The organism is Actinomadura sp. NPDC000929 (assembly GCF_040492065.1).
Taxonomy (GTDB): Bacteria; Actinomycetota; Actinomycetes; order Streptosporangiales; family Streptosporangiaceae; genus Spirillospora; species Spirillospora verrucosospora.
This window is the reverse complement of record NZ_JBEUPA010000040.1, coordinates 1-54,625: the sequence shown is the minus strand read 5'-3', so window position 1 is coordinate 54,625 and position 54,625 is coordinate 1. Positions and strand designations below refer to the sequence as shown.

Annotated in this window: 53 protein-coding genes, 1 tRNA gene and 1 pseudogene; 43 read left to right on the top strand and 12 right to left on the bottom strand. The window is 73.4% G+C overall.

Translation table 11 applies throughout. The annotated features are described in order from the left end of the window. The first annotated feature begins 101 nt into the window (after nucleotides 1–101). The 5 genes from ABWI04_RS17250 (at nucleotide 102) to ABWI04_RS17230 (ending at nucleotide 4,842) form a co-directional block, all read left to right on the top strand. Nucleotides 102–716 (top strand): MFS transporter, encoded by a 615-nt coding sequence (locus ABWI04_RS17250; RefSeq protein WP_353833024.1) that lies wholly within the window; start codon nucleotides 102–104, stop codon nucleotides 714–716. A 69-nt stretch (nucleotides 717–785) separates the two neighbouring features. Next, the gene (locus ABWI04_RS17245) at nucleotides 786–1,391 is read left to right on the top strand and encodes an RNA polymerase sigma factor (protein WP_353833023.1); all 606 of its coding nucleotides are present in this window, start codon (nucleotides 786–788) and stop codon (nucleotides 1,389–1,391) included. After that, nucleotides 1,384–2,304, top strand: coding sequence for a CU044_5270 family protein (locus ABWI04_RS17240; protein WP_353833022.1), 921 nt, complete (start codon nucleotides 1,384–1,386; stop codon nucleotides 2,302–2,304). Before ABWI04_RS17245 ends, ABWI04_RS17240 begins: the two co-directional genes overlap by 8 nt. A gap of 328 nt (nucleotides 2,305–2,632) precedes the next feature. After that, nucleotides 2,633–3,814 (top strand): elongation factor Tu, encoded by a 1,182-nt coding sequence (gene tuf, locus ABWI04_RS17235; RefSeq protein WP_353833021.1) that lies wholly within the window; start codon nucleotides 2,633–2,635, stop codon nucleotides 3,812–3,814. Nucleotides 3,815–3,969: 155 nt separating this feature from the next. Continuing rightward, nucleotides 3,970–4,842: an endonuclease/exonuclease/phosphatase family protein gene (locus ABWI04_RS17230; RefSeq protein ID WP_345171661.1), complete on the top strand. Its 873-nt coding sequence runs from the start codon at nucleotides 3,970–3,972 to the stop codon at nucleotides 4,840–4,842. A gap of 177 nt (nucleotides 4,843–5,019) precedes the next feature. On the opposite strand, the gene ABWI04_RS17225 is transcribed toward ABWI04_RS17230, so the two are convergent. The 3 genes from ABWI04_RS17225 to ABWI04_RS17215 all read right to left on the bottom strand — a co-directional run bounded on the left by ABWI04_RS17225 (nucleotide 5,020) and on the right by ABWI04_RS17215 (nucleotide 7,512). After that, nucleotides 5,020–6,576 carry a long-chain-fatty-acid--CoA ligase gene (locus tag ABWI04_RS17225; protein ID WP_353833020.1) on the bottom strand — a complete coding sequence of 519 codons (1,557 nt, stop codon included), beginning with the start codon at nucleotides 6,574–6,576 and terminating at the stop codon, nucleotides 5,020–5,022. Between the two features lie 87 nt (nucleotides 6,577–6,663). Then, nucleotides 6,664–6,834, bottom strand: coding sequence for a hypothetical protein (locus ABWI04_RS17220; RefSeq protein WP_345171658.1), 171 nt, complete (start codon nucleotides 6,832–6,834; stop codon nucleotides 6,664–6,666). 51 nt (nucleotides 6,835–6,885) lie between these two features. Beyond that, on the bottom strand, nucleotides 6,886–7,512 hold the full coding sequence (locus tag ABWI04_RS17215; protein ID WP_353833019.1) for a hypothetical protein: 627 nt from the start codon (nucleotides 7,510–7,512) through the stop codon (nucleotides 6,886–6,888). A 120-nt stretch (nucleotides 7,513–7,632) separates the two neighbouring features. Between ABWI04_RS17215 and ABWI04_RS17210 the strand changes: the two genes are divergently transcribed. Both ABWI04_RS17210 and ABWI04_RS17205 read left to right on the top strand, forming a co-directional pair. Then, nucleotides 7,633–8,349, top strand: coding sequence for a response regulator (locus ABWI04_RS17210; RefSeq protein ID WP_353833018.1), 717 nt, complete (start codon nucleotides 7,633–7,635; stop codon nucleotides 8,347–8,349). Next, on the top strand, nucleotides 8,346–9,455 hold the full coding sequence (locus ABWI04_RS17205; RefSeq protein ID WP_345171652.1) for a sensor histidine kinase: 1,110 nt from the start codon (nucleotides 8,346–8,348) through the stop codon (nucleotides 9,453–9,455). The genes ABWI04_RS17210 and ABWI04_RS17205 overlap by 4 nt, the downstream gene beginning before the upstream one ends. Nucleotides 9,456–9,820: 365 nt before the next feature. On the opposite strand, the gene ABWI04_RS17200 is transcribed toward ABWI04_RS17205, so the two are convergent. Next, nucleotides 9,821–10,174, bottom strand: coding sequence for a hypothetical protein (locus ABWI04_RS17200; protein ID WP_345171650.1), 354 nt, complete (start codon nucleotides 10,172–10,174; stop codon nucleotides 9,821–9,823). Between the two features lie 220 nt (nucleotides 10,175–10,394). On the opposite strand from ABWI04_RS17200, the gene ABWI04_RS17195 reads away from it, so the two are divergent. From ABWI04_RS17195 to mptB, 3 genes and pseudogenes are all read left to right on the top strand, one after another. Further along, nucleotides 10,395–10,730: an STAS domain-containing protein gene (locus ABWI04_RS17195; protein ID WP_179831569.1), complete on the top strand. Its 336-nt coding sequence runs from the start codon at nucleotides 10,395–10,397 to the stop codon at nucleotides 10,728–10,730. Nucleotides 10,731–10,869: 139 nt separating this feature from the next. Further along, complete coding sequence (locus ABWI04_RS17190) at nucleotides 10,870–11,601, top strand: glycosyltransferase family 2 protein (protein ID WP_345171647.1); 732 nt, start codon at nucleotides 10,870–10,872, stop codon at nucleotides 11,599–11,601. Further along, nucleotides 11,598–12,434, top strand: a pseudogene (gene mptB, locus ABWI04_RS17185) (polyprenol phosphomannose-dependent alpha 1,6 mannosyltransferase MptB); the annotation flags it as partial. The gene ABWI04_RS17190 and the pseudogene mptB, both read left to right, overlap by 4 nt. Before the next feature lie 529 nt (nucleotides 12,435–12,963). Here the strand turns inward: mptB and ABWI04_RS17180 are convergent. Then, nucleotides 12,964–15,204: a hypothetical protein gene (locus ABWI04_RS17180; RefSeq protein WP_345171645.1), complete on the bottom strand. Its 2,241-nt coding sequence runs from the start codon at nucleotides 15,202–15,204 to the stop codon at nucleotides 12,964–12,966. Between the two features lie 54 nt (nucleotides 15,205–15,258). Between ABWI04_RS17180 and ABWI04_RS17175 the strand changes: the two genes are divergently transcribed. The 9 genes from ABWI04_RS17175 (at nucleotide 15,259) to ABWI04_RS17135 (ending at nucleotide 24,304) form a co-directional block, all read left to right on the top strand. Next, nucleotides 15,259–16,590: a glycosyltransferase 87 family protein gene (locus ABWI04_RS17175; protein WP_353833017.1), complete on the top strand. Its 1,332-nt coding sequence runs from the start codon at nucleotides 15,259–15,261 to the stop codon at nucleotides 16,588–16,590. Further along, a complete protein-coding gene (locus tag ABWI04_RS17170) occupies nucleotides 16,590–17,048 on the top strand; it encodes a DUF4446 family protein (protein ID WP_345171835.1) in 459 nt (152 codons plus the stop codon). Before ABWI04_RS17175 ends, ABWI04_RS17170 begins: the two co-directional genes overlap by 1 nt. 110 nt (nucleotides 17,049–17,158) lie before the next feature. Further along, nucleotides 17,159–18,097 (top strand): prephenate dehydratase, encoded by a 939-nt coding sequence (pheA, locus tag ABWI04_RS17165; RefSeq protein WP_353833016.1) that lies wholly within the window; start codon nucleotides 17,159–17,161, stop codon nucleotides 18,095–18,097. A 71-nt stretch (nucleotides 18,098–18,168) separates the two neighbouring features. Beyond that, nucleotides 18,169–18,810, top strand: coding sequence for a DsbA family oxidoreductase (locus tag ABWI04_RS17160; RefSeq protein ID WP_353833015.1), 642 nt, complete (start codon nucleotides 18,169–18,171; stop codon nucleotides 18,808–18,810). Between the two features lie 116 nt (nucleotides 18,811–18,926). Next, nucleotides 18,927–20,033 carry a hypothetical protein gene (locus tag ABWI04_RS17155; RefSeq protein WP_353833014.1) on the top strand — a complete coding sequence of 369 codons (1,107 nt, stop codon included), beginning with the start codon at nucleotides 18,927–18,929 and terminating at the stop codon, nucleotides 20,031–20,033. Between the two features lie 87 nt (nucleotides 20,034–20,120). Then, complete coding sequence (locus ABWI04_RS17150; protein ID WP_353833013.1) at nucleotides 20,121–21,185, top strand: hypothetical protein; 1,065 nt, start codon at nucleotides 20,121–20,123, stop codon at nucleotides 21,183–21,185. A gap of 15 nt (nucleotides 21,186–21,200) precedes the next feature. Beyond that, nucleotides 21,201–22,007: a class I SAM-dependent methyltransferase gene (locus tag ABWI04_RS17145; protein WP_353833012.1), complete on the top strand. Its 807-nt coding sequence runs from the start codon at nucleotides 21,201–21,203 to the stop codon at nucleotides 22,005–22,007. A 100-nt stretch (nucleotides 22,008–22,107) separates the two neighbouring features. Next, the gene (gene serS / locus ABWI04_RS17140; protein WP_353833011.1) at nucleotides 22,108–23,367 is read left to right on the top strand and encodes a serine--tRNA ligase; all 1,260 of its coding nucleotides are present in this window, start codon (nucleotides 22,108–22,110) and stop codon (nucleotides 23,365–23,367) included. Between the two features lie 133 nt (nucleotides 23,368–23,500). Next, complete coding sequence (locus ABWI04_RS17135; protein WP_345171629.1) at nucleotides 23,501–24,304, top strand: Cof-type HAD-IIB family hydrolase; 804 nt, start codon at nucleotides 23,501–23,503, stop codon at nucleotides 24,302–24,304. Between the two features lie 42 nt (nucleotides 24,305–24,346). Here the strand turns inward: ABWI04_RS17135 and ABWI04_RS17130 are convergent, their stop codons facing one another. Next, nucleotides 24,347–24,886, bottom strand: coding sequence for a bacterial proteasome activator family protein (locus tag ABWI04_RS17130; RefSeq protein WP_345171627.1), 540 nt, complete (start codon nucleotides 24,884–24,886; stop codon nucleotides 24,347–24,349). A gap of 13 nt (nucleotides 24,887–24,899) precedes the next feature. Then, on the bottom strand, nucleotides 24,900–25,856 hold the full coding sequence (locus ABWI04_RS17125; RefSeq protein ID WP_353833010.1) for an NAD(P)H-quinone oxidoreductase: 957 nt from the start codon (nucleotides 25,854–25,856) through the stop codon (nucleotides 24,900–24,902). 172 nt (nucleotides 25,857–26,028) lie between these two features. Here ABWI04_RS17125 and ABWI04_RS17120 point away from each other — a divergent pair, with 172 nt between their 5' ends. From ABWI04_RS17120 to ABWI04_RS17105, 4 genes are all read left to right on the top strand, one after another. After that, a complete protein-coding gene (locus ABWI04_RS17120; RefSeq protein WP_353833009.1) occupies nucleotides 26,029–28,377 on the top strand; it encodes a MinD/ParA family ATP-binding protein in 2,349 nt (782 codons plus the stop codon). 21 nt (nucleotides 28,378–28,398) lie between these two features. Then, nucleotides 28,399–28,767 carry a cupin domain-containing protein gene (locus ABWI04_RS17115; RefSeq protein WP_345171621.1) on the top strand — a complete coding sequence of 123 codons (369 nt, stop codon included), beginning with the start codon at nucleotides 28,399–28,401 and terminating at the stop codon, nucleotides 28,765–28,767. Nucleotides 28,768–28,845: 78 nt separating this feature from the next. After that, a tRNA-Ser gene (locus ABWI04_RS17110) sits at nucleotides 28,846–28,934 on the top strand. 90 nt (nucleotides 28,935–29,024) lie between these two features. After that, entirely contained in the window at nucleotides 29,025–29,189 is a 165-nt protein-coding gene (locus ABWI04_RS17105; RefSeq protein ID WP_345171619.1) for a hypothetical protein, read from the top strand. Between the two features lie 3 nt (nucleotides 29,190–29,192). On the opposite strand, the gene ABWI04_RS17100 is transcribed toward ABWI04_RS17105, so the two are convergent. Next, complete coding sequence (locus ABWI04_RS17100; RefSeq protein ID WP_353833008.1) at nucleotides 29,193–29,933, bottom strand: M15 family metallopeptidase; 741 nt, start codon at nucleotides 29,931–29,933, stop codon at nucleotides 29,193–29,195. Nucleotides 29,934–30,095: 162 nt separating this feature from the next. Between ABWI04_RS17100 and ABWI04_RS17095 the strand changes: the two genes are divergently transcribed. Then, complete coding sequence (locus ABWI04_RS17095; protein ID WP_353833007.1) at nucleotides 30,096–30,518, top strand: hypothetical protein; 423 nt, start codon at nucleotides 30,096–30,098, stop codon at nucleotides 30,516–30,518. Here the strand turns inward: ABWI04_RS17095 and ABWI04_RS17090 are convergent. After that, nucleotides 30,515–30,976, bottom strand: a complete 462-nt coding sequence (locus ABWI04_RS17090; protein WP_345171614.1) for a MarR family winged helix-turn-helix transcriptional regulator — start codon at nucleotides 30,974–30,976, stop codon at nucleotides 30,515–30,517. The two genes, ABWI04_RS17095 and ABWI04_RS17090, sit on opposite strands and share 4 nt — an antisense overlap. 162 nt (nucleotides 30,977–31,138) lie before the next feature. Between ABWI04_RS17090 and ABWI04_RS17085 the strand changes: the two genes are divergently transcribed. From ABWI04_RS17085 to ABWI04_RS17075, 3 genes are all read left to right on the top strand, one after another. Beyond that, nucleotides 31,139–32,149 (top strand): pirin family protein, encoded by a 1,011-nt coding sequence (locus ABWI04_RS17085; RefSeq protein ID WP_353833006.1) that lies wholly within the window; start codon nucleotides 31,139–31,141, stop codon nucleotides 32,147–32,149. A gap of 336 nt (nucleotides 32,150–32,485) precedes the next feature. Beyond that, complete coding sequence (locus tag ABWI04_RS17080; protein ID WP_425550299.1) at nucleotides 32,486–33,670, top strand: ATP-binding protein; 1,185 nt, start codon at nucleotides 32,486–32,488, stop codon at nucleotides 33,668–33,670. Between the two features lie 327 nt (nucleotides 33,671–33,997). Further along, nucleotides 33,998–34,234, top strand: a complete 237-nt coding sequence (locus ABWI04_RS17075) for a hypothetical protein (RefSeq protein ID WP_345171607.1) — start codon at nucleotides 33,998–34,000, stop codon at nucleotides 34,232–34,234. Between the two features lie 34 nt (nucleotides 34,235–34,268). On the opposite strand, the gene ABWI04_RS17070 is transcribed toward ABWI04_RS17075, so the two are convergent. Both ABWI04_RS17070 and ABWI04_RS17065 read right to left on the bottom strand, forming a co-directional pair. After that, nucleotides 34,269–35,087, bottom strand: a complete 819-nt coding sequence (locus ABWI04_RS17070) for a MauE/DoxX family redox-associated membrane protein (RefSeq protein WP_353833005.1) — start codon at nucleotides 35,085–35,087, stop codon at nucleotides 34,269–34,271. Then, complete coding sequence (locus ABWI04_RS17065; RefSeq protein ID WP_353833004.1) at nucleotides 35,081–36,037, bottom strand: hypothetical protein; 957 nt, start codon at nucleotides 36,035–36,037, stop codon at nucleotides 35,081–35,083. The genes ABWI04_RS17070 and ABWI04_RS17065 overlap by 7 nt, the downstream gene beginning before the upstream one ends. Nucleotides 36,038–36,291: 254 nt before the next feature. On the opposite strand from ABWI04_RS17065, the gene ABWI04_RS17060 reads away from it, so the two are divergent. From ABWI04_RS17060 to ABWI04_RS17050, 3 genes are all read left to right on the top strand, one after another. After that, a complete protein-coding gene (locus tag ABWI04_RS17060) occupies nucleotides 36,292–36,780 on the top strand; it encodes a SigE family RNA polymerase sigma factor (protein ID WP_378188034.1) in 489 nt (162 codons plus the stop codon). Between the two features lie 83 nt (nucleotides 36,781–36,863). Then, nucleotides 36,864–38,474, top strand: a complete 1,611-nt coding sequence (locus tag ABWI04_RS17055) for a long-chain fatty acid--CoA ligase (RefSeq protein WP_353833003.1) — start codon at nucleotides 36,864–36,866, stop codon at nucleotides 38,472–38,474. A 203-nt stretch (nucleotides 38,475–38,677) separates the two neighbouring features. After that, nucleotides 38,678–40,282: a sigma-70 family RNA polymerase sigma factor gene (locus ABWI04_RS17050; RefSeq protein WP_353833002.1), complete on the top strand. Its 1,605-nt coding sequence runs from the start codon at nucleotides 38,678–38,680 to the stop codon at nucleotides 40,280–40,282. A 4-nt stretch (nucleotides 40,283–40,286) separates the two neighbouring features. Here the strand turns inward: ABWI04_RS17050 and ABWI04_RS17045 are convergent, their stop codons facing one another. Beyond that, a complete protein-coding gene (locus ABWI04_RS17045) occupies nucleotides 40,287–41,057 on the bottom strand; it encodes a MerR family transcriptional regulator (protein WP_345171595.1) in 771 nt (256 codons plus the stop codon). An 88-nt stretch (nucleotides 41,058–41,145) separates the two neighbouring features. On the opposite strand from ABWI04_RS17045, the gene ABWI04_RS17040 reads away from it, so the two are divergent. From ABWI04_RS17040 to ABWI04_RS16980, 13 genes are all read left to right on the top strand, one after another. Next, complete coding sequence (locus tag ABWI04_RS17040) at nucleotides 41,146–42,138, top strand: adenylate/guanylate cyclase domain-containing protein (protein WP_345171593.1); 993 nt, start codon at nucleotides 41,146–41,148, stop codon at nucleotides 42,136–42,138. 188 nt (nucleotides 42,139–42,326) lie between these two features. Then, nucleotides 42,327–43,889: an N-acyl-D-amino-acid deacylase family protein gene (locus tag ABWI04_RS17035; RefSeq protein WP_353833001.1), complete on the top strand. Its 1,563-nt coding sequence runs from the start codon at nucleotides 42,327–42,329 to the stop codon at nucleotides 43,887–43,889. 70 nt (nucleotides 43,890–43,959) lie between these two features. Then, a complete protein-coding gene (locus ABWI04_RS17030; RefSeq protein WP_345171588.1) occupies nucleotides 43,960–45,012 on the top strand; it encodes an ABC transporter substrate-binding protein in 1,053 nt (350 codons plus the stop codon). A 2-nt stretch (nucleotides 45,013–45,014) separates the two neighbouring features. After that, nucleotides 45,015–46,625, top strand: a complete 1,611-nt coding sequence (locus ABWI04_RS17025; protein WP_353833000.1) for a sugar ABC transporter ATP-binding protein — start codon at nucleotides 45,015–45,017, stop codon at nucleotides 46,623–46,625. Next, complete coding sequence (locus ABWI04_RS17020; protein ID WP_353832999.1) at nucleotides 46,618–47,562, top strand: ABC transporter permease; 945 nt, start codon at nucleotides 46,618–46,620, stop codon at nucleotides 47,560–47,562. The genes ABWI04_RS17025 and ABWI04_RS17020 overlap by 8 nt, the downstream gene beginning before the upstream one ends. Beyond that, nucleotides 47,562–48,527 carry an ABC transporter permease gene (locus ABWI04_RS17015; RefSeq protein WP_345171582.1) on the top strand — a complete coding sequence of 322 codons (966 nt, stop codon included), beginning with the start codon at nucleotides 47,562–47,564 and terminating at the stop codon, nucleotides 48,525–48,527. Before ABWI04_RS17020 ends, ABWI04_RS17015 begins: the two co-directional genes overlap by 1 nt. After that, entirely contained in the window at nucleotides 48,527–49,666 is a 1,140-nt protein-coding gene (locus ABWI04_RS17010; RefSeq protein WP_353832998.1) for a M20 family metallopeptidase, read from the top strand. Before ABWI04_RS17015 ends, ABWI04_RS17010 begins: the two co-directional genes overlap by 1 nt. Continuing rightward, complete coding sequence (locus ABWI04_RS17005; protein WP_345171578.1) at nucleotides 49,663–50,406, top strand: MBL fold metallo-hydrolase; 744 nt, start codon at nucleotides 49,663–49,665, stop codon at nucleotides 50,404–50,406. Before ABWI04_RS17010 ends, ABWI04_RS17005 begins: the two co-directional genes overlap by 4 nt. Then, a complete protein-coding gene (locus ABWI04_RS17000) occupies nucleotides 50,403–51,245 on the top strand; it encodes an IclR family transcriptional regulator (protein ID WP_345171576.1) in 843 nt (280 codons plus the stop codon). Before ABWI04_RS17005 ends, ABWI04_RS17000 begins: the two co-directional genes overlap by 4 nt. Beyond that, complete coding sequence (locus ABWI04_RS16995; protein WP_353832997.1) at nucleotides 51,242–52,456, top strand: alanine racemase; 1,215 nt, start codon at nucleotides 51,242–51,244, stop codon at nucleotides 52,454–52,456. Before ABWI04_RS17000 ends, ABWI04_RS16995 begins: the two co-directional genes overlap by 4 nt. A gap of 26 nt (nucleotides 52,457–52,482) precedes the next feature. Further along, on the top strand, nucleotides 52,483–53,148 hold the full coding sequence (locus ABWI04_RS16990) for a bifunctional 4-hydroxy-2-oxoglutarate aldolase/2-dehydro-3-deoxy-phosphogluconate aldolase (protein ID WP_353832996.1): 666 nt from the start codon (nucleotides 52,483–52,485) through the stop codon (nucleotides 53,146–53,148). Next, nucleotides 53,145–54,095, top strand: coding sequence for a sugar kinase (locus ABWI04_RS16985; protein ID WP_353832995.1), 951 nt, complete (start codon nucleotides 53,145–53,147; stop codon nucleotides 54,093–54,095). The genes ABWI04_RS16990 and ABWI04_RS16985 overlap by 4 nt, the downstream gene beginning before the upstream one ends. 10 nt (nucleotides 54,096–54,105) lie before the next feature. Then, a complete protein-coding gene (locus tag ABWI04_RS16980; RefSeq protein ID WP_353832994.1) occupies nucleotides 54,106–54,489 on the top strand; it encodes a RidA family protein in 384 nt (127 codons plus the stop codon). The last annotated feature ends 136 nt before the right edge of the window (nucleotides 54,490–54,625 follow it).

Below are 54,625 nucleotides of genomic sequence, written 5' to 3'. Positions count from 1 at the left end.
GTCACGACATCACGGTCATCGACGCCGAGGAGTTCTACGAGCTCCTCGCGGTCGCCGAGGGCTGACCAGCTCATGCGGAAGCGCGCCGCGGCCTCGGCTCAGTGATCACAGGCGGGCTGGTGGTGCTGGCCCAGGGCCGGGTGCTGCGGGGCCTGACCGTCGCGACGACCCTCGCGTGGATGGGCTTCGGCGGCGTCGCCGTCACGGCGGTCCTGCTCGCCGAGCACATCGGCGCGCCGCCCAGCGCGGGCGGGCGGCTCCTCGTGGCGATGGCGGTCGGCTCGCTGATCGGCTCCCTGGCGTCCAGCCGGTGGCTGACGCCCCGGCACGCCGAACCCGTCATGATCGCCGGACTCGTCGCGTTCGGCGCGTCGCTCGCCGCGCTCGCCGTCACGCCCTCCCTGCCGTGGGCGACGGCGGCGTTCGTCGCCGCGGGCGTCGCGGAGGGGCCGGTGTTCGCGGCCACGCTCATGCTGCGCCAGCGCGAGTCGCCCCCCGACCGGCTCGGGCAGGTCAACACCACGGCCGGCAGCCTCAAGATCGGCGCGTCCGCGGTCGGCGCCGCGCTGACCGCCGCGTCCGCCGACGCGATCGGCCCGGTCGGCCTGGTCCTCGCGATCGCCGGGTTCCAGATCGCCGGCGCCCTGCTCGGCTACCTCCTGCTCCGCACGCCGGAACGCGAGACCCGCGCCGGCGTCGTCGAGGACGGCTCCTGAACCGGAGGGACCCGTACGCGGCCGCACGGGCAAGAGGGGGTGAAACGTCCACGACCGAGAGGCCCGCGCATGCCGACAACGAGCCGCTCCTCGCCCCCGCGGCCCGAGCCCGCCGCCGATGACGACCCCACCGACGCGTCCCTGATCGCCGCGTCCCGGACCGAGCCCGAGAGGTTCGCGGGCCTGTTCCGCCGGCACGCCCCGGAGATCATGCGGTACGCGGCGCGGCGCCTGGGCCGGGACGCCGCCGAGGACGTCGTCGCCGAGACCTTCCTCGTCGCCTTCGACCGCCGCCGCCGCTGCGACGCGGCGCGTCCCGACGCGCGGCCGTGGCTCTACGGGATCGCGACCAACCTGATCCGCCGCCACCGCCGCGCCGAGGTGCGGGCCCTGCGCGCCCTCGCGCGCAACGGACTCGACCCGGTCACCGAGCCCTTCACGGACGCGGTCGAGGACCGCGTCCAGGCGGGCGCCCGGTCGCGGGCGGTCGCCGCGGCCATCGCCGGTCTGCCCGCGGCGCAGCGCGAAGTGCTGCTGCTGGTGACGTGGGCGGGGCTGACCTACGACGAGGTCGCCGAAGCCCTCGCCGTGCCCGCCGGGACGGTCCGGTCCCGCATGAACAGGATCCGCCGCAAGCTGCGCGAAGCCCTCGCCGAGGAGGACCACGATGGATGAGCTCAAGCTGGTGGAGCGGCTGCGCTCCGAGGTCCCCGCGGACATCGACGTGACCGGGGCCGAGAACCGCTGGCGGCGGCGGGCGTACGGCGGGCCCGTCCGGCGGCGGCGCCCGCTGCTGCTGTCCGGCGTCGCCGCCGCGGCCTGTGCGGGTGTGGTGGCCACGTTCCTCGCCGGTCACCGGGAACCCGGGCGGACGGCCGAGGTCGCCGCCGTCCTCGACCGGGCCGCCGACCGGGCGGCGGCCGGCCCGGCGCCCCGCGCCGACCAGATCGTCTACCAGGAGATCGTGACGCGGCGGCGGGTCGGCGGCACGGGCCGCTGGTACGAGGTCCGCACCCGGACCTGGCTGCCCGCCGGCGGCGCGGGGAGCGGCCTCGTCATCGAGAAGAACTCGGTCCGGCCGCGTCCGGGCGAGGAGCTCCCGCCGGACGGCGAGAGCGTGGTCGGCCCCTGCCCGGCGTCGCCGCCGATCGAGCGCCCCTACCTCGGAGCCCTGCCCACCGACACCGGCGCCCTGCTCGACCTCCTGGCGGACCAGGGCGAGGGCGACCGGGGCGACCGGCAGTGGGCGGCCGCGTCCGACCTGATCGACCGGCCCGCGCCGCCCCGGGTGCGCGCGGCGCTGTACCGCGCGATCGCCGAGATCCCCGGGGTCCGGCTGAGGGACGACGGCGTCGACGCCGCGGGACGCCACGGGGTCGCGGTCACCCGCACCCGGGACGGCGTCCGCGACGAGCTCGTCTTCGACCGGGAGAGCCACCGCTTCCTGGGCACCCGCGACGTCGTCGCGGGCAAGGGCGGCCCGTTCGGTGCGCCGGGCACCACGACCCAGTCCAGCGCCCTTCTGGACACCGCGATCGTCGACCGTGCCCCGCTCCCCGGCCCTGACGCGACCCCGTCCGGCTGCTGAACCCCGGCACCCGGTGACCGGCCCTGCCCCGACGGCGGGGCCGGCTGCCGTGAAGCATCGGAAAACCTGTCGACTTCCGCCGGAGGCGGCCGTAATGTCCGGGGCATGTTCCTCGCAGCCGGCACCCGGACGCTCGCAGGCATCGCCCTGCTGAGCGCGGTGCCGGCTGCCTTCTCGGCGGCAGCCGACGCGGTCGTCTTCGACGGCCTGCGAAGCTGACCCCTCTCCGTCCCACCCTCCGGAGAACCAGCGGAGGGGGGTCGTCACCGGACCGGCGCCCGAGTGCGCGCGGTCGGTTCTCACCGGATCCACCAGTGAGGACGAGACGATGGCCAAGCAGCTCTACGAGCGCGACAAGCCGCACCTGAACATCGGCACGATGGGGCACGTCGACCACGGCAAGACCACGCTGACCGCGGCGATCACCAAGGTGCTCGCCGACCGCGGGCTGGCGTCCCCGGTGCCGTTCGACCGCATCGACCGCGCGCCCGAGGAGCGCGACCGGGGCATCACCATCAACGTCGCGCACGTCGAGTACGCGACCGCGACCCGGCACTACGCCCACGTCGACATGCCCGGCCACGCCGACTACGTGAAGAACATGATCTCCGGTGCCGCCCAGGTGGACGGGGCCGTGCTGGTCGTGTCCGCCCAGGACGGCGCCATGCCGCAGACGCGCGAGCACGTCGTGCTGGCGCGGCAGGTCGGCGTCGGGCACATCGTGGTGGCGCTGAACAAGGCCGACATGGTCGAGGACACCGAGCTCCTCGACCTGGTCGAGCTGGAGGTCAGGGAGCTGCTCACCGAGTACGGCTTCCCGGGAGAGGAGGTCCCGATCGTGCGCGTGTCCGGGCTCCGGGCGCTGGAGGGCGACCCGTACTGGACGGCCCGGATCGTCGACCTGCTCGACGCGATCGACGCGTACGTGCCCGTGCCGCGCAGGGCGCTCGACAAGCCGTTCCTGATGCCGGTCGAGAGCGTGTTCACGATCACCGGCCGCGGCACCGTCGTGACCGGCGTCGTGGCGCAGGGCGCGATACGGAGCGGGGACGCGGTCGAGGTCGTCGGGCTCGGCGACACGTTCGGCTCCGTCGCGACGGGCCTGGAGACGTTCGGGCGGACGATGGAGTACGCCGAGGCGGGCGACAACACCGCCATGCTGCTGCGCGGCGTCAAGCGGGACCAGGTGCGGCGCGGCCAGGTGGTCAGCGCGCCGGGCGCGATCCGCCCGCACCTGCGGTTCCGGGCCCTGGTCCGGGTGCTCGCCGCCGACGAGGGCGGGCGGAGCAGGCCGTTCCTCCACGGCTACCGGCCGCAGTTCCACTTCCGCACCACGGACGTGGTCGGCGCCGTGGACCTCGGCGAGGGCGGCATGGCGCTGCCCGGCGACTCGGTCGAGATGGCCGTCGAGCTGGGCAAGCCGGTCGCGATGACCGAGGGGCTCGGCTTCGCCGTCCGCGAGGGCGGCCGGACGGTCGGCGCCGGCACCGTCACCGCGCTGCTCGACTAGCGGCAGAGGGGCCCCGGCACTCGCCGGGGCCCCTAACCTTGATCGGGCAGCCCCCGGCCTCCCGCCACCGAGTGGTCGCGAACGGCTGGCGGATGCGATCTTGATGTGGTGAGATTCCGACATCACCCCCGCAGATCCCCCCGTCTGGAGCACGTGTGCGATCCCCCCGCGCCCTGATTCCCCTGCTCTCGGTCTGTGCGGCCGCCGCGGTCGTGACCGCCGCCGCCACCGGAGCCAGCATCGAGGGCCTGCCGGGCGGGGGTGGTCCCGCCCACGCCGACGGGGCCGCACCCCGCCCCGCCGCCGTGACGATCAACGCGGTGAGCTGGAACGTCTGCGGCGGCTCCGACTGCCCCACCGGCACCGCGCCCGCCAAGCTCACCAAGGAGATCGTCCAGCGGATGCGGGAGACCGAGGTCGGCGGGCGCACGGTGCGCCCCAACGCCGCCCTGCTCCAGGAGGTCTGCGAGGGTCAGGTCCGCTCGTTCAAGACGTCCCTGCCCAGGTGGAGCTGGGCGTTCGCGCCCGGCGACGGGACGTGCGCGGCCGGGCAGGGCCGCGCCGGCGTCGCCATCGGCACCGACGCCCCGCTCACCGCGCAGCGGCAGGTCAAGCTGCCCGCGTCCGACGGAGTCAGCCGCATCGCCCTGTGCGGCGAGGTCCCGTCCTGGACGACCCGCGTCTGCGTCACCCAGTTCAGCGCCGCCGAGAGCGGCCAGTGGCGCCGCAAGGAGGCCGGCGCCCTCGCCACCCTCGCGGGCACGGACCGCGTCCTCGTCGGCGGCGACCTCGCCGACGTCCCGGAGAGCACGGCCCTCGACCCCCTCTACGCCGCCTACGACGAGTGCGACCAGACCGGGGCATCCAGGGCGGGGGCGAACACGCGGCAGAACTGGCAGGGCACCGCGCTGGACAAGACCGACTACCTGTTCATCGGCAAGTCGGCCGCCGTCTCCTGCAGCGTCCCGGCGGCCCCCGTCAAGGCCTCGGACCACCGCCCCCTCTCCGCAGTCGTCCGATACCAGTAGTTCTGCGTTTTTCTCCTCCTTCGGGCCTTGGCGGCCCTCCATCGTCGACAAACGCGGGCGATCGCTGGCATCGCTCCGTCTCGCCTTGCGGCTCGCTGCGCGATCAGGTTCTCGCAAGCTCGAACCTGCCTTCGGACGCGATCGCAACCCTTGAGGTTGTTGCGGGTGAGGGGAGATTCAATTAACTCCGCGGTCGGCGTTCTGCCAGTAAGGGGCGCGGAGGTCGCGCTTGAGGATCTTGCCGGTGGGGTTGCGGGGGATCGCCTCGCGGCGCTCGACCGAGGTGGGGCACTTGAAGTGGGCCAGGCGCTCGCGGCAGTAGTCGATGATCTCCTGGTCGGAGACGTCCTCGGCCGCCACCACGATCGCCTTCGGCGTCTCGCCCCAGCGCTCGTCGGGGACGCCGATGACCGCGCAGTCGCTGACGGCGGGGTGGCCCATCAGGACGTTCTCCACCTCGGCGGGGTAGATGTTCTCCCCGCCGGAAATGATCATGTCCTTGACGCGGTCGTGGATGTAGAGGTAGCCGTCCTCGTCGAGGTAGCCGGCGTCGCCCGTCCGGAACCAGTTGTCCTCCGACAGCGCGCTCGCCGTCGCGTCCGGCATGCCCCAGTAGCCCTTCATGTTCTGCGGCGTCCGGCAGATGATCTCGCCCACCTGCCCGGTCGGCAGCTCGTCCCCGGTGGCCGGGTCCACGATCCGGAGCTCGGTGTTGTCGTTCGGGAGGCCGGCGCTGCGCAGCCGGTGCGCGTTCGGGCCGTCCGGGTCGTGGTCCTCGGGCGGCAGGGAGGTGATCGCGCCGGTGACCTCCGTCAGGCCGTACACCTGCCGGAAGTCGGTGGTCGGCAGCATCGCCATGGCGGTGCGCAGGACGTCCTCGCTGATCGGGGACGCGCCGTACAGCATGAGCCGCAGGCTGGACATGTCGGCGGCCGTGACCTCGGGGATCAGCGGCATGAACTGGAGCAGCACCGGGACGAGGAAGATGTGCGTGACGCGGTGCCGCTCGATGCCCCGCGCGATCGCCGTCGGGTCGGGCTCGCGCGTGACGACCCCGGTGAGGCCGTTGTAGACGGCGGAGACGGTGAGCACGTTGCCGGCCACGTGGTACATCGGCATCGCGATCATCAGCACGGACGACGCGTCGATGTCCCACACGTCGTTGGTCACCGCGAGCGCCGACAGGAAGTTGTCGTGCGTCAGCATGACGCCCTTGGGCAGGCCCGTCGTGCCGGACGAGTAGAGCTGGACGAACACGTCCCCGCTGTCGGGCTCGTACGCCGGGGGCTCGGCGGGGGCCGCGTCGATCCAGGCGGCGTAGTCCTGGTGGGCGTGGCCGGCGCCGGAGACGACGACCGTCAGGTCGGTGTGCTCGAGCTTGCCGGCGATCGCGTCCAGGACGGGGAGGAACTCGGGGCCGACGACGAAGACCTTCGCCTGGGCGTTGTTGACGATGTAGGCGACCTCGTCGGGCGCCAGCCGGTAGTTCACCGGGACCTGCGCGGCGCCGATCCGGGTCGCGCCGAAGAGCAGCTCGGCGTATTCGAGGGAGTTCTTGTCGAGGACCGCGACCCGGTCGCCGGGGCCGAGCCCGGCGGCGGCGAGCGCCGCGGCCACCCGGTCGACGCGCCGGTCGAAGTCGCCGTAGGAGATCTCGGTGTCGCCCGCGATGTACGCGACACGGTCGGGATAGGCGAGCGCTCGTTCGCGCAGCACTCCGTCAAGACCTGGCACGAGGGTCTCCTTCGCCGATGACCGCCTGGTTATTCCGGCATCATGCGGTCACCGGCGACATCGCGGCAAGGGGATCGGGCCGCTCGCCTAGCGGCTTTTCGACAACTTGGAGACCGCGGTCACGGCGAGTACCACCGCGACGGCGACGAGTCCGATGAAGAAGAAGAACTTCAGCATCGAGAAGATCGCGCCGATGACGGTGACCACCAGCCACACCGCGAGGACCACACCGAGGACGGTCAGGATCGTCTTACCCATGGCTCCACCGTATGCGCTCGCTCCCCGGGGGTCATCAGCCTCGGGAACGACCTAGGCACCGCCGTGCGGCGGAGGAGGACCCTGAGGACCCCCGGAGACCGGACCCTGACCCGGGCCGGGGAAAGGCTGCTGGTAGGACGGCGGCTGCATAGGCTGGCCGGGGAACGGCGCCCCGCCCGGCATCGGAGGCCCGCCGGGGGCGCCCGCGTTCCAGGGCTGGGACGCGCCGCCGGTCTTGGCCGTCAGCACGCGCAGCCCCGCGAGCCCCGCCGCCACCACCAGCGCCAGGAGCTCGTACGCCTGGTACCGCCCGAAGGCGGGCTTCAGCAGCGCCGTGACGAAGTGGCCGCTCGGCAGCCCTTGATCGGACAGCACGACGCCGAGGAACACGCCCATCCGTCCGCCGACCTCCATCGCCACGTACGCCGACAGCCCTGCCGCGATCGGCGCCAGCGGTCCGCGGGGCCGCGTCAGCAGGACGGCCGCGCCGACCACCACCCCGGCGAACAGGCACGCGATCAGGAAGTAGGCCGGGGACGTGCGGAACCCCAGCATGGCCGGCGACGCGTACGACCGCACGGTCATGAACAGCGCGGCGACGCCGGTGGCGACCGCGCCCCCGACCAGGAGCAGGGCGATGACCCCGCCGTTGGAGGTCGCGGAGCGATTCTGCGGCATCGCGCCATTAAAGCGATGTTCGTCCGATTTCGCAGGCCGCCCAGGTGAAAGCATGATCGACTCCTTACGGGGTGGTGACGTGCCGGACGGGTCCCGCGGCGGGGGCCCTAACTTTGAGGGGTGAACAGCGCCCCCCATGCCGGACGCGTCCTGGTGGTCGACGACGACCCGACGGTCGCCGAGGTCGTCGCCCGCTACCTGGCCCGCGACGGACACGAGGTCGTGTGCGTCGCCGACGGCCGGACCGCCCTGCGCAGAGCCCTCGACGAGCCCCCGGACCTCGTCGTCCTCGACCTCATGCTGCCCGGGATGGACGGCCTGGAGGTGTGCCGGCGGCTCCGCGAGACCTCGACCGTCCCGATCGTGATGCTGACGGCGCTCGGCACGGAGACCGACCGGCTCGTCGGGTTGGAGACCGGCGCCGACGACTACGTGACGAAGCCGTTCAGCCCCCGCGAGCTGGCGCTGCGCGTCCGCTCGGTGCTGCGGCGGGCGCGGGGCGCCCTCGTCCCGACCGGCCCGTCCGGCCCGCTCCGCGACGGCGGCCTCGTCGTGGACGTCGGCGCGCACGAGGCGGAACTGCGCGGCGAGCGGCTCGCGCTCACCTCCCGCGAGTTCGACCTGCTGGCGTTCCTGCTGCGCCATCCGCGGCAGGCCTTCACCCGCGACGAGCTGCTCGAACGTGTCTGGGACTGGACGTTCGGCGACTCCTCCACGGTGACCGTCCACGTCCGGCGGCTGCGCGAGAAGATCGAGGACGACCCGACCGCGCCGCGCCGCATCGTCACCGTGTGGGGCGTCGGCTACCGCTACGAGCCCGCGGAGACCGGCCGATGATCCCGTTCGAGGACCTGCTCTGGGTGGTCTTCTACGCGGCGCTGGCCGCGTTCGCCGTCGCGGCGGTCGCCCTCGCCGCGCTGCACGCGCTGCGCGCCCGCTCGGTCGCCACGCAGCTGGTCGTCGTCGGCGCCGCCACGGTGCTGGCGACCATCTCCGGCATCCTCGTGATCTCGTTCATGATGCTGCTGAACGACCACGACCGCTCGGTGGTGCTCGCCGTCGTGACCTCCGCCGGACTGGTCGCGATGGCGGTGTCGGTCCTGCTCGGCCGCCGTCTGGTGGCCGCGAACCGGACCCTGGTCGAGGCCGTCCGCGCGGACCGCTTCCGTCCCCCCTCGGCGCACCTCCCGGCCGAACTGGCGGAGCTGTCCCGCGAGCTGGAGGCCGCCTACGACCGGCTGGCCGCCGCGCACGAGCGCGAGAAGGCCCTGGAGGCGAGCCGCCGCGAGCTGGTCGCCTGGGTGAGCCACGACCTGCGCACCCCGCTGGCCGGGCTCCGTGCGATGGCCGAGGCCCTGGAGGACGAGGTCGTCGCCGACGAGGAGACGACCCGCCGCTACCACGGCCGCATCCGCGTCGAGGTGGAACGGCTCACCGAGATGGTGGACGACCTGTTCGAGCTGTCCCGCATCCACGCGGGCGCCCTGCGCCTGTCCCGCGAGCGCGTCGGCCTCGCGGACCTGGTCGCCGAGGCGGTCGCCGGCACCGAGGCGCTGGCCCGCGCCAAGGGCGTCCGGCTGCGCGGCGAGGTCCGGGAGGGGCTGCCCGTCCAGGTGGACGCGGGAGAGCTCGGCCGTGCGCTGCGCAACCTCGTCGTGAACGCGATCCGGCACACCCCGGGCGACGGCGCGGTGGAGATCACCGGCGAGGTCCGCGGCGGCGAGGCCCGGGTGACGGTGGCCGACGCCTGCGGCGGCATCCCGGAAGGCGACCTGCCGCGCGTGTTCGACGTCGCGTTCCGCGGCGAGGCGGCCCGGACCCCGGGCGGCGGCGCCGGCCTCGGCCTCGCCATCGCCCGCGGCATCGTCGAGGCCCACGCGGGCGAGATCGGCGTCGCCAACACCGGCCCCGGCTGCCGCTTCGAAGTCCGCCTTCCGTGTTAGCTTGCTTTTATCTTCTCCTTCGGGCGCTGAGCGCCCTCCATCGTCGATAAAAGCGGGCGATCGCTGGCATCGCTTCGTCTCGCCTTGCGGCTCGCTGCGCGATCAGATTCTTGCTTCGCTCGAATCTGCCTTTGGACGCGATCGCGACTTCTCAGGTTGTTGGGTGGTTGCTCCCAAGGTCGCGGTTGGCGTAGTAGACGGCATTTGTCGCTGTCGGCTCTCCGCCGCCCTAACACTCGGGGCGATTGCTCGCTTCGCTTCGCTTTGGCTCGCCTTGCGGGATCAGGTTCTTGGTTCGCTGGGGACTGCCTTTGGGTGCGATCGCAAGCATTGAGGTGTTGCGTGGGTTCGCGCGTCCGGGTGGGTCAGGGGTCCAGGGCCTCGGTGACGGTGCGGTAGGTGGCGCAGGGCCAGCGGGACATGCAGGCGCGGCAGCGGCGGATGGGGCGGTCGGGGTCGCTGGTGATGCCGCCGGCCTCCTGCGGGCGGTGCAGGTCGACCAGGCGCAGGGTGAGGTCGGCGAAGGCGATGACCTCCTCGCGGGCGCCGGCGAGGAAGGCGAGGTCCTCGCGGGACAGACGCGTCCGGACCGGGACGAAGCCGTCCTTGTTCACCAGGCGGAACAGGACCTGGGTGGACGTTCGCCACGTGCTGGACTTCGCCGCCCGCGCCCGGATCGTCTCCAGGCGCTCGCGCAGTCGACCATGCCGCTGTTGCACCCGTTCAGGTTCCCCTACTCCGGACGATCGTGCGGGAAGAACCCGCGATATCGGCGGACCGGATCGGCGCCTCGGAACGCTGAAATCGTTACATTACGGTGCGTAGTACTCAAAGCGTGCGGGACTGGCAAGGCGGCGACACGCCCCGGAAACACCCACGGCGCAGGGGACTTGGCGAACCGCCTGGCTCCCGGGCCGTTCGCGAGATAGTGTGCCGGACGTGGAGCTAAACGTCTCGACCGCGTCTCAGGGGGGTCACGCCGTTGTCACGGCGACCGGTGAGCTCGACCTGTACACCGCGCCACGGTTGCAGGCGGCCCTCGCGGGCCTGCTGCGCGACCAGGCCGACCACATCGTGGTCGACATGAGCGGCGTGGAGTTCTGCGACTCGACGGGCATGAACGTGCTGCTCTCGGCCATGAAGCGGCTGAAGGAGCAGGGCGGCGCGCTGGAACTGGCCGCGCCGCGCCCCGCCGTGAAGCGGATCCTGCAGGTGACCGGGCTCGACACCGTCTTCACCGTGACGGAGGCGGCGCCGGTCCTGGACGCCGGCTGACCTTTCCGGCCCGTCGTCCTCGACCGCCGGCGCCGCGGGTGAACCCCGCGGGTCGCCGACCTGTCCGGCGGGTAATGGCTTGGTCCGTTACCTCGTGCCCTGCGGCACCGCGCGCCCGTCCCCGACTACGATCGCGGTTATGCAGGACGTAGCGGTATGCATCCCGGCCAAGGACGAAGCCGACCGCATCGCGGCCACGGTCAAGGCCGCCCAGGAGCTTCCCGGGGCCGACCTGGTCGTGGTGATCGACGACGGCTCCTCCGACGGCACCGGGCGGGTGGCCCGCGAGGCCGGGGCACGGGTCGTGCGGCACAGCCGGAACCGGGGCAAGGGCGCCGCGATGGAGAGCGGGGCCGAGGCCGTCCGGCTGCTGGACGAGGGCCGCGACCAGCCCCGCCACCTGCTGTTCCTGGACGCCGACCTCGCCGAGACCGCGCGCGAGGCCGCGCCGCTGGTCGAGCCGGTCAGGTCCGGTGAGGCCGACATGACGATCGCCGTGTTCACCACGACCGTGAAGCTCGGCGGGCACGGGTTCGTGGTCCGGCTGTCGCGCGACGGGATCCGCCGCGCCACCGGCTGGGAGGCCACCGCGCCCCTGAACGGGCAGCGCTGCCTGACCCGCGCCGCGTTCGACGCCGCGCTCCCGCTCGCCGCCGGGTTCGGGGTCGAGACCGCGCTCACCATCGACCTGCTGCGTGCCGGGTTCCGGGTGACGGAGGTGGAGGTGCCGCTCGCGCACCGCGCCACCGGCACCGACTGGCGCTCCCAGATGCACCGCGCCCGGCAGTTCCGGGACGTGGCGCGAGCGCTCGCCGCGCGCGAACCGGCGGTGGCCAGAGGGCTCGACCGCCTGCGCGGCAGCCGCCCGTGACCCGTCTCGGCACGGGCGGGCTGTGGGGAATCGGAGCCGGCGTCGCCTGCTTCGCCGCCACCGCGCTGCTCGGGCCGTCGGTGTTCGAGCCGGAGCTGGAGGGTCCGCGCTCGGAGCCGCCGTACGCGCTGGACGTCCACCCGTCGCCGTACCTGGTGATCGGCCTCGTCGTCGCGGGGATCGTCGTGAGCGCGCTGGGGCTCGGCCTGTGCTTCGCCGCCGTCCGCAGGGGCTGGCGCGTGCGGGCCCTGCCGCTGGTCGCCGCGGGCCTGCTGGCGGCGGTCGCGTTCATGTTCATGCCGCCGGTCGGGTCCACCGACCACCTGAACTACGCCTCCTACGGGCGGATGGCCGCGACGGGGCACGACCCGTACCGCACGAGCGCCGTCGACCTGCCGAAGGACCCGGTCGCCGGGGCGCCCGAGGAGTGGCGGACGACGCCGTCGGTGTACGGGCCGGTCGCCACGGGCGGGCAGGCGTTCGCCGCGTGGATCGGCAGCGGATCGGTGCGGCTGACCGTCTTCGTCCTGTCGGTGCTGAACGTGCTCGCGTTCGCGGTGACGGCCCTCGTCCTCTACCGGATGTCCCGGACGGAGGAGCGGCGGCTCCGCACGGCGCTGCTGTGGACGTGCAACCCGCTCGTGCTGTTCCACCTGGTGGCGGGGGCGCACAACGACGTCCTCGCGATCGCGCCGATGGTGGCCGCGCTCGCCGTCTTCGGCGGCGCGGCCGCGGGCCGGGCGGGCTGGGCGCGCTCCCTGGCGGCCGGGGCGCTCGCCGGGCTCGGGACGGCGATCAAGCTGCCCGCCGCGCTCGTCGCCGGAGGGCCCGCCTGGGTTCTGCTGCGCCGCACCCGGACGGAACGCCGCACGTGGCCGATCGGCCATCTGGCCGCGCTGCTCGGCGGGGCCGCGGCCGTCACGGCGCTGTCCTACGCCCTCGCCGGGCCGCACGCCCTCGACCAGGTCCGCGAGGCCAGCAACATGGTCTCCTTCGCGACCCCCTGGCACCTGCTGGACGAGTCGCTCGGCCGCGGCTCGCAGCGCGAGGTCATCAAGCTGGGCGCGATGCTGCTCGGCCTGGCGCTGCTCGTGCTGCTCGCCCGGGCCCTGCCCAGGGAGGACCCCCTCGTCCCCGGCGGGGAGGAGCGCCGCGTCGCCGCCGCGATCGCCCTCGCGTGGCTCCTGGCCGCGCCCTACGCGCTGCCCTGGTACGACGGGTTCGGGTGGGCGCTGCTGGCGCTGCTGCCCTGGACGCGGATCGACTGGATCCTGCTCGCCCACACCACCGCGCTCAGCCTCGCCTACCTGCCGGCCCGCGCGCCCGCCCGCATCCGGCTGCCGGACGACCTGGAGTGGCTGTTCACCGTCGTTCGGCCGACCGTGGTCCCGTGGACGCTTCTGGCGATCCTGACGGCTCTGGTGGCGGCGTGTCTGCGTTCCTCAGGTCGAGCTCCAGCGCCCGGAGCCCCGCGGCGAGCATCAGCGGGGTCGCCAGGCTGAACGCCACCGACAGGATCACCACGCCCGAGTCGTTCACCAGCGTGCCGATGACGCCGACCGCGAGCGCGCAGATCACCGCCGGGCGCATCGTGAGGCTCTTCTCGTAGGCCCCCTGCAGCAGCGACACCCGCCACCGCGTGGGCCGCGCCAGGACGAAGAACAGGAAGACGACGGCGGCGGCCAGCGCGAGCGTGTACGGCCAGTACCCGAGGCTGTTCAGCATCGCGTCGAACTTGCGGGTGACGACGTCCCACGCGTCCCCGGCCACGAGGTCCTGCCAGAACCGGCCGAGATGGGTCGGGTTGGCCGACTGGGCGTTGACGTAGGAGATGGCCAGCACGAGGACCATGCCGGCCAGAAAGAACAGGCCGAGCTTGAGCGCCGATATGCGCTTGCCCGCGACCATCAGGCCGAGCATCGCGAACGCCGGGACGATCGCCAGCACGCCGCCGAAGTCGCTGCCGAACGCGGGCAGGCCGTCCACCGCGACCGTGAACGCGCCGATCACCGCCACGATCGCGACGGCGAGCGCCCGGTTGCCCCGGCGCAGCGGGTACTCCGTCAGCCACGCCGCCGTCAGGATCGCGGCGACGGCGAACAGCGAGAACGCCTGGTTGCCGAAGCCGTAGAACCGTCCGGCGACGAGGGCGGTGTAGCCCATCAGCGTGTTGAGCTGGAGGGAGGAGCCCGTCATCACGTCCAGCGCGAGGACGAGCGCCGTCACCCCCGTGATCACCAGGCCGGGGACGACGGTGGAGCGGCGCCACGGCCCGGCGAGCGCCACGCCCGTCAGCAGCCCGGCGAAGCCCAGCACGGTGCAGATCAGGACGGGCGTCGGGTGCTCGGCCCGCCACCACGGCAGCAGCCCGGCGAGGAAGGACGCGCCGGGCGCCGCGCCGCCGAGCAGCGCCGTCACCCGGGTGCCGCCGAGGATCCGCGCCCGCGAGCGGCGGTCGCCGCCGAGGCGCCGCAGCGCGACCACCGCGATCCCGTACAGGACGAGCTGCACCGCGAACAGCACCCAGTAGAACGACGTCTGGACGGCCCGGATCGCCTGCGCCGCGACGTCCTCGTCCATGAGCGCGTCGACCCGCTCGTGCGTGGACGACGTGGACGGCTGCGACCGCCACGCGGACCCGACGGCCTCCTTGGGCTGCTTCACCCCGAGCAGCTTCATCGTCGTCGCGGTGAGGTCGGTCAGCGTGACCAGCCCGTCCTGGCGGGTGGCGCTGGAGGTCATGTAGCCGGGCCCGTAGGCGGGGCCCTTGGCGACGGCCACACGCAGGTGCGGGTTGACGCCGGTGTCGGACAGGCCCGCGACCAGGACGGTCGTCCCCTCGGGGAGCCCCGCCACGACCTGCGCGACCCGGCGGTCGGCGGCCTTCGCGGCGGCGGCGCGGACCTCGTCCGACAGCGGGACCTGGTCGCCGTGCGGGTCGACGCCCGCGGTGATGTAGGCGCGGAAGAGGTCGTCGACGTCGACCGCGGCGAGGGGGCAGCGCGCCCAGTCGGCGGCGGTGGCCTTGTCGGGCGAGGCGACGTACCGGTCGACCCGGCCGGCGCCGTCGGCGGCGCCGAACACCGCGCCGGGCCCGACGGCCGTCGTGCAGCCGCCCGCCCGGTGGACCTCGTCGCCGAGCAGCCCGATCCGCGCGTGGTAGTTGGTGCCGGCGTTGTCGCTCTTGATCGTGGGCCAGCCGGCGGCGACGGCCCCGCCGGCGGGCGGCGGGCCGGCGGGGGAGGCCTGGCCGGGCAGGACCGGCGTGGACGGCAGCGCGCAGTCGCCGTGCGGGAGCCGCGACCGCTGCCCCGCCGACAGCGTCAGCCAGCCGTCGGTCGGGCAGGTGATGACGCGGGTGGTGCGGACGCTGAGGCCCGCGGCGGAGCCCTGCGCGGTCAGCCCCCACAGCGCGGGCGTGTTCTCGCGGGTGACGTCGCTCCACATCAGCGCGGGCACCCCGATGATCACCACGCGGCCGGTGACGGCCCGCTCGGCGGGGGCCGAGGGGGAGGCGTGCGCCGCCGCGGGCCCGAGGACCGCCGCGAGCGCCGCCGCGAGGGCCGCGAGGAACATGGCGATCTTCGTTCCCCGGGACGTCATGGCGTTCAGGTTACAAGAGCCCTACCACCGGGCAGGGGCCATATCCTGCGGGCTGTGGACGGTCTGATGGCGCGGGATGCCCGCGAAACCCCCGGTGAGGCGGCCGGCGACCCCGCCCGGCGGGGCGCCCGCGACCTTCTCGTCCTGCTCGCCGGGATCGCCGTCGCCGTGGTCGCGGCGGCGCCGATCGTCCAACGGTGGCTCGGCAACCAGCCCGACCAGCGGCTCGTCGACCTGGAGGTCTACCGGGAGGGCGGGCTGGCGGTGCTGCGCGGCGCGCCCCTGTACGACTTCCTCACGCAGCCGCCGCAGCTGCTCCCCTTCACCTATCCGCCGATCGCCGCCGCCCTGGCGGTCCCGTTCACGCTCCTGCCGTGGCGCGCGGCGCAGTGGACGTGGACGGTGCTGATCTACCTGTCGCTCGTGGTCGTCGTCTGCTACGCCTTCCGCGACCTCATCCGCCGGACGGGGCGCTGGGCGCCGCTCACCGCGGGCGTCCTGGTCGCGGCGACGGCGTGGCTCGACCCCGTCCGCGACCAGGTCAGGTTCGGGCAGGTCGGGCTGTTCCTGCTGGCCATGTGCCTGGCCGACTGCTGCGCCCGCACCGCGCGCTGGCCGCGCGGCATGCTCGTCGGCCTCGCCCTGGCGATCAAGCTGGTGCCGGGCGTCTTCCTGATCTACTTCCTGGTCACCGGGCGGCGGGACGCGCTGGTCAACGCCGTGCTGACCGCGGTCGTCGCCACGCTGGGCGGGTTCGCGCTGCTGCCGTCCGACTCGTCCGCGTACTGGTTCGGCGCGCTGCTGGAGGGCGGCGACCGGACGGGCGCGGTCGACGGCACCACCAACCAGGCGATCCACGGGATCGTGGCCCGCATCCTGGACGAGGGGCCGGCCCGGACGCTGGTGTGGCTGGCCCTGGCGCTGGTCGTCGCCTGGTTCGGCTTCGGGTGGGCCCGCCGGGCGACGCTCGCCGCGGACGCCGCGACCGGCGCCGACGCCTCCAGCCTCCTGCTCGCCGGGGTCGCGATCGTCGGGCTGCTGTCCGTCGTCCTGTCCCCTGTGGGGTGGATTCATCATCTTGTGTGGATGATCGCGGTACTGGGGGCTTTGGTGGGAGATGGGCGTGACACGCGAAGATGTCTGGTCGCGTGCGCCCTGTGGCTGCTGTTCCTGTTCCCGGTCCCGTGGTGGGCGCGCGGGCTGATCGGCCCGGATCATTCCCCTGTAACGGTTTTCGCGGGCCAGGTGCTGCGCGACTCGTTCGGGCTCGCCGCGCTGGCCTCGATCCTGGTCCTCGGAACATGGCTGGTGAAACGGCTCGATCCGGACAACCACCCCCGAGATCCTTCGCAACGGCAGGTCGGCATGGGTACGCTCGGCGCGTGATGCTCGTCGCAGTGGCCGTCGCCGGCCTGGTCGCCGGGGTTGCGGGGCTCTCCATCGCGGTGGTCGCGCACAACCGGGTCAACCAGGTCGTCGACGAGTGCGGGGAAATGCTGAGGCGCCAGCTCCAGGTCGCGAGCGGCGAGGTGGACGAGCGCGCCCTGCGCGATCTCGCGATCGTGCACTACGACGCGCTCAAGGAGATGTCCGGGCACCGTTCCTTCTCCCTCGCGCTGATCAACGCGGTCGGCGACGGGGTGGTGGTGAGCTCGATCAACGGGCGCACCGAGACGCGGACGTACGCCAAGGCCGTCCAGGGCGGGCACGCCGTCGAGACGCTCTCCCCCGAGGAGAACCAGGCCCTGCGGGCCGCCCGGCTCGGCAAGGGCCCCATCGTCTCGATGGACGACCCGCTGCCCGACTTCGGCAACGGCGCCCGCACCCCCACGGCGCGCGCCTGAGGCGGAGCCCGCCGCGCCTGAGGGGCCCGGGCTCCGGGCGGTAGACTCGGCTTTCTCACCATGCCTCTAGACCGCTGCCGCACAGCCGAAACACGCCCCGGGGGACCCCAGTGACCGCAGACGACAGGCAAGCGCGCTACGCCTACCTGGGTCCGCGGGGCACCTTCACCGAGGCGGCGCTGCTCACCCTCCCCGGCGCCGCCGGGGCCGAGCACATCCCGTACGCCACCGTCCCGGCGGCCCTCGAAGCGCTGCGCCGCGGCGAGGTCGACACCGCCGTCGTCGCGCTGGAGAACTCCGTCGAGGGTTCGGTCCCCACCACGCTGGACGAGCTGGCGACCGGGGAGCCGCTCCAGATCGTCGGCGAGATCCACCTGCCGGTGTCGTTCGCCCTCCTCGTCCGTCCCGGCACAGCGCTGGACGACATCAAGACCGTCGCGTCCCACCCGATCGCGCAGCCGCAGTGCCGCCGCTGGCTCCAGGAGAACGTCCCGGACGCCGAGTGGCGCGCCGCGACCTCCAACGCCGAGGCCGCCCAGCACGTCGCCGACGGCCACTACGACGCCGCGCTCGCCGGCTCGTTCGCCGCCGCCCGCTACGGCCTGTCGGTCCTCGCGGAGGACATCCACGACATCGCCGACGCCGTCACCCGCTTCGTCGTCCTGAGCCGCCCGTGCCCCCCGCCGGCACCCACCGGCATGGACAGGACGACCATCGTCGCGTTCATCGGCGAGGACCACCCGGGCGCCCTGCTGGAGATCCTCACCGAGTTCTCGGTCCGCGGCATCAACCTCACGCTGATCCAGTCCCGCCCGACCGGCGCGGGCCTCGGCTCCTACCTGTTCTGGATGGACTTCGAGGGCCATGTCGCCGACGCCCGCGTCGGCGAGGCCATGATGGGGCTGCGCCGCGTCTGCGCCGACGTCCGCTTCGTCGGCTCCTACACCCGCGCCGACCAGGTCCGTCCCGAGATCCGCCGCGGCACCCACGACGCCGACTTCACCGAGGCCGCCGCCTGGATCACCGGCATCCGCACCGGCCGCGCCTGAGCCCGCGCGCCGGAAATCAACGGCGCCGGGGACGTGTTGGCACGGTAGACCGTCCTGAGAAAGGTGTCTTCGTGCGTATTGAGATCTGGGCCGACGTCGTGTGCCCCTGGTGCTATCTCGGCAAGCGGCATTTCGAGCGCGCCCTGGAGGGTTTCGAGCACCGGGACCAGGTCGAGGTCGTCTACCGCGCGTTCCAGCTCGACCCCTCCTTCCCGCCGGGCGAGACGGTCGACGTGGCCGACATGCTGGCCGAGAAGTACGGCATGACGCGCGACGAGGCCGTCGAGAAGAACCGGGAGATGGAGCAGCGCGCCGCCGCGGCCGGCCTGGAGTACCACCTCGAAGGCCGCCAGGCGGGCAACACCGCCGACGCGCACCGGCTCGTCTACCTCGCGGGTCAGCGCGGCGTGCAGGGCGCGGTCGTGGAGGCCCTGTTCAAGGCCTACTTCACCGACGAGCGCCCGGTGTTCGACCGGGACACCCTCGTGGACGTGGTGGCGGAGGCGGGCCTGGACGCCGCCGAGGCGCGCGACGTGCTCGCGTCCGGCGCGTTCGCCTCGGAGGTGGACGCCGAGCAGCGCGCGGCGCGGGACATCGGCGCGACCGGCGTGCCCTTCTTCGTCATCGACCGCCGCTACGGCGTCTCGGGCGCCCAGCCCGCCGAGACGTTCGCGCAGGTCCTCGACCAGGCGTGGGCGGACGCGCACCAGTAGCGCCCGCCGCCTCCCCGCCGTGACGCAACCGAGATCATCACGGCGCGTCCCGGCGGCAACCGGTTGTCGATCTTGGGCGTCCTCTTCACACCAGTGAACAGTGGAGAGGTCGTTCCGTGCGCCGAATGCTCGCCCTCGTCGCGGCCCTTGCCGTGGCTTCCCCCGTCACCGCGGCCCCCGCACACGCGGCGGCACCCCTGCGGGTGCCCGGTGACCGCGCACCGGCGCCGACGGGCTCGCCGCTGATCGCCGAGCAGCGGCTCAAGACCCGGTTGACGATGAACGTCCCGGACCGCCTGCTCGTCGGTGAACGGGTTCCCGTGACGGGCCGGCTCGAAAGTCAGGACCTCGACGGCACATGGGGCCCGCTCGCGGGCAAACGGCTCGATCTCCGGTTCAACCGGTCGTCGAGCCCGGACTGGAACACGATCGCCGCTCCGGTCACCGACGCCGACGGTTACTACAGCGTCCGGGTCCTGGTGGTCGAGAACGGCGCCTGGGCGATCGATTTCGCGAACGATCCGGTCAACCTGCCGGACGACTACAACAGCTACGAGACGGCGTATGCCCACACCGACGTCCGCCAGGTCACGCACCGGACCTCCATCAGCGGTTTCAACGCGACGCCCGAGCCGGTAGGGCTGGGCGGCACCATGCGGGCGTCCGGCACCGTGATGTTCACGATGGCCGACGGGACGAAGAGACCCGCGGGCGGCGCCACCGTGCGGCTCCAGTTCTCGACCGACGGGAAGGCCTGGAAGGACAAGACCGCGCAGTCGCCGGGCGGTGACGGCCGGTTCGCCGTCGACGTGAAAGCCGAGCGTGACGGCTACTGGCGAGCCAGGGTCCCCGACGACGACGGCTACCTCGTGGTGCCCTCCGTCAGCGGCGCCGACTACGTCGACGTGCGGTACCGGACGTACATCCACCAGTTCAACGCCTCGCCGGAGCCGGTGAGGAAGGGCGCGGCGATCACCGTCAAGGGCCTGCTGTACCGCTACATGCCCGCGGGGAAGCCGGGCCCGGGGGCGCCGGTCTCCATCTACTTCAAGGCCAAGGGGTCGTCCACCTGGACCGGCGTCGCGGTGGTGAGGACGGCGAGCAACGGCTGGTTCGGCAAGAAGTTCAAGGCGTCCAAGGACGGTTACTGGACGGCGGTCTACAAGGGCGGCTCCACGTACATGCGCTCCAACCAGCCGGCCGACTACGTGGACGTGCGCTGACGTGAGGGAAGCGTGATCACCGGCTGTCAACCGCCCGTCAGCGTCGGACGTCAACTCCATACCAGTATTCAGTGGAGAGGTTTCGCCTTGCGTCGCTCATCCGCACTGCTCGCCACCACCGCCCTCACCTCGTCCCTCTTCCTCGTGCCCGGCGCCGCCCACGCCGGCGCGACCGATGTCACGACCCGGGCCGCCTCCCTCACCGTCGACAAGCAGGCCACGGTCATCACCGGTCAGATGCGGCCGGAATCGCCCGTGAGTCCGGGCTCGGTGATGACCGTGCGCGGCAGAGTCCTCCGGCAGGGCACGCGTCCCGAGCCCGTGGAGGGGCTGGAGATCCAGCTCGATGTGCCGCCCGACCTCCTTGAGGCCGGAAGCATCAAGACGACCCGGACGCTCGCGGACGGCACCTTCCGCGCCGCCTTCACCGTCGGGCGGCAGGTCGGGAAGTCGGGCACCGTGACGGCGCGCTTCGAGGGGAACGAGTCCCTCACCGGCAGCCAGGTCGACCTCGGGACGCTGAAGATCCAGAACTACTCCGAGATCGACGGCTTCAACGCCATTCCCGAGCCGCACGCCTACCGCGAACCGATCGTCGCGGACGGGCGACTGTACGTCCGGCCCGGCGACACCGGCGCCACGGACCTGCCGGTGTACCTGGAGTACTCCCTGGACGGCAAGAAGTGGAAGGCCTGGGCGAGCCAGACCCTGGCGCGGCCCGTGTACTTCACTTTCAACGATCCCAAGCTGGTGACGAAGGACGCGTACTGGCGCGTCCGCTACCCGGGCAGCCTCCTGACCATGCCGGCCGTCAGCTCCGTCGACTTCGTCGACGTCAAGTACCGGACGGAGTGGTACGTCTTCAACGCCTCGCCCGAGCCGGTGAGGAAGGGCGGGACCCTCACGGTCAAGGGGCAGCTCTTCCGGTTCCGGGACCTGGCGGGCCCGGCCCCGAACGCGCCCGTGTACGTGTACTTCCGGCGTGCCGGCACCGCGAAGTGGGTCCGGATGGCGGCGACGAAGACCAACGTCTACGGCTGGTTCTCCAAGAAGTTCAAGGCGTCCGCGGACGGCACCTGGAAGGCGGTCTACAAGGAGTCCTCCGGGTACATCGGCTCGACCTCGCCGGCCGACACCGTGGACGTCCGCTGACGTAGGCTGCGGGGCGTGGCGAAGGACTTCGACCTTTACGAGCGGGAGCTGTGGGCCGGGCGGGCCCCCGCGTACGAGCGGGGATTCGCCCACGTCACCCGGTACATGATCGAGCCGCTGCTGGACGTGGCCGGGGTGACCGGCGGGACGCGGCTGCTCGACGTCGGCACGGGGCCCGGGTTCGTCTCGCGGGAGGCGGCGCGGCGCGGCGCGCTGGTGTCGGCCATGGACGCCGAGCCGGGCATGGCGGAGACGGCGCGCCGGAACGTCCCCGGGCTGGACGTGCGGGTCGCCGTCCTGCCCGAGGTCCCGTTCGAGGACGCGGCGTTCGACGCGGTCGCGGGCAACTTCGTCATCAACCACGTGGGCGCCCCCGACGTGGCGCTGGCCCGGCTGCGGCGCGTCCTGCGCGAGGGCGGGCGCCTGGCGATGACCTGCTGGATGATGCCGGGCAGCGGGGCCCTCGCGGTCGTCCGTGAGGCGATCGAGGCGGCGGGCGTGCCGTGGCCGGACGACATCCCCGAGCCGCCGTTCCTGGAGTACGGCGAGCCGGCGGCGTTCGGTCGGCTCGTCGCCGAGGCCGGGTTCGCCGACGTCGCGGTCGAGGAGGTGACCTGGGAGCACGTCGTCGACCCCGAGGAGTGGTGGGAGACGGGCGCGCTGGCCCGGGTCGGCACGAACGGCGTGGTCGTCGGACGGCAGGACGCGCCGACCGTCGCCCGCGTCAAGGCCGCCTACGACGAGATCGTCGCGGACTACGCGGCCGGCGACGGGAAGGTGGCCCTGCCCGCGCACGCGCTGCTGGCCGGCGGCGTCCGCTAGCGGCGGCGGTCGGCGGCCTCCCCCGGCGGCGGCGGCCGGCGGACGCGAACCGCCGATACTCGCGCGCGGACGGGGGCGTCGGGCCGGTAGCCTCGGGTCTGTGATTGACCTGCGAGCTCTTCGAGAGGATCCCGAGCGGCTGCGCGCCTCGCAGCGCGCCCGCGGTGAGGATGACGGCGTCGTTGACCGGCTGCTCGACCTGGACGGGAGGCGCCGCTCCGCGCTGACCTCGTTCGAGCAGCTCAGGGCGGAGCAGAAGAGTTTCGGCAAGTCGGTGTCCAAGGCGCAGGGCGACGAGCGGCAGGCGCTGCTGGCCCGCGCCAAGGAGCTGGCGCAGCAGGTGAAGGAGCGCGAGGCCGAGGCCGACCGCCTCGGCGAGGAGCTCGACGCGCTGCTCAAGGGCGTCCCGAACCTCATCGAGGAGGGCGCCCCGCCCGGCGGCGAGCAGGACTACGTCGTCCTGGAGCACGTCGGCGAGCCGACCGCGTTCGACTTCGAGCCGAAGGACCACCTGGAGCTCGGCGAGAGCCTCGGCGCCATCGACATGGAGCGCGGCGCGAAGGTGTCGGGCGCGCGGTTCTACTACCTGACGGGCGTGGGCGCGCGGCTCCAGTACGCGCTGCTGAACCTCGCCATGGAGCAGGCCGTCGCGAGCGGGTTCGTGCCGATGTACCCGCCGGTCCTGGTGAAGCCGGAGGCGATGGAGGGCACCGGGTTCCTCGGCGCGCACGCCGCCGAGGTCTACCAGCTCCCGCAGGACGAGCTGTACCTGGTCGGCACGTCGGAGGTGCCGCTCGCCGCGTTCCACATGAACGAGATCGTCGACGAGCTGCCGCGCCGGTACGTGGCCTGGTCGTCCTGCTTCCGCCGCGAGGCCGGCTCCTACGGCAAGGACACGCGCGGCATCATCCGCGTCCACCAGTTCGACAAGGTGGAGATGTTCTCCTACTGCGACCCGGCCGACTCCCACGCCGAGCACCTGCGGCTGCTGGAGTGGGAGAAGGAGATGCTCGGCAAGGTCGAGATCCCGTACCGGGTGATCGACGTCGCGGCGGGCGACCTCGGCGCAAGCGCCGCCCGCAAGTACGACTGCGAGGCGTGGGTGCCGACGCAGAACACCTACCGCGAGGTCACCTCGACGTCGAACTGCACCGAGTTCCAGGCGCGGCGCCTGGCGGTGCGGCACCGCGACGCCGACGGCAAGAACCAGCCGGTGGCGACCCTGAACGGGACGCTGGCGACGACGCGCTGGATGGTCGCGATCCTGGAGAACCACCAGCAGGCCGACGGTTCGGTGCGAGTTCCGAAGGCGCTGCAGAAGTTCCTGGGCCTGGAGGTCCTGGAGCCGGTCAAGCGCTGAACGCGCGTGGAGCGGGGCCCGTCCTGACCGGGACGGGCCCCGTTCGCGTCTCCGCAGGCCTTGGGGCGATGCCGGGAGCAGGGCGTGTCAGGGCCCTGGCCTAGGGTGTGTCCCATCTGCCCAGGAAGGTGACATGACTGAGTCCTCGCCGCGTGTGATCGCCACCGACCTCGACGGCACGATCGTGCGCTCCGACGGCACGATCTCCGCCCGGACCGTCGCCGCCCTCGCCCGGGTCGAGCGGGCCGGGGCGATGCTCGTCATGGTCACCGGGCGGCCGCCGCGCTGGATGACGGAGATCGCCGCGGCCGTCGACCACCGCGGCGTCGCGATCTGCGCCAACGGCGCCGTCCTCTACGACCTGCACACCGAGACCGTCCTGCAGGCCAACGAGATCGCGCCGGACGTGCTCGCCGAGGTGATCGGGCGGCTGCGCGGCGTCGTGCCCGAGCTGCGCTTCGCGGTGGAGTACCCGACCGGGTTCGTGTTCGAGGCCAGCTACGACCTCGGCCGGTGGGACGCGGCGGCGCTCGGCGGCCGTCCCGTCGACGACGCCGAGCTGGTCAGCAGGGGCGGGACCAAGCTGCTCGCCTTCCACCCGGCCGCCGACCCCGACGCGCTCTCGGCGAAGGCGGTGCGGGCCGTCGGCGACCTCGTGACCGTGACGCACTCCTCCGGGCGGGGGCTGCTGGAGATGAGCGCGCTCGGCGTCACCAAGGCCAGCGCCCTGGCGGCCCTGTGCACCGAGCACGGCATCACCGCGCGGGACGTCACCGCGTTCGGCGACATGCCCAACGACCTGCCGATGCTGACCTGGGCGGGCACGTCCTACGGGGTCGCGAACGCGCACCCGCTCGTGCTGGCCGCCGTGGCGCACAAGACGTCCCGCAACGACGACGACGGCGTGGCCGAGGTCCTGGAGCGGCTCTTCCCATAGCGCGGCCGCACCCGCTGCGGGGTGCGGCCGGAGTCGTGCGTCCTACAGGTAGGGGCCGGACGAGCGCGGACCGGGCTTCGGCTCCTCCTCGACGCCGGGGGGCATCATTCCCGCGGGCAGGGCGCGCCGCATCTGCTCCAGCTGCGCCCGCGCCGCCATCTGCTGGGCGAACAGCGTCGTCTGGATGCCGTGGAACAGGCCCTCCAGCCAGCCGACGAGCTGCGCCTGCGCGATCCGCAGCTCCGCGTCGCTCGGCACCGTGCCCTCGGTGAACGGCAGCGACAGCCGCTCCAGCTCCGCGACCAGCTCGGGCGCGAGACCGTCCTCCAGCTCCTTGATGGACGACTGGTGGATCTCCCGCAGCCGGGCGCGGCTCGCCTCGTCCAGCGGGGCGGCCTTGACCTCCTCCAGCAGCTGGCGGATCATCCCGCCGATCCGCATGACCTTCGCCGGCTGCTCGACCATCTCGGTCACCGACTTGCCCTCGGACTCGCCCTCGCCGCCGCCCTCGACGGTGATGCCGCCCGGGCCCAGGACGAGCACCTGGGGCTCTTCCGACTGCCTCTTCGAAGCCTCGCTCATAAACTCCACATCCTCACACGGTCAGCAGGATCTTGCCGACGTGACCGCTCTCTTCCATCAGTTCGTGCGCGCGCGACGCTTCGGCCATGGGGATCCGCCGGTCGACGACCGTCCGGATCCGTCCCGACTCCAGGAGCGGCCACACATGCTCCCGGACGCCGGCCACGATCTCCGCCTTCTCGTCCAACGGACGGGCCCGCAAAGTCGTGGCGTGCACCAGCGCCCGCTTGCGCAGCAGCATGCCGATGTCCAGCTCCGCCTTCGCGCCGCCCTGGAGCCCGATCACCATGAGCCGCCCGCCGGTGGCGAGGGCCTCCACGTTGCGGCCGAGGTACTTGGCGCCGATGAGATCGAGGATCACGTCGTAGGGGCCGCTCTCGACGAAGTCGTCCTCGCGGTAGTTCACGGTGACGTCCGCGCCGAGCTCCCGGCACCGTTCCGCCTTCTCCGGGCTGCCGACCGTCGTCACCACGCGCGCCCCGCGCGCCTTGGCGAGCTGGATGGCGAACGTCCCGATGCCGCTGCCGCCGCCGTGGACGAGCAGCGTCTCGCCCTCGCGCAGCCCGGCCAGCATGAACACGTTCGACCACACCGTGCAGGCGACCTCCGGGAGCCCGGCCGCCTCCACGACGTCCACGCCGCGCGGCACGGGCAGCACCTGCGAGGCGGGGACGGCGACCCGTTCGGCGTAGCCGCCGCCGCTGAGCAGCGCGCACACCTCGTCGCCGACCTTCGGCCCGGTCACGCCCTCGCCCAGCCCGGCGATCCGTCCGGACACCTCAAGGCCCGGGTACGGGGGAGCGTCGTCCGGCGGGGGATAGAAGCCCAGGCGCTGCATGACGTCGGCGCGGTTGACGGCGCTCGCCGCCACGTCGATCAGCACCTCGCCCGGTCCCGGCGCCGGATCCGGCACCGGAGTCCATTCGAGGACGTCGGCTTCGCCCGGTTCGCGAATCACGATCGCATGCATACCGGTCACGCTACCGGGCGGGTCCAAGACGCCCCCGGCCCCCGGGCCCGGCCCCGGCAAGGCCGATCTACGCGCGGGATGCCCGGTATTGACGCACCGGTATCCTGCGTGGGGGTCTTTTTGCCCGCCTGCACCGTGTGGATCATCAGAGGCGTGCCCGAGGGGGAAAACGGTGGCGAGGAACGAGCACGACGGGCGCTCCCTGGAGGAGCGACTGGCCTCTCTGGACGCGATGAGCGGCGACGCGGCGGGCCCGTCCCCCGCCCCCGAGGGCGCGCCGCCCCCCGCCCAGGAGCCCGAGGAGCAGGACGCGCAGCCCGCCCCCGCCGAGCCCGCCGCCCTGAACGACGAGCCCTGGCTCGCGGCGCCCCCCGCCTTCCAGGAGTCCCCCGAGAACTTCGGCCCGCCGCAGCCGGCGCCCTACGAGGGCGGCCCTATGCCGCAGCCCTTCGACGGCGGAATGCTCCCGCCCCCGTACGCGACGGGCGGCTACCAGTCCCAGCCGTCCCCTTACGACACCAACGGCAACGCGGCCCCGCCCCTCGACCAGCTGCCGCCGTACCCGGCCGACCAGTTCGGCCGCCAGGACGCGCCCGGCCAGGCGTACCAGCCCGTCGACCCCGCCACGGGCCAGCCCTACCCGCAGGACACCGACGACTCGGGCCGCCCGTACGTCCCCCTCGACCCGGCCACGGGCCTCCCCCTCGCCCCCGAGCCGAGTGCGGAGGGGCAGCAGTTCCCGCCCGTCGACCCGAGCACCGGTCAGCCGTTCCAGCCGGGCCCGCCCGCTCCCGGCCAGCCCTACCCGCCTGACCCGAGCATGCAGGACCCCATCCTGTTCGGCCCGAACGCGGAAGGCCAGCAGTTCCCCCCGACGGACCCGAACGCCGGGCAGCCGTTCGCACCTGACCCGAACGCGGGCGGTCAGCCGTACCCGCCGGTCGACCCGAACGCGGGGCACTCGTTCGCGCCTGACCCCAACGTCGGCGGGCAGTCCTTCCCCTTCCCCCAGGTGGACCCCACCGCCGCTGGTCAGCCGTTCCTGCCTGACCCCAACGCGGGCGGCCAGCAGTTCCCGCCGATGGACCCGAACGCCGGGCAGCCGTTCGCGCCTGACCCGAACGCCGGGCAGCCGTACCCGCCGATGGACCCCAACGCCGCGGGTCAGCCGTACCCGCCGATGGACCCGAATGCCGCGGGTCAGCAGTTCCCGCAGGTCGACCCGAACGCGGGGCAGCCGTTCGCGCCTGACCCGAACGCCGGGCAGCCGTACCCGCCGATGGACCCCAACGCCGCTGGTCAGCCGTTCCCGCCGGGCCCGCCCGCGCCGGGCCAGCCGTATCCCCCGATGGATCCCGCCACCGGCCAGCCCTACGCGCCCGACCCGAACGCCGGGCAGCCGTACCCGCCCGTCGACCCGAACACCGGCCGGCCCTACGGGCCTCCCGTCGACCCGGCCACCGGGCAGCCGTACCCGCCGCAGGGCTACGGGTATCCGGCCGGGCCCCCGCAGGGGGAGGGGCAGTACCCGCAGGCGCCCGGACAGATGACGGGGCCGGGCCACCCCGCCCAGCAGCAGCCGCAGAGCGCCGACAGCCTCAGCTCCGAGAACCTGCTCGGCGAGCGCCGCATCGCGCCCTCGTCCGGCTGGCGGCGCGCGGTCTACAAGGCGACCGCGGGCAGCATCCACCCGGGCGAGTCGCAGGGCGACCTGCGCCGCAAGGACCTGATCGGGCGGGCGCGCACCGCCGTGGCGGGCGGCCACCACCGGGTGGCCGTCATGTCGCTGAAGGGCGGCGTCGGCAAGACGACCACGACCACCGGCCTCGGCTCGATGCTGGGGTCGCTGCGCGGCGACCGCGTCATCGCGGTGGACGCGAACCCCGACCGCGGGACGCTGTCGGACAAGGTCAGGCTGGAGACCGCCGCGACCGTCCGCGACCTGCTCAACAACCGCGACCAGATCCACCGGTACGCCGACGTCCGCGCGTTCACCTCGCAGAACGAGGCGCGCCTGGAGATCCTCGCGTCCGACCGCGACCCGGCGGTCAGCGAGGCGTTCAGCGCCGAGGACTACGCGGCCGTCGCCGTCGTCCTGGAGCAGTACTACTCGGTCTGCATCACCGACTGCGGCACCGGGCTGCTGCACTCGGCGATGGCGGGCGTGCTGAGCCTGGCCGACCAGCTCGTCCTGGTCAGCTCCCCTTCGGTGGACGGCGCCCGGTCCGCGAGCGCCACCCTCGACTGGCTGGAGGCGCACGACCACGGCCACCTGGTCCGCAACGGCGTCGTCGTCCTGTCGATGGTCCGCAACCGCACCCGCAGCCAGGTCGACCTGGACAAGCTCCAGGCCCACTTCGAGAGCCGCTGCCGCGCCGTCGTCCGCATCCCCTACGACGACCACCTGGAGGAGGGCGCCGAGGTCGAGCTGGAGCAGCTCGCCCCCGGGACCCGCGAGGCCTACCTGACGCTCGCCGCCGTGGTGGGCGACGGCTTCGCCTTCCAGCGCCCGCAGCTCTGACCTGGACTACCGTTGCCATCTGTGACGGACGACGACGGTGTGTACGTGGGGAAGGCGGCGCCGGACGCGGCCGCCGACCGCGGGTGGCTGCTCGGGCACTTCAAGGCGCCCGGCGACCTGCGGCACAGCGCCGAGGTCGAGATCAAGTGGGGCGTGCACCCCAAGGGCGAGCGCCGCGCCGCGTGGACGGACGGCGAGAAGCGCACCGCCCTGCTCGTGCTGATCAGCGGCCGCTTCCGGCTGGAGTTCCCCGGCCGCGACGTCGTCCTCGCCGAGCAGGGCGACTACGTCGTGTGGGGACGCGGCGTCGACCACTCGTGGGAGGCCGAGGAGGAGTCGGTGGTGCTCACGGTGCGCTGGCCGTCCATCCCCGGCTACCGCGTCCCCTGAGCGCGGTCGCCATATGCGGTCGAACGCAACCGCCCCCGCCCGCTATCGTGGGCGATGACCGCCGCGAGGCGGTCACCTGGAGAGTTCGCATAGTGGACTAGTGCAGGCGCCTTGAAAGCGCCCAGGGCTGGGGACAGTCCTCGTGGGTTCGAATCCCACACTCTCCGCTCACAGGCCGGGAACCCCCGCTGCGACTCGGGATGCTCTCGTGGTGAAATCGTCCGACTCGGGCGGAAGGGTTCGTTACCCTCTTCGGCATGTCGCAGACACCGCAGGATCCTGCAGGCACGACGCACCAGTTCCAGAACTTCGCCAGCCAGGGGCAGCCGGAGAAGTCCGGCCCGAACATCGGCCTGATCGTCGGCATCGTCGCCGTGGTGGCCGTCGTCGCGATCCTCGTGATCGCCCTGATGATGATGTGACGCTCAGCGGCCCGAGCTGGAGAAGTGCTGGTAGTCGCGGGCGCCGCTCCAGGTGCCGCCCCAGCTCCAGCCGATCGAGGCGAACGCCTTGACGACCTTGTCGCCGGCGTGGATGACGCCCGGGTCGTCGTTCTTGCGGTTCTTGTACTTGACGCAGTCCTTGTGCGCGACCCGCCCGTCCGCGTAGACGTACGGGTTCTGGCACGGGTTGATGTCGACCGCGAGACCGTAGGCGTGGTTGGAGAACGAACTCGACCCGGTCGCCTGGCGGCAGTTGAACGCCGAGGTGTTGTTCGCCTCGATCGAGTCGAAGTCGCTGCCCTTGTACTTGTCGACCGGCTCCATGCGCTCGATGGGGTACCGCATTGCGTACAGCTTCCTGAACACCTTCACCAGGTCGCCGGCCGCCTTCGCGTTGACGACGAGCCGCCCGCCGGTGTGCGGCTCGTCGTCCTTCCCCCAGTAGGTCATCTCGATCATCCGGAGCCCGGAGGGCGACACGGGGCAGCCGCGCCGCCACGAGTACTTGAGGTCGCCGGCCGTCACCTTCTTGATCGTGGACTGGAAGCCCTGGCGGGTCGGGGACGGCGACGGGGAGCCCGGAGCGGACGCCGTCGGCGGGGTCGCCGGTGGCGCCGACTCGCCCGTGTCGCCGCCGCCGCGGCCACATCCGGCCGCGGCGAGCGGCACGGTGAGCAGCGTGGCGAGGAAAGTCGCGGTTCCTATGGCCCTCCTAGCTGGCATCTTTGCAGCATACGCAGGTCATGGGGTGCGCACGCCGGGCCGGGTATTCGCTACGGTGCGTTTGAAGGCGCGCTCGCCGGAAAGGGCCGGGACGGACGGGCCGTGATCCTCAACCTTCCGCCGGGCATGTCGCCCGGCGGGCGCCGGCCCCAGGGAGCCGGGATGGCGGAACCTCAGGAGAGGGACCTCCCAAGCCTCGAAGACGAGATCTTCGCGGTCGCGCACAGCGTGGAGGTCGAGCAGGCTGCGCGTGCGCACCCCCTGCTGCAGACGGAGAGGGCGCAGGTCGCCGCGGAGCGCGCGCGGGCGTTCCTCGTCCGGGACGTCAAGGCGCTGGCGGCGGGCATGGCGGCATTCGTGTTCGTCGACGCCGTGATGATGTATCCGCCGCTGATGATGAGCCGCCGGCCCAGCCTGATGCCGCAGTTCGTGACGCTGCTGGTGCTGGCGTTCGGGCTCGGCGGCCTGCTCGTCTGGAGGGTCGGCGGGCGGTGGCGGACGTTCGGCATCGGGATGATGCTCGCCTGGGGCCTGCTGACCCTGCTGTCCGTCGGGTTCCTGACCGGGGTGACCGCCCCGCTCTAGGACGCGCCGCCGAGCCGCTTGAGGACGACGCTGAACGCGCGCCCGATGGCCTCCAGGTCCTGGGGCTCGACCACGTCGACGAAGAACGTCCGGACGACCTCGACGTGGTCGCGCGCGGCGCGGTCCAGCGCGGCGAAGCCCTCGTCGGTCAGGTGGGCGTAGACGCCGCGCTTGTCGTTCGGGCAGCTGTCCCGCTTGACCAGGCCCTTGGTCTCCAGGCGGGAGCAGGTGTGGGAGAGCCGGCTGCGCGACTGGCTGGCGTTGTCGGCCAGCTCCGCCATCCGCAGCCGCCGGTCGGGCGCCTCCGACAGCCGGACGAGGATCTCGTACTCGGAGTTCGACAGCCCGTGCTTGGTCTTGAGATCGCGGTCCATGACCTCGGCGAGCCGGACGCTGCCGTCCACGTATGCCCGCCAGTCGCGCTGCTGGGCGGCGTCGAGCCAGCGAGGTTCGGTCATGTCCCGATTATAGCTCACACATTGAAGATTCAACTAACTCTCGCTATTTTCAGCCTAACAGGACGGGCGCCCCCGTCCGAGGAAATAGTTGAAGCATCAACTACGTTGCAGGGACCATGCGCCGCCCGATCGCGGACGGACACCCGGACGAGGGAGAACCCGATGCCTGCCGTGATGGCCGACCCGCTGACCCTGCCCCGCCTGCCGCTGCTGCCCCAGGAGGGCACCGACTGGCGCCGCGTCGCGAAGGTCGTGACCGCCAAGCGCCACCTGGAGGGCGAGGGCTTCCAGGTCAGGCGCCCGTTCCCGGGCATCGACCTGTCCCTGGCCGACCCGTTCCTCCTCCTCGACCACATGGGCGCCGTCGAGTACGCGCCGGGTGAGGCGAAGGGAACCCCGTGGCACCCCCACCGGGGGTTCGAGACCGTCACCTACATCATCGACGGAGCGTTCCAGCACCAGGACACCACCGGTGGCGGCGGCCTGATCTCCGACGGCGCCACGCAGTGGATGACGGCCGCGTCCGGCATCCAGCACATCGAGCAGCCGCCGCCCGAGCTGGTCGCCAAGGGCGGCCTGTTCCACGGCGTCCAGCTCTGGGTCAACCTGCCGCGCGCGCAGAAGTGGGTGCCGCCGCGCTACCAGGACATCGAGGCCCGCGACGTCAAGCTGCTCGCCGCGGACGACGGCTCGTCCCTGGTGCGCGTCATCGCCGGGTCGCTCGCCGGGTACGACGGCCCCGGCACCACCTACACGCCGATCAACTACCTGCACGCGACCGTGGCGCCCGGCGCGCGCCTGGCGCTGCCGTGGCCGCGCGACTTCAACGCACTGGTGTACGTCCTGTCGGGGCGCGGGACGGCCGGCGTCGAGGAGGTCGCGCTGGACGAGGGGCAGCTCGCGGTCTTCGCCGGCTCGCACCACAAGGGCGACGGGGACGGACTCGTCGTCCGCGCCGCCGACGCCCAGCCGAACGCCGCCGCCGAAGGGTGGGAGATCCTCGTCCTCGGCGGTCTGCCGATCCGGGAGCCGATCGCCCGGTACGGTCCGTTCGTGATGAACACCCGCGACGAGATCGTCCAGGCGTTCGAGGACTTCCAGGCCGGGCGGATGGGCACCGTCCCCGCCGAGAAGGTGCCCCACCGGTCCGAGGCGGACGATTCCCTGGCCTGACTCCGGTCCGGCCTCCGAGCTCCCCGGCCGCGGGGGTGGTGCCCGCGGCCGGGGTCCGGCTTCCGTCGCCCCCGTCCCGCGTTCCGTGTCCCCGCGTTCCACGGGACGGGGGCGACGGCATGCGCTACTGTGTTCGAATGGTCGAACAGAAGTTCGACCGCCCTGTTCGATCGCGCTCGCCCGGGAGGCGACATGGTGGCGACCATGGCCACACGGGGGCCCGACGGCTCCGCGCGCTGCGGGCGGCGGCGTGACCACGCGACACGCCGCGGCGTTCTCTACGCAAATCTACGGCCGCAGCTATATCGCCTCATAGAGTCCGAGAGCGTGGACCCCGTGCGGAATCCCTATGCCCCCGGCGCCGGGCAGCGCCCGCCCGAGCTGGCCGGCCGCGACCGCGAGCTCCGGCAGTTCGAGGTGGTGCTCGAACGCGTGGCCCGCGGCCGCCCCGAGCGCAGCATGATCGTCACCGGGCTGCGCGGGGTGGGCAAGACCGTGCTGCTCAACGCCTTCCGGTCGCAGGCGATCCAGCGGCTGTGGGGGACGGGGAAGATCGAGGCCCGGCCCGACCAGTCGATCCGCCGCCCGGTGGCGTCCGCGCTGCACCGGGCCGTCCGGGAGCTGGCGCCCCGGCACCGCGCGCCCGACCGCATCGAGGAGTTCCTCGGCGTGCTCAAGGCGTTCGCGCAGGCGGGCCCCGAGCCGTCCGGCAAGGCCAAGGCCCGGGCGCACCGCTGGCAGCCCGGCATCGACGTGCCCGCCGCGCGCGGCCGCGCCGACTCCGGCGACCTGGAGATCGACCTCACCGAGCTGTTCGTGGACGCCGCCTCCGTCGCGACCGACGTCGGCGTCGGCATCGCCCTGTTCGTCGACGAGATGCAGGACATCCCCGCCGACGACGTGTCCGCGCTGTGCGCCGCGTGCCACGAGCTGTCGCAGGTCGGCGGACCGCTGATCGTGGTGGGCGCGGGCCTGCCGCACCTGCCGGCCGTCCTGTCGGCGAGCAAGTCCTACTCCGAGCGGCTCTTCCGGTACGCCCGCATCGACCGGCTCGACCGCGAGTCGGCCGACGTCGCGCTGCTGGCCCCCGCCGAGCGCGAGGACGTCACCTTCACCCCGGAGGCCCTCGACGCGCTGTACGGCGCGGCCGACGGCTACCCCTACTTCGTCCAGGCGTACGCCAAGGTCGTCTGGGACGTCGCCCCCGACAGCCCCATCACCGTCGACGACATCAAGGTCGCCGCGCCCGAGGCGGAGAGCGAGCTCGCCGTCGGCTTCTTCGGCAGCCGCTACGAGCGCGCCACCCCCGCCGAGCGCGACTACATGCGCGCCATGGCCATGCTCGGCGACGACCCGGTGCCCACCGCGTCGGTCGCCGACGAGCTGGGCCGCAAACCGTCCAGCCTGTCGCCCGCGCGCGACGGGCTCATCAAGAAGGGCCTCATCTACAGCGCCGAACGCGGCATGGTCGCGTTCACCGTCCCGCATTTCGGCAAGTTCCTCCGCTCCCAGCCCGCCTGACCTATCCGCCTATCCGGCTCTCTAGTGCTGACGCTAGAGAGCGGTAGAAGGCCGCATCGAGCCGGCTTGCCGGACGAATATCCGGCTCTCTATCGACAGAGGTAGAGAGCCGTAGATTTCGCTCGTCCTCCCTCTGTCTTTCTCTAACCCTTTCTAGATCTCTCCTTATAGAGCGCTAGAGAGTTGCAGAGAGGCGATCGGGCGCCGCCCCGACGATGCGGGCGGGGCTGGTCGACCGGCCCCGCCCGCATGTTGTCGTGCCAGGTCAGCGGGGTAGGAGATCACTGGCGACCCGCGGCGGGCATCTGGGCGATGCCAGGGGAAGACATGGAAGTGCGACGCCGGCCCGACGGACACGAGACCGACGAGGAACTCTCGGGGGAGGACGACATAGCGGCCTCGATCCTCGGCTACGACGAGTCGGCGATGCGCCAGGACCAGGGCGGCCGCCCGCCGGAGATCGGGTCGGAGAACCGGTACATGGTCCGGCTGCGCGCGGCGCTGCACGCCCGCACCCGGCGCCTCCTCTACCGGCGCTCGCGCGGGGGCGCCCAGCAGTTCTGACGGCGTCCCGGCGGCCCAGGGGCCGTCCCGGCGGCTATCCGGCGCAATCGGCGGGCGCCACCACCGCCGACCGGACGGCCCGGTCCCGCTCCGACGTCGACACCGCGAACACGATCTCCACGTCGCGCTCGCTCAGGCGTCCGGGGAAGGCCACGAACCGCCAGCAGCCCTCCCGCCACACGTCCAGCGGCACGGCGCTCCTGATCGCGTTCTCGTGCTCGGCCCACGCCGGGCTCTCGTACAGCCTCGCGTACGTCTCCGGCATCGGGCTGCGGCGCCGCTCGCACGGGACGGCGGCGCGCGGCAGCCGGTGCCGCCCGGCCAGCTCCGCCAGCTCGGGGGACAGCGCCACGAACAGCGCGACCTCGACCGCGAACATGAGCCCCACCTGCGCGGGGACGTCCAGCAGCACGTCCACGCCCGCGTGCGGCGCGCCGAGCGAGACGACGGCCGCGCAGGTGAACAGCATCGCCCGCAGCACGCTGCGCCGGTCCACCTTCTTGGCGCTGAGCGCGCCGAAACAGCCGCACCCCGCGTCGGGCCGGTGCACCCGCAGCTCCCCGACCACCCAGGTCGCGGCGGCGAACGCCACGGTCGTGGCCAGCCGCACCGACAGGTGCGAGGTCACCAGCAGCGCGAGGCCGAGCAGGCCCTCGCCGATGCCGAGCCCGACCGTCATGCCGCGGCTGCGGCGCAGCGCCGACAGCCGCGCGAGCCTGGCCGGCACCGGGACGCCGTGGACGTGGTCGGGCGCGCCCGCCGCCCGCTCCCGGATCGTCAGCTTCGCCAGGCACGCCACCAGCAGCACCGACGCCAGCAGCAGGACCTGCGTGTTCTGGATCGCCGTCACCATGGCCCCTCCATCCCCCCCGGCGCGCCCGGCCGGACGGTCGCGTTGAAGCAGCCGGCCGCCAGGTCGCCGCCGAGCCCGGCGAAGGCGGCCGGGGTCAGCTCGACGATCCGCCCCCGCGGCGACGCGTCGCACTCCACGCACCGGTCGCAGAACCGGGCCGCCGTGCAGCCGCACTCGATCACCGGGACCGCCGCCGCCCGCCCCCCGCACTCGTTGCGCACGGTGATCTCGCTGCCGATCGACAGGTACGGCATCGGCGCGCATCCGGACGGGGCGTCCGCGCAGCCCCCGGCGTCCCCCTCGGAGTCGACCGCCGGGTAGGACGCCCCGTCCCGCCACTCCCCCTCCACGCCGCCGAACCAGGTCGCCGTCCCGCGCAGCTCCCGCGGGACCGGCGCGGCCGCCGCCGGCGCGGCGAGGTCGGCCACCCGGTATCCGGGCTGCGACGTGCCCGGGCGCACCGCCTGCGGTCCGCCGGGGGACCCCACGCAGACCACGTCGAGCAGGTAGCCGGGCTCCAGGCGCGGATGCCGGACCAGCACCGGGCCGAGGACGGACGGCGGGATCACCACGTGGGCGCGCCCGCGGTGCGGCCCCATGTCCACCTCCACGGCGCCGCGTCCGCACGCGAGGATCGTCCCGCTGACCCGGCCGATGTCGACCCAGATCCGCTCGGCGCGGCCGCCGCCCGCGCGCCGGACGACCACGGACCGGCCCGGCCGGAGCGCGGCGGGGCCCCCGCGCCCGCCGTGCCAGATCGCGGTGTCCTCGCTCATCGGGATGCGGGTCTCGGTGCCCCGCGCCGCGGCCTCGGCCACCACCAGCAGGTGCGGGCTCGCGTCCAGGACGATCCCGCTGATCGCACGCGCGCGCCGGTCGGCCTCCGGGGCCTCGGGAGCCGCGAACAGCGCCCGGCGGTGCGCCGCCCGGCGGAGGTGGGTCGTCGGCATCGCGGCACTCCGGCATCGATCGTCGTGACGTACGGCGAGAGCTGTTAGGACAGTGAGTCAAGAGTCACGCGCCGTGACCTCGCTGTCGACGGATTTGTCGCGATAAGTCAACGGCCGGAGGAGCTTTGATCTACCTCGGTGGAAATTTATAAACTGGTTGACCCGGAAATTTTGTTCCAGTAGGCCCGTAATTACGCCGCGCATGCGATCGTCGTCGTACCGGGAGTCGGTGCGGCTCCCCAGCCCCTGGTCCGGTGGTGGGTGTGAGCGCGACGCGGCACGAGGAGTTCCGCGCATACGTGGTGGAACGCGGCCCCGTCCTGCTCCGGGCCGCCACCCAGCTCACCAGCGACCGCACCGAGGCCGAGGACCTCCTCCAGGCCGCCCTCGCCAAGACCTACCTCGCCTGGGACCGCATCGAGGACCGCTCCGCCCTGGACGGCTACGTCCGCCGCGCCATGGTCAACACCCAGATCTCCTGGTGGCGCCGCCGCAAGCTGGACGTCTACCCCACCGACCAGCTCCCCGAGCGCCCGGTGGAGGACCACACCGACCGCAGCGAGATGCGCGACGCCTTGGGCCGCGCGCTCGCCCGCCTCCCCGAACGCCAGCGCCTGGCCGTGATGCTCCGCTACTACGAGGACATGTCCGAACGGGAGATCGCCGAAGTCCTGGGCGTCAGCGTCGGCACGGTCAAGTCCACCGTCTCCCGAGCCATGGCCCGCCTCCGCGAGCTGTACTAGGGGGGTCGCCAGGGGAGGGGGACGCTGGCAGAATCCGGTTCTAGAGCCGCTGCGAGCGCTGGAGGCTTGCCGTGTGGAGCACGATGCAGGACTTTCCGCTGACCATTACGACGATCATGCGCTGCGGGGCCGGGGTCTTCGGGGAGGCCGAGGTCTCCACGTGGACGGGCGACGGGACGCGGCGCCGCACGTACGCGGAGGTGGGCGAGCGCGCCGCGCGGCTGGCGGGGGCGCTGCGGGGACTCGGCGTGGACGGGGACCAGCGGGTCGCCACGTTCCTGTGGAACAACGCCGAGCACCTGGAGGCGTACCTGGCGGTGCCGTCGATGGGCGCCGTGCTGCACACGCTCAACCTGCGGCTGTTCCCCGACCAGCTCGTCTACATCGCGAACCACGCCGAGGACCGGGTCGTCATCGTGGACGCGTCGCTGATCCCGCTGCTCGCGCCGGTGCTGGCGCGGTTCGAGACCGTCCGGCACGTGGTGGTGGTCGGGGACGGCGACACCGCGCCGCTGGAGGGCGCCGGCAAGGAGCTGCACGGCTACGAGGAGCTGCTCGCGGCGGCGCCGGCGACGTTCGCGTGGCCGGAGATCGACGAGCGGTCGGCCGCCGCGATGTGCTACACGAGCGGGACCACGGGCCACCCGAAGGGCGTCGTCTACTCGCACCGGTCGGCGTACCTGCACTCGATGTCGACGTGCACGGGGAACGCGATGGGGCTGAGCGCGTCCGACGTGGTCCTGCCGGTGGTGCCGATGTTCCACGCGAACGCCTGGGGGCTGCCCTACGCGGCGGTGATGGCGGGCGCGCCGCTGGTCATGCCGGACCGGTTCCTGCAGGCGGAGCCGCTCGTCCGGCTCATCGAGGCCGAGCGGCCGACGGTCGCGGGCGCGGTGCCGACCATCTGGTCGGACGTGCTGCGGTACGCGAAGGAGCACGGGTCGGACCTGACCTCCCTGCGGCTCGTGCCGTGCGGCGGGTCGGCGGTGCCGGAGTCGCTGATGCGGGGGTTCGAGGAGATCGGCGTCCGGATCGTGCAGGCGTGGGGGATGACGGAGACCTCGCCGGTCGCGTCGGTCGCGCACCCGCCGCCCGGGGCGGCGGGCGAGGACGCGTGGCGGGCGCGGGTGAGCCAGGGGCGCGTCCTCGCGGGGCTGGAGATGCGGATCGTGGGGGACGGCGACGCGGTGCTGCCCAGCGACGGGGAGGCCGTGGGGGAGGTCGAGATCCGCGGTCCGTGGATCACCGGCGCCTACCACCTGGACGAGGACCCCGGCAGGTTCCACGACGGCTGGCTGCGCACCGGGGACGTCGGGACGCTGTCGCCGGACGGGTACCTCGTCCTCACCGACCGGGCGAAGGACGTCATCAAGTCGGGAGGGGAGTGGATCTCGTCGGTGGAGCTGGAGAATCACCTCATGGCCCACCCGGACGTCGTGGAGGCGGCCGTGGTGGGCGTGCCCGACGACCGCTGGCAGGAGCGCCCGCTCGCGTCCGTCGTCGTGCGGGACGGGGCCGCGGTCACGCCGGCGGAACTGCGCGAGTTCCTCGCCGGCAGGGTCGCCGGATGGCAGGTTCCCGAGCGCTGGGCTTTCATCACCGAGGTCCCGAAGACCAGCGTGGGCAAGTTCGATAAAAAAGTGCTTCGGCGGCGCTACGCGGACGGTGATCTGGAGGTGCGCCGCGCTGATTGACACCGCATTGATTACTGGATTCTGACGCCGAGTCACAGATCGGGTGGTCACTCAGAGACGCGGCCAATCACCCGGGGTCACGTTAGCGGTGATTTCAGTCGATCAAGTGGTGCGGGCGGGGTTCGGGGGTGTATGCAAGGTGGGCCGAATGTCCGGATGGCCCCCATGGGGGCAACTTCCACACTCCGCTGCCGGGAGCGTGAATGCCCAGGTTGTCGACCTCCGCCCCCACAGCCGACCGCAAGCTCGTCAAGGGACTGAACGAGGGTGACGAGGCGGCCCTGGCCGCGCTCTACGACGAGTACGGTGAGCGCCTTTACGATTACGCGCTGTCCATGTCGGGGGACGGGAAAGCGGCCGCCGACATCGTCCACGACGCTTTCATCGACGCCTGCCGCCGCGCTCCGCGAATGCGCGACCACCTGTATCTGAGTTCCTGGCTGTACGGCGCGGCGCGGCGCCGCTGCATCCGCCGCGGCCGCCCCAGGGTGCTGTTCTGGGACCGGGACGGCGAGTTCTCCGACGCGCCGTTCCTGGACCGTGCCGAGGCCGGCGACCCGGCGCCGGCCCGGCCGCGCTCGGACGAGCTGCACGACCTTCTGCGCGCGTGCCTGTCCCGGCTGGAGCCCGTCGACCAGGAGGTGATGCTCCTGACGGACCGGCACGGCCTGCGCCCGGCCCGCCTCGGGGCGACGCTCGGCCTGTCGGCGCGGCGGGCCGCCGCGCGGGTGCGCAGGGCGCGCGCCGAGCTCGACGCCGCCCTGCGGCGGGAGATCGACCGCGCGGGACGGGAGTGCGCGGCCGCCGCGGGCGCGGCCGAGGAGTCCCGGTCCGCGGCGATCCCCGTCCTGGCGGCGCGGGCGCCGGACCGCCGGGAGGAGGCCCCTCCGCCGGAGCCGGTCCGGGGGCCGTGGTGGCGGTTCCGCCGTCGCGGCGAGGTCTCCCCGGTCGATCCCGCGACCGCGTCGCACGCCGCCGGCTGCGAGGACTGCCGTGCCCGGTCCCGGGTGACCGCGGCCGAACTGCTGGGGCGGGCGCCCGCGCCGGTGCTGCCCGCGGCGCTGCGGCACCGCGTCATGCACACCGCGACGGACCCCGAGCTGGCGGGCTACCGCGCCGACATCGCGGCGCGCGGCGGGACGCTGACACCGTCCGGCCTGCCGAGCCAGCCGGACGTGCCGTCGCCGTTCACGCGCCGGTGGCTGTTCACCGGGGGCGGCATGGTGGGCGCGCTGGTCGCGGCCCTCGCCGCCGCGCTCGTGATGGGCCCCGGGATCGGCGGGGGGACGCTGTCGTGGCCGCCGTTCCGCACGCATCCGGCACCGTCGATCACGCACGAGAGGCCGGAGGGCCAGGGGCACGGCGGGAAGGCGCCGCAGGGGCCCGGCGGGGGCGCGCAGGTCCGCCCCGGCCAGCCGCCGCCCGAACCGCAGACCCACGAGAAGAGCCAGGAGAGCCCGGAGGGTCCGCGGCCGACGCCGCAGCACCCGGCGCCGCCGTCCCCGTCGCCCGCGCCGCCGGGCGTCCTCGTGGTGAACCCCGCCAGGGTCGAGATGTACGGGACGAAGACCGCCCAGGTCAGCCTCGCGGCGAAGAGCGGCCCGGTGTCGTGGACGGCGATGACGTCCTCGAACCAGCTGATCCTGTCGCAGATGCAGGGCGGCATGCCCGAGGACGGCACGACGCGTCTGACGGTCACGCTGCGGACGGCGCTCATCGGCCTGCCGGGGCAGGGCACGCTGACCTTCACCGACTCCGAGGGCGCGCCGCACGAGGTGAAGGTCGTCTGGGGCGCGACGCTGCTGTAGCGGCTCAGCCGCCGGGGGCGGGGCGCTCCCCGAGATGGCTTCTGATCATTTCGAGGTGGTCGCCGAGCGCCGCCTGGACGCGGGCCTCCATGGCCCGGGCGATGAACGGGTCGACGACCATCTTCACCAGCGGGCGCATCCGGCGGACGACGGCGGCGACCTCGCCCACCTCGTCGCCGTCCGGGACGGGCTGGCGCTCCAGCCGGGAGAACACGTGCTCCTGGACGAGGTTCACGAACCGACCGGCGATCACGTCGCAGTCGGCGCGGATCTGCCCGGCGATGTCGAGGACGGACTCCAGCGGGATGCCGGCGGCGACGAGTTCGGCGCCGACGTGCAGCAGCCGCGGGCTCGGCACCCGGTACTTGTCCCCGTCCGGTTCGATCAGGCCGAGCTCGACCGTCCGCTCCAGGGTGCGGGCGACCTGGTCGTCGTCCAGGCCGGAGCCGAACTTCGCCACGAGCTCCTCGTAGGTGGCGGTGCCGGGGATCTCGTCCGACCACGGGTCGGTGAGGACCTTCTCCAGGCCGAGCACCTCGGCGACGTCCTTGCCGGTCTCCCAGGCGCCGATCAGGTCCTTGATGATCGCGAAGGTGTAGCCCCGGGCCAGCAGCTTGCCGATCAGCCGCAGCCGCGCCAGGTGCGTGTCGTCGTACATGCCGACGCGGCCTTCGAGGCGGGGCGGCGGCAGCAGGCCGCGGTCCTGGTAGGCGCGGATGTTGCGCACCGTGCTGCCCGCCAGCCGCGCCAGCTCGTCGATTCGGTACTCGGCCATGCCCCGTCCGCCGGCTCGTGTCGTCTGACCGCCGTGATCTTACCCGTACCTCATTGTTACATCGATCGATGGCACATAGGGTTGCCGCATGGCGGACGACATCGAGGAGACCCTCCTCGGCGGCCCCCTGCGCTACACGCGCAGGGAGGTCGAGGCCCGGGCGGGCGTCTCGGACGACTTCGCGCGGCGCATCTGGCAGGCGCTCGGCTTCCCCGTCCCGCCGGACGACGAGGTCGCCTTCACCGACGGCGACGTGGCCGCGCTCGTCGAGATCCGCGAGGTGCTGTCCCACGAGCTGGTGGACGAGGAGACGGTGCTCCAGCTCGTCCGCGCGGTCGGCCAGACGATGGGGCGGCTGGCCAGCTGGCTCGGCGACGTGTGGCTCCAACGCCTGGGCGCGCTGCCGTCCGACGAGCCGGTGACGTCCGACCTGGTCACCGCGGCCCTGGTCGCCACCGAGGAGCTGCGGCCCTCGTTCGAGCGGCTGCTGCTGCACGGCTGGCGCCGCCAGCTCACCGCCGCCGGGATGCGCGCCGCCGCGTCCACCGCCGCCGCGCGGGCCGACCCCGCCGCGGGCGTCGCGCTCCTCGCGGTCGGGTTCGCCGACGTCGTGTCGTTCACCCGGCTGAGCCGCAGCCTCGACGGCGACGCCCTGGCCGGCTTCGTCGAGCGCTTCGAGTGGGACGTCACGCACATCGTCGCCGAGTGCGGGGGCCGCGTGGTCAAGACGCTCGGCGACGAGGTCCTGTTCGTCGCGCCCGCCGCCGGTCCCGCCGCGGAGATCGGGCTGCGCGTCGCGGAGCGGTTCAACGAGGACCCCGACTTCCCCAAGGTCCGCGTCGGTCTCGCCTACGGCGAGGTCATCCAGCGGCTGGGCGACGTGTTCGGCACGCCCGTCAACATGGCCGCGCGCCTGACGTCCACCGCCTACCCGGGGACGGTCCTGGCCGACGCCGCCCTGGTCTCGGCGCTGCCGTCCGGGCCCTGCGAAGCCTCCGGTCTGCGTCCGCGCCCGCTGCAGGGCCTGGGCCGCGTGCGGCCGTTCCTGCTGCGCCGGCCCAAGGCGAGCCGCTCGACCTAGGCGGCCCACGCTCCCCGCTTGACCGGCGCCGAACCCTCCGGCGTCGGGTAACGTCGCAGGTCAACGGGTGGTTGTGCAATGCAAAATCATGTGTTGCAAATCTGGTGCCGCGCTTGGTGCGCCCCATAACCTCCACGACTACCGGCACTGAAGCCCGGTTACGTGCTCGTTGGGGTGAATGAGGTCCAATGTACGATCTGCTGGTTCGCGGGGGGACGGTGCTGGACGGCACCGGGGCCCCGGGGCGCCGCGCGGACGTGGCCGTCACCGCGGGCCGGATCGCCGCGGTCGGCGTCCTCGACGGCGCGCGGGCGTCGGCCGAGATCGACGCGACCGGCCGGTACGTCATGCCGGGCTTCATCGACACCCACGTCCACGGCGACGCGGCCGTGTTCGACCCCGAGGTGCAGCTCGCCGCGCTGCGGCAGGGCGTCACCACGTTCGTCCTCGGCCAGGACGGCGTCTCCTACGCGCCGGCCGGCGCCGAGACGCTCCGCTACGTGAGCCGCTACTTCGCGCCGGTCAACGGCACGCACCCCGGTCTGGACGGCGGACCGGTGACCGTCGCGGAACTGCTCGCCTCCTACGACCGGCGCACCCCGCTCAACACCGTCTATCTGCTGCCGCACGGCACGATCCGGCACGGCGTCATGGGGACCGCCCGGCGGGCTCCGGAGCCCGGCGAGCTGGCGGCCATGCGGGCCCGGGTCGAGCGCGGGCTCTCCGAAGGCGCGGCCGGGCTGTCCACCGGGCTGGAGTACGTGCCCGGGGCCTACGCCGCCACCGCCGAGATCGCCGCGCTGTGCGCGCCGGTCGGCGCGGCCGGGCTCCCCTACGTCACGCACATGCGCGGGTACGAGTCCGCCGCCGGCGCGGCGATGGCGGAGGTGCTGGAGATCGCGCGGGCCGGACGCGTCGCCCCGCACGTCTCGCACTACCACGGCCCCGGCGACGAGCTGGTCGGGCTCGTGGACGGCGCCCGCGCCGAGGGCATCGACCTGACCTTCGACAACTACCCCTACCTGCGGGGGTCCAGCACGCTGACGCTCGTCACGCTGCCGGACTGGCTCCCCATCGCCGACCTGGACGCCACGCTCGACGCGCTCGCCGACCCGTCCGTCCGGGAGAGGCTGGAGCGCGACTGGTTCGCGCACCGGCCCGAGGTGTGGCCCCGCATCACGCTCTCGCACGTCCCCGCCGACGCGTTCCGGTGGGCGGAGGGCATGAGCCTGCCGGACGCGGCCGAGCGGGCCGGTTCGGGCCCCGGGGCGTTCTGCTGCGACCTGCTCGTCGCGACCCGGCTGGAGGCCGGATGCGTGTTCGGGCAGCCGCCGACCAACAGCGAGGAGTCGGTGCGGGCGCTGCTGCGGCACCCCGCCCAGACCACCGGATCGGACGCCATCTACCAGGGCGGGCACCCGCACCCGCGCGGGTGGGGCGCCTTCGCCCGGCTGCTCGGCCGGCACGTCCGCGAGCTCGGCGACTGGACGTGGGAGCAGGCCGCCGTGCACCTGGCCGGACGGGCCGCCGACCGGTTCCGGCTCGCCGACCGGGGCCGCGTCGAGACCGGGCGCGCCGCCGACATCGCCGTGGTCGACCCGTCCACCGTCACCGACCTCGCCACCTACGAAAGACCCAGGGTGCCCGCCGAGGGCGTCGAGCACGTCGTGGTCAACGGCGTCCCCGTCCTGTCCGGAGGCGTCCTCGCCGAGACCGCGAGACCGCCGGGGCGGGCCCTCACCCCCGCCTGATCTGCCAGAGCCACCCCCCGCCCAGTTCGCCGAGGCCCGTCCGGGCCCGGACCTTCACAAGGAGTCCCTCATGATCGGTAGGTTCACGCGCGCCGCCGTGGCCGTCACGGCGCTGGGCACGCTGGCCGCCACCGCCGCGTGCGGCGTCGATTCCGGCGACGGCGGGTCGTCCGCCTCCGCCGGGAAGTCCAAGGCCCTCAAGGTGGGCTGGTCCACGATCTACCTGACCCCGTCGTGGATGCAGCAGACCGACAAGATGCTGAAGGACGACGTCGCGCAGCTGAAGAAGGACGGCAAGGTCGCCGACTACCAGGTCTTCAACGCCAACGGCGACACCTCCCAGCAGATCGCCCAGATCCGGGCGATGATCCAGCAGAAGTACGACGTGATCCTCGTGGACGCCGGGTCGTCCACCGCGCTGAACCCGGCGCTGGAGCAGGCCGCGAACGCCGGTATCACGGTCGCCAACTTCGACAGCCTGGTCACCTCCGACAAGGTCGTGCGCGTCGGCACGGACCAGAAGGAGTGGGGCCGGATGATGGGCCGGTGGCTCGGCGAGAAGCTGGGCGGCAAGGGCAAGATCATCGCGTTCAACGGCCCGGCCGGGGTCGCGGTCAGCGAGGAGCGCTGGCAGGGCGCCCAGGAGGGCCTCAAGCAGTACCCGGGCGTCAAGGTCGTCTCCAACGTGCACAGCGAGTACAACCTCGCGCCGGCCGCGCAGGCGTTCGCCTCCGCCTACTCCGCCAACCCCGACATCGACGGCGTCTTCTCGCAGGGCGGCGCGCTGTCGGCCGCCGCGCTCCAGACCCTCGTCAAGCAGAAGAAGAAGCTCGTCCCGATCACCGGCGAGAACTACAACGGGTTCCTCAAGCTCTGGAAGGACAACAAGGCCGGCGGGTTCTCCTCGCTGTCCACCGCCCAGCCGAACTACCTCGGCGTGATCGCGCTGCGCGCGGCGGTCGCCAAGGCCGGAGGCGCGACGGTGCCGAACCAGATCACGGTCCCGCTGCCCAAGATCACGGACGAGAACCTGGACGAGTACGTCAAGGCCGACCAGCCCGACGACTCCTACCCGATCCAGACGCTGCCGCAGTCCGAGATCGACAAGCTGATCGGCAAGTAGCCATGACACTCCTGGCCGTCGAGCGGGTCTCCAAGTCCTTCGCGGGCAACCGCGTGCTGAACGAGGTGAGCTTCGACGTCCGCGCCGGTGAGGTCCTCGCCCTGGTGGGCGAGAACGGCGCGGGCAAGAGCACCGTGCTCTCGCTGGTCACGGGTCTGCTGTCGCCCGACTCCGGACGCGTGGTCTTCGACGGCGCGCCGGCCGGCGACTGGTCCCCGCACCGCGCGCGGGCCGCGGGGATCGGCTCGGTGCACCAGGAGCTCAGCCTCAACCCGCACCAGACCGTCGCCGAGAACGTGTTCCTCGGCCAGTGGCCGGCGCGGCGCGGGCTCGTCCTGCGCCGCGACCTGGCCCGGCGCGCCCGGCCGCTGCTGGAGCGGGTCGGCCTGCACGCCGACCCGCTGACCCGGGCGGGACGCCTCCCGCTCGGCCAGCAGCAGCTCGTCGAGCTGGCCAAGGCGCTCGCCTCGTCCCCGCGCCTGCTGATCCTGGACGAGGCGACGTCCGCCCTGGACGACGACCAGGTGGCCTGCGTGTTCAAGGTCGTGGACGAGCTGCGCGCCGCCGGCTCGTCGGTGATCATGGTCAGCCACCGGATGGGCGAGCTGTTCGCCGTCGCCGACCGGCTGACCGTGCTCAAGGACGGCGAGGTCATGGCCACCCGCGAGCGCGCCGAGACGGACCACGACGACATCGTGCACCTGATGATCGGCCGGGAGCTGTCCGACCTGTTCCCGCCGAAGGCCGGGGCGGGGACCGCCGCCCCGGCGGCCGGCGACGCCGCGGCCGTCCCCTCCGAGCGGGAGATCGCCGCGGAGAGGACCGCGGCCGAGGACTCCGCGGGGGACGCGACCCCGGTCCCCGCGGGCGGGCCGGTGCTGAGCGTGCGGGGGCTGACCGTCCCCGGCGCCTGCGCCGGCGTCGACCTCGACCTCGAACCCGGCCGGATCATCGGCCTCGGCGGCCTCCAGGGGCAGGGGCAGCGCGCGGTGCTGCGCGCCCTGTTCGGGCTCGTCCGGCACACCGGCCGGGTCGACCTGGACGGACGCCCCGCGCGCCTGGCGTCCCCGCGCGAGGCGATCCGCCGCCGCATCGCCTACGTCCCGGAGGACCGCAAGGTCGAGGGCCTGCACGTCGCGCAGACCGTCCGGGCGAACCTGTCCCTCACCAACCTCGGCGTCGTGACGCCCGGCCGCCGGCTCACCACCGTCGACCGCCGCGCCGAGGACCGGCTCGTCGCCGACCTCGTCGAACGGATGCGGATCAAGGTGACGGGCCCGGAGCAGGAGGCGCGCCGGCTGTCGGGCGGCAACCAGCAGAAGGTCGCGCTGGCCCGCTGGCTGCCCTCGGAGCCGCGGGTGCTGCTGCTGGCCGAGCCGACGCGCGGCATCGACGTCGGCACCAAGCGCGAGATCTACCACCTGCTCCGCCGGCTGGCCGACAGCGGCGTGGCGGTCCTCGTCACCTCGGGAGACACCATGGAACTCGTCGGCCTGTGCGACGAGGTCGCCGTCATGTACGAGGGCGCGGTCGTGGACCGGCTCTCCGGCGGCGACCTCACCGAGGAGCGGCTCGTCCGCGCCTCCGTCACCGGGACGGTGGCGCATGCCTGACCGCCTCTCCGCCGCGCTGCGCGGCAACCTGGACGTGACGGGCCTCGGCGCGCTGCTGGTCGTGCTGCTGGCCGTCTACAGCCACTACGACTCGCAGGTGTTCACCCCCGCGTCGATCACGATCCTGTCGGCGCAGTTCCTGCCGCTGATCCTGGCGGCGATGGGGCAGAGCACCGTCATGCTGGCCGGCGGCATCGACCTGTCGCTCGGCGCGGTGCTGTCGCTGGCGATGGCGGTGTTCGCCGTCCGCGCCGAGGACGGCGTGCTGGTCGCCGCGGGCCTGGCCCTGGCCGCCGCCGCCGCGACCGGCGCAGCGAACGGCGTGCTCGTCGCCTACGCCGGGCTGCCGCCGATCATCGTGACGCTCGCGGCATCGTTCCTGTGGGGCGGCGCCACGCTCGTGGTCCTCCCCCAGCCCGGCGGGAGCGTCCCGTCCGGCCTGGTCAAGGCGTACAACAACGGCTGGAACGGCCTCGCGCTGCCGTTCGTGGCGCTCGCCCTGGTGCTGCTGCTCTGGAAGCTCGTGCGGACGACCCGCTTCGGCCTGTCGCTGTACGCGGTCGGCGGCAACGAGCACGGCGCCTACGCCAGCGGCATCGGGACCCGCAAGGTGAAGATCTCGGCCTACGCGCTCGCGGGCGTCTTCGTCGGCCTCGCGGGCATCGGCCTCGCGATCCAGACCGGCTCCGGGGACGCCACGATCGGCGCCCCGTACACGCTCAACTCGATCGCCGCGTCGGTGCTCGCCGGGGTCAGCTTCTTCGGCGGCGTCGGGCAGATGCGCGCGACCGTGCTGGCCGCGCTGCTCATCGGCCTGCTGACCAACCTGCTGCTGTTCACCGGCCTCTCGCCGTTCTACCAGCTGATCATGCAGGGCGCGGTGCTGATCGTGGCGATCGCCGTCAAGACCTTCGCGACCAGAGAGAGGACGGACTGATGGCCGCGCTTTCGCGCACCGCGGGCGCCCGCGGGCCGGTGGCGGCGCTGCGGGACAACCGCGCCGCCTGGGCGTTCGGCGTGCTGCTCGTGACCTGGCTCGCCGCGATCCTGTTCGCCAAGGGGTTCGACAGCGTCTCCAGCGTCCGCTACCTGGTGCAGACGGCCGCGTTCCTCGGCATCGTCGCCGTCGGCCAGACCCTCGTGATCATGATGAGCGGCATCGACCTGTCGGTGTCGGGCGTCGTCGCGCTGTCGGCGGTGGTGTGCGCGCAGGTCGCGTCCGGCTCGGGCGGGCCCGCGGGCGTCGCCGTCGCGCTCGCCGCGAGCCTGCTGGTCGGGCTCGCCAACGCCGCCGGGGTGACCTGGCTGCGGGTGCCGCCGATGGTGATGACGCTGGCCACCGGAACGATCGTCGCCGGCGCGCTGCTGGTCTACACGAACGGGTCGCCGAAGTCGGCGAAGGTGCCGATGCTGGCGTCCCTCGCCAACGACCGCGTCGCGGGCGTCCCGCTCGCGTTCGTCCTGTGGCTCGGCATCACCGCCGTCGCCGCGTGGCTGCTGCACGCCTCCCGCGCCGGGCGGTGGGTCTTCGCGCTCGGCAACGGGGAGCGCGCGTCGCGCGCGTCCGGCGTGCCGCTCGCCCGCACCGCGTTCATCGCCTACGGCGCGTGCGCGCTGCTCGCGGGGGTGTCGGGGCTGGTGCTGCTCGGGTTCACCTCCACCAGCTCCCTCACCATGGGCAACCCGTACCAGCTCCTGTCGATCGCGTCGGTCGTGCTCGGCGGGACGTCCATCCTCGGGGGGCGCGGGCACGTCCTCGGCACGGTCGCGGGCGCGCTGCTGCTGACGCTGCTGACCGCGCTGCTGGCGGCGTGGAACGTCTCGGAGGGCGTCCGGCAGATCGTCCTCGGCCTGCTGATCATCGCGCTGCTGCTCGCCTACGCGCGGGAACGGCGGTCCTGATGACGCGCTCGGGGGAGCTGCTCAAGGCGATGGTCGGCATCGCCAGCGTCAACCCGCGCGCCGGGTCCGGACCCGGGTTCGGGGAGGCCGCGGTCGCCGGGTACGTGCGCGGTTGGCTTGAAGCGCACGGCGTGAAGGCGGAGCTCCGGGAGGTGCTGCCGGGACGTCCCAACGTCGTCGCGACCGTGCCGGGACGCGATCCCCGCATGGTGCTGCTGGAGTCGCACCTCGACACCGTCGAGACCACCGGGATGACCGTCGACCCGTTCGCCGGGACGATCCGGGACGGCCGCCTCTACGGCCGCGGCGCCTGCGACGCCAAGGGCCCGCTCGCGGCGTTCATGCTGGCGGCGGCCGAGCTGGCGGCCGGCGACCCGCCGCCGTTCGGGGTCGTCCTCGCCGGGGTCGTGGACGAGGAGCACGCCTACCAGGGCGTCCTCGGCCTGATCTCCGACCTCGGGGACGCGCCGATCGCCGGCGCCGTCGTGGGGGAGCCGACCGGGCTCGTCCCCGCCACCGCGCACAAGGGCTGCGTCCGCTACACCGTCCGCGCGCTCGGGACGGCCGGGCACAGCTCCCGGCCGGACGAGGCCGTCAACGCGGTCGCCCTCATGACCCGCGTGATCGACCACATCGGCGCGGCGGCGCCGGACGTCCCGCCGCACCCGCTGCTCGGGACGGCGACCCGCTGCGTCACCCGGATCCGGGGCGGCGAGGGCCCGAACACCGTGCCGGGCCGCTGCGAGATCGACGTCGACCGCCGCACCCTGCCCGGCGAGGACCCCCTGGACGTGTGGCGCCGCGACCGCGCCGAGCTGGCCGCGCTCATCCCGGGCCGCGTCGAGGTCGACGAGCCGTTCACCGTCGACTACGCCCTCGACACGCCCGCCTCCAGCCCGGTCCCGGCCGCTCTCCGCCGCGCCCTGGAAGCGGCGGGACGTCCCGCGGCCGTCCAGGGCATGCCGTTCGGGACCGACGCCAGCAAGCTCGCCCGCGCCGGCATCCCCTCCGTCGTCTTCGGCCCCGGCTCCATCGCCGACGCCCACTCCGCCGACGAGTCGGTCGCGCTGGCGGACGTGGACCTCGCCGCCCGAATCGTCGCCGACACCGTCCGCTCGCTCGGCGGGGGCCGGTCATGAGGCTGACGCAGCACGTCGAACTCGTCGGCAGCGGCGCCGCGGGGTTCGACCTCACCGACCCGCTCGACTGCCACGTCTACCTCGTGCGGGGGTCGCAGGGCGCGGCGCTGGTCGACGCGGGCGCCGGGGTGTCCGCCGGGCTGTTCGCCCGGCGGATGCTCGCGGCGGCCGGGCCGACGGGGGAGCGGCACCTGCTGCTCACCCACGGGCACGCCGACCACGCGGGCGGGGCCGCGGGGCTGGCGCGCGGCGTGGAGGGGCTCGCCGTTCGCGCGGGGGCACCGGCGAGCGACTGGATCGCCTCGGGCGACGAGCGGAAGCTCAGCGTCGACCGCGGCAAGGCCGCCGGGGTCTACCCGGACGGCTACACGTTCCCGGCGTGCCCGCAGGTCCGGCCCATCGCGGACGGCGAGCGCGTCGACCTCGGCGGAGGCGTCGCCCTCCAGGCCGTCGCCACCCCCGGGCACGCCGACGGGCACACCTGCTACCTGCTCGACGCGCCCGAGGGCCGCGCGCTGTTCTCGGGGGACTGCGTCTTCACCGGCGGGCGGATCTCGCTGCAGAACCTGCACGACTCGCGCGTCCCCGACTACGCCGCCAGCCTGGAGCGGCTCGCCGGACTGGAGGTCGACATGCTGCTGCCGGGCCACCACGAGATCTCGCTCGCCCGCGCCGGGCGGCACCTGCGCGCCGCGCGGGACGTCCTGCGCCGGGGCCTGCTTCCGGGGAGCACCACATGACGACCGACCAGGCGAAACCGAGGAACCAGTCGTCGTCGCTGCGGCGCGCTCTCGCCGTCCTCGACCACGTCCGCGACCACGCCGACGCGCGCGGGGTGTCGCTGACCCGCATCGCCGACGACCTCGGCATCAGCAAGAGCACCGTGCTGCGGCTCGCGCAGCCGCTCATCGACGGCGACCTGCTCACCCGCGACCGCGAGACCGGCTGGTTCCGGCTCGGGCACGGCGCGCTGCGGCTCGGCCAGGCGTACCTGTCGACGCTCGACATGCGGTCGGTCGCCGCCGACCCGCTGCGCCGCCTCCAGCACCTCGTGGGGGAGACGTGCCACCTGGTCGTCTACGAGGCCCCCGACGTCGTCTACATCGACAAGGTGGAGAACGAGCACAATGTCCGGATGGCGTCCCGCGTCGGGCTGCGGATGCCCGCCTACCGGACGGCCGTCGGCAAGGCCATCCTCGCCTGGCTCGGCGAGGACGACTTCCAGACGGTCGTCGCGGCCGGGATGCCCGCGCGCACCGAACGGACGATCACCGACCCGGCGCGGCTGGCCGCCGAGCTGGAGCGGGTGCGGCTTTCCGGGTACGCCGTGGACGACCGGGAGAACGAGCCCGAGGTCCGCTGCGTCGCCGCGCCGATCTTCGACCACACCGACCGGGCCGTGGGGGCGCTCAGCGTGTCCGGGCTGACGTCCCGGATGACGCCGGCGCGGGTCCGGGAGGTCGGTCCGATGGTCGAGCGTGCGGGCCTGGAGATCTCCCGCGTGCTGGGCTCGTCCCGGCCGTCCCGCCGCCGCCCCGACAGAACGCGCCACGACCCGCACGAAGGGAACCAGCCGTGAGCCTCACCATTCCCGGCGAGCACGTCGACTGGCGGACCAAGGGCCTCTGGCTGCCCGGTCCGCCCGTCCCCCTGGAGGAGTTCGCCGCCGCGCGGCACCCGCTGTTCGGCGGCCCGTTCACCTGGCCGCTGATGGTGGCGCGGCGGTCGGCGCTGGACCACAACATCGCGGCGCTCGCCGCGTTCTGCCGTGAGCACGGGCTCGCGTTCGCGCCGCACGGCAAGACGTCCATGGCGCCGACGCTGTTCCAGGCCCAGCTGGACGCGGGCGCCTGGGGCATCACCGCCGCGACCGCCAACCAGGTGCTCGCCTACCGGACGTTCGGCGTCCCCCGCATCCTGCTGGCCAACGAGCTGCTCGACCCGACCGCGCTGCGCTGGCTCGGCGGCGAGGTCGACCGCGGCATGGAGTTCCTGCTGTACGCCGACTCCGCCGAGGGCGTCGCGGCGATCTCCGCGGCGGCCGGTGAGCGCCCGTTCCGGGTGCTCGTCGAGCTCGGGCACCCGAACGGCCGCACGGGCTGCCGCACCGTGGAGGAGCTGGCCGCCGTCGCCCGCGCCGTCGCCGGCGCCCCCGGCACCGAACTCGCCGGCGTCGCCGGGTACGAGGGCGGGCTGCCGGACGTCGCGGCGGCCGGCGCCTACCTCGGCGCGCTGCGCGACGCGACGGTCGAGCTGTCCCCGCTGCTCCCCCGCGACGTCGTCGTCACCGCGGGCGGCAGCGCCTACTTCGACCAGGTCGCCGAGAGGCTCGCGGGCGACTGGCTGCCCGGTCACGACCTCACCGTGGTGCTGCGCAGCGGCGCCTACGTCTCCCACGACGACGGCATCTACACCGAGCGGACGCCGTTCACCCGCGTCCCCGGCTCGCTGGACGCCGCGCTGGAGATCTGGGCGCAGGTCACGTCCGTCCCGGAGCCCGGTCTCGCGATCGCCGGGATGGGCAAGCGGGAGGCGCCCTACGACGCGGGCCTGCCCGTCCCGCTGCGGATCCGCAGGCCGGACGGGACGATCGCCCCGGCGGACGGCATGCGCGTCACCGACACCAACGACCACCACGCCTACGTCGCGACGGGGGACGCCTCCGTGCGCCCGGGCGACCTGATCTGCTTCGGCATCTCCCACCCGTGCACGGCCTTCGACAAATGGCAGGTCATCCCCGTCGTGGACGACGACCACACGGTGGTCGACCTGATCCGCACGTACTTCTGAACCGGTACCTCCGAGAAGGGAAACCCATGATCCCCCGCCTGGCGCCGGGACCCGCGATGACCGCCACCGGCGTGGTCGCGGTCGTGCGCGGCCGCCGCGCCGACCGCGTCGCCGACGTCCTGGACGCGCTGGTCGCCGCAGGCGTCCGCTGCCTGGAGGTCACCCTCAACACCCCGGGCGCGCTGGACGGCCTGCGCGCGGCCCGCGACCGGCTGCCCGCGGGCGTCGAGGTCGGCGCCGGAACGGTCCGCACCCGCGCGGAGGCGGAGGCCGCGGCGGACGCCGGCGCGTCCTTCCTCGTCGCCCCCGACACCCGCGCGGAGGTCGCCGAGGCGGCCCGCGACCGGGGCCTGCGCTACTACCCGGGCGCCCTCACCCCGAACGAGGTCGCCCGCGCCTGGGACCTCGGCGCCACCGCCGTGAAGATCTTCCCGGCGAACGCGTTCGGGCCGCGCTACCTGCGCGACCTCGCCGAGCCGTTCCGCGACGTGCGGCTGCTGCCGACGGGCGGCATCGGCCCGGACACCGCCGCCGGCTACATCGCGGCCGGGGCGGTCGCGGTCGGCGCCGGGGGCTCCCTCATCGGCGACGCCCTCGACGGCGGCTCCCTCACCGCCCTGGGCGACCGGGCGCGGGCGCTGCTCGCCGCGGCGGCCCCGGGGCGGCGCGCCCCGGAGGAGGCCCCCCGATGAGCCCCGACCTCGTCACGTTCGGCGAGACCATGGCGCGGCTGGAGAACCCCGCCGTCGGGCCGATGCGGCACGCCCGCTCGCTCGACCTCGGCATCGGCGGCGCCGAGTCGAACACGGCGATCGGGCTGGCGCGGCTCGGCGGCAGCGCGGCCTGGTTCGGCCGCGTCGGCGACGACGAGTTCGGCCGGCTGATCACCACGGCGCTGGCCGGGGAGGGCGTCCGGCTCGACCACACGGTGGTGGACGGGACCGCGCCCACCGCGCTGCTGTTCAAGGAGCGCCGTTCGGGCACGCTCACCCGCGTCCAGTACTACCGGACGGGCAGCGCGGGCTCCCGGCTCCGCCCGTCCGACGTCCCGCACGACCTGATCCGGGCCGCGCGCGTCCTGCACGTCACCGGCATCACCGCCGCCATCAGCGACACCGCCCGCCAGGCCCTGGACGACGCCGTCGAGACCGCGCGGAACGCCGGCGTCCCCGTCTCCCTCGACCTCAACTACCGGTCGGCGCTGTGGACGCCCGCCGAGGCGGGGGAACGCCTGCACCCCCTGGTCAAGCGCGCCGACCTGGTGTTCGCGACCGAGCAGGAGGCCCGCCTCGTCGTGTCCGGCGGCGATCCGGCCGCGCTCGCCACCGCCCTGGCGGCGCTCGGCCCCCGCGACGTCCTCGTCAAGCGGGGCGCGGCCGGGGCGGTCGCGTTCTGCGAGGGGCGGCTGCACGTCCAGCCCGCCCACCGGGTCCCGGTCGTGGACCCGGTCGGCGCCGGGGACGCGTTCGCCGCCGGCTACCTCGCCGAGTTCGTCCGCGGCCTGCCCGTCGCCGCCCGCCTGGCCACCGCCACGGCCGCGGGCGCCTACGCCGTCACCGTCCGCGGCGACTGGGAGGGCCTCCCCAGCCGCACCGATTTGGAACTCTTGAAGACCGCGGAAAACGACGTCACCCGATAAGGAGACAGATATGAGCAAGCGCGAGATTCGCAGCGGGGACTCCGCCCCGCCCGTCGGCACCTACTCGCAGGGGCTCGTGGTCGGCGACTTCGTGTACACGTCCGGGATGGGGCCGCTCGACCCGAAGACCGGCGAGATCGTCGGCACGGACGTCGCCACGCAGACCCGGCAGACCCTCGCCAACCTGGCCGCGATCCTGGCCGAGCACGGCCTCGGCCTGGACGACGTGGTGAAGTCGACCGTCCACCTCCAGGACCTCCACCGCGACTTCGCCGCCTACGACGAGGTCTACCGGGAGCACTTCACCAAGCCGTACCCGGTGCGCACCACCGTGGGATCGCAGCTGATGAACATCCTCGTCGAGATCGACTTCGTGGCCTACAAGAAGAGCTGATGGACTCGTCCCTCTTCGCCATGGTGGAGGATCTGCGCGGCGCCGGCGCCGCCCCGCTAGAGCCCCACCGGGGCTCGGGCCAACCCGACGGGCCCCGCAAACACCCCGCCCGGGGCGTGGAACCGCCAGGGGCGAC

Bases quoted from the DNA above. Each gene is read 5' to 3' on its own strand.
- ABWI04_RS17245 (WP_353833023.1), top strand. From the start codon at position 786: ATGCCGACAACGAGCCGCTCCTCGCCCCCGCGGCCCGAGCCCGCCGCC.
- ABWI04_RS17240 (WP_353833022.1), top strand. From the start codon at position 1,384: ATGGATGAGCTCAAGCTGGTGGAGCGGCTGCGCTCCGAGGTCCCCGCG.
- tuf (WP_353833021.1), top strand. From the start codon at position 2,633: ATGGCCAAGCAGCTCTACGAGCGCGACAAGCCGCACCTGAACATCGGC.
- ABWI04_RS17220 (WP_345171658.1), bottom strand. From the start codon at position 6,834: ATGGGTAAGACGATCCTGACCGTCCTCGGTGTGGTCCTCGCGGTGTGG.
- ABWI04_RS17215 (WP_353833019.1), bottom strand. From the start codon at position 7,512: ATGCCGCAGAATCGCTCCGCGACCTCCAACGGCGGGGTCATCGCCCTG.
- ABWI04_RS17205 (WP_345171652.1), top strand. From the start codon at position 8,346: ATGATCCCGTTCGAGGACCTGCTCTGGGTGGTCTTCTACGCGGCGCTG.
- ABWI04_RS17190 (WP_345171647.1), top strand. From the start codon at position 10,870: ATGCAGGACGTAGCGGTATGCATCCCGGCCAAGGACGAAGCCGACCGC.
- ABWI04_RS17180 (WP_345171645.1), bottom strand. From the start codon at position 15,204: ATGACGTCCCGGGGAACGAAGATCGCCATGTTCCTCGCGGCCCTCGCG.
- ABWI04_RS17170 (WP_345171835.1), top strand. From the start codon at position 16,590: ATGCTCGTCGCAGTGGCCGTCGCCGGCCTGGTCGCCGGGGTTGCGGGG.
- ABWI04_RS17135 (WP_345171629.1), top strand. From the start codon at position 23,501: ATGACTGAGTCCTCGCCGCGTGTGATCGCCACCGACCTCGACGGCACG.
- ABWI04_RS17130 (WP_345171627.1), bottom strand. From the start codon at position 24,886: ATGAGCGAGGCTTCGAAGAGGCAGTCGGAAGAGCCCCAGGTGCTCGTC.
- ABWI04_RS17125 (WP_353833010.1), bottom strand. From the start codon at position 25,856: ATGCATGCGATCGTGATTCGCGAACCGGGCGAAGCCGACGTCCTCGAA.
- ABWI04_RS17105 (WP_345171619.1), top strand. From the start codon at position 29,025: ATGTCGCAGACACCGCAGGATCCTGCAGGCACGACGCACCAGTTCCAG.
- ABWI04_RS17100 (WP_353833008.1), bottom strand. From the start codon at position 29,933: ATGCCAGCTAGGAGGGCCATAGGAACCGCGACTTTCCTCGCCACGCTG.
- ABWI04_RS17095 (WP_353833007.1), top strand. From the start codon at position 30,096: ATGGCGGAACCTCAGGAGAGGGACCTCCCAAGCCTCGAAGACGAGATC.
- ABWI04_RS17090 (WP_345171614.1), bottom strand. From the start codon at position 30,976: ATGACCGAACCTCGCTGGCTCGACGCCGCCCAGCAGCGCGACTGGCGG.
- ABWI04_RS17085 (WP_353833006.1), top strand. From the start codon at position 31,139: ATGCCTGCCGTGATGGCCGACCCGCTGACCCTGCCCCGCCTGCCGCTG.
- ABWI04_RS17075 (WP_345171607.1), top strand. From the start codon at position 33,998: ATGGAAGTGCGACGCCGGCCCGACGGACACGAGACCGACGAGGAACTC.
- ABWI04_RS17070 (WP_353833005.1), bottom strand. From the start codon at position 35,087: ATGGTGACGGCGATCCAGAACACGCAGGTCCTGCTGCTGGCGTCGGTG.
- ABWI04_RS17065 (WP_353833004.1), bottom strand. From the start codon at position 36,037: ATGCCGACGACCCACCTCCGCCGGGCGGCGCACCGCCGGGCGCTGTTC.
- ABWI04_RS17055 (WP_353833003.1), top strand. From the start codon at position 36,864: ATGCAGGACTTTCCGCTGACCATTACGACGATCATGCGCTGCGGGGCC.
- ABWI04_RS17050 (WP_353833002.1), top strand. From the start codon at position 38,678: ATGCCCAGGTTGTCGACCTCCGCCCCCACAGCCGACCGCAAGCTCGTC.
- ABWI04_RS17045 (WP_345171595.1), bottom strand. From the start codon at position 41,057: ATGGCCGAGTACCGAATCGACGAGCTGGCGCGGCTGGCGGGCAGCACG.
- ABWI04_RS17040 (WP_345171593.1), top strand. From the start codon at position 41,146: ATGGCGGACGACATCGAGGAGACCCTCCTCGGCGGCCCCCTGCGCTAC.
- ABWI04_RS17035 (WP_353833001.1), top strand. From the start codon at position 42,327: ATGTACGATCTGCTGGTTCGCGGGGGGACGGTGCTGGACGGCACCGGG.
- ABWI04_RS17030 (WP_345171588.1), top strand. From the start codon at position 43,960: ATGATCGGTAGGTTCACGCGCGCCGCCGTGGCCGTCACGGCGCTGGGC.
- ABWI04_RS17025 (WP_353833000.1), top strand. From the start codon at position 45,015: ATGACACTCCTGGCCGTCGAGCGGGTCTCCAAGTCCTTCGCGGGCAAC.
- ABWI04_RS17020 (WP_353832999.1), top strand. From the start codon at position 46,618: ATGCCTGACCGCCTCTCCGCCGCGCTGCGCGGCAACCTGGACGTGACG.
- ABWI04_RS17015 (WP_345171582.1), top strand. From the start codon at position 47,562: ATGGCCGCGCTTTCGCGCACCGCGGGCGCCCGCGGGCCGGTGGCGGCG.
- ABWI04_RS17010 (WP_353832998.1), top strand. From the start codon at position 48,527: ATGACGCGCTCGGGGGAGCTGCTCAAGGCGATGGTCGGCATCGCCAGC.
- ABWI04_RS17005 (WP_345171578.1), top strand. From the start codon at position 49,663: ATGAGGCTGACGCAGCACGTCGAACTCGTCGGCAGCGGCGCCGCGGGG.
- ABWI04_RS17000 (WP_345171576.1), top strand. From the start codon at position 50,403: ATGACGACCGACCAGGCGAAACCGAGGAACCAGTCGTCGTCGCTGCGG.
- ABWI04_RS16990 (WP_353832996.1), top strand. From the start codon at position 52,483: ATGATCCCCCGCCTGGCGCCGGGACCCGCGATGACCGCCACCGGCGTG.
- ABWI04_RS16985 (WP_353832995.1), top strand. From the start codon at position 53,145: ATGAGCCCCGACCTCGTCACGTTCGGCGAGACCATGGCGCGGCTGGAG.
- ABWI04_RS16980 (WP_353832994.1), top strand. From the start codon at position 54,106: ATGAGCAAGCGCGAGATTCGCAGCGGGGACTCCGCCCCGCCCGTCGGC.